The 54,600-nt window shown below is 67.9% G+C and carries 55 protein-coding genes, 1 pseudogene and 1 riboswitch (2 of these 57 only partly in view); of the genes and pseudogenes, 20 read left to right on the forward strand and 36 right to left on the reverse strand.

The window, feature by feature from the left end; genetic code table 11:
• From nhaC to amaB, 3 genes and pseudogenes are all read right to left on the reverse strand, one after another.
• A protein-coding gene (nhaC, locus tag FHR96_RS06465) for a Na+/H+ antiporter NhaC (RefSeq protein ID WP_183386835.1) crosses the window boundary here: on the reverse strand, positions 1-278 show its start. 1,261 nt of this gene lie to the left of the window's left edge; only the first 278 of its 1,539 coding nucleotides appear in the window; its start codon is at positions 276-278; its stop codon lies beyond the left edge, outside the window.
• Positions 279-369: 91 nt separating this feature from the next.
• Positions 370-1,649: pseudogene (gene amaA / locus FHR96_RS06470) on the reverse strand (L-pipecolate oxidase).
• A gap of 124 nt (positions 1,650-1,773) precedes the next feature.
• Complete coding sequence (gene amaB, locus FHR96_RS06475; RefSeq protein WP_183386836.1) at positions 1,774-3,267, reverse strand: L-piperidine-6-carboxylate dehydrogenase; 1,494 nt, start codon at positions 3,265-3,267, stop codon at positions 1,774-1,776.
• 122 nt (positions 3,268-3,389) lie between these two features.
• On the opposite strand from amaB, the gene FHR96_RS06480 reads away from it, so the two are divergent.
• On the forward strand, positions 3,390-4,274 hold the full coding sequence (locus tag FHR96_RS06480) for a LysR family transcriptional regulator (RefSeq protein WP_183386837.1): 885 nt from the start codon (positions 3,390-3,392) through the stop codon (positions 4,272-4,274).
• 432 nt (positions 4,275-4,706) lie between these two features.
• On the opposite strand, the gene FHR96_RS06485 is transcribed toward FHR96_RS06480, so the two are convergent.
• The 5 genes from FHR96_RS06485 to FHR96_RS06505 all read right to left on the reverse strand — a co-directional run bounded on the left by FHR96_RS06485 (position 4,707) and on the right by FHR96_RS06505 (position 10,053).
• Entirely contained in the window at positions 4,707-6,014 is a 1,308-nt protein-coding gene (locus FHR96_RS06485) for a TRAP transporter large permease (RefSeq protein ID WP_183386838.1), read from the reverse strand.
• Positions 6,014-6,553: a TRAP transporter small permease subunit gene (locus FHR96_RS06490; protein ID WP_183386839.1), complete on the reverse strand. Its 540-nt coding sequence runs from the start codon at positions 6,551-6,553 to the stop codon at positions 6,014-6,016. Before FHR96_RS06490 ends, FHR96_RS06485 begins: the two co-directional genes overlap by 1 nt.
• A gap of 71 nt (positions 6,554-6,624) precedes the next feature.
• Positions 6,625-7,674 carry a TRAP transporter substrate-binding protein gene (locus FHR96_RS06495; protein WP_183386840.1) on the reverse strand — a complete coding sequence of 350 codons (1,050 nt, stop codon included), beginning with the start codon at positions 7,672-7,674 and terminating at the stop codon, positions 6,625-6,627.
• A 21-nt stretch (positions 7,675-7,695) separates the two neighbouring features.
• Positions 7,696-9,228, reverse strand: a complete 1,533-nt coding sequence (locus FHR96_RS06500; protein ID WP_183386841.1) for a class I adenylate-forming enzyme family protein — start codon at positions 9,226-9,228, stop codon at positions 7,696-7,698.
• 72 nt (positions 9,229-9,300) lie between these two features.
• A complete protein-coding gene (locus tag FHR96_RS06505; protein ID WP_183386842.1) occupies positions 9,301-10,053 on the reverse strand; it encodes an enoyl-CoA hydratase/isomerase family protein in 753 nt (250 codons plus the stop codon).
• A gap of 157 nt (positions 10,054-10,210) precedes the next feature.
• On the opposite strand from FHR96_RS06505, the gene FHR96_RS06510 reads away from it, so the two are divergent.
• Positions 10,211-10,981: an IclR family transcriptional regulator gene (locus FHR96_RS06510; RefSeq protein ID WP_183386843.1), complete on the forward strand. Its 771-nt coding sequence runs from the start codon at positions 10,211-10,213 to the stop codon at positions 10,979-10,981.
• A gap of 162 nt (positions 10,982-11,143) precedes the next feature.
• On the opposite strand, the gene FHR96_RS06515 is transcribed toward FHR96_RS06510, so the two are convergent.
• A complete protein-coding gene (locus FHR96_RS06515; protein ID WP_183386844.1) occupies positions 11,144-12,061 on the reverse strand; it encodes a LysR substrate-binding domain-containing protein in 918 nt (305 codons plus the stop codon).
• Between the two features lie 246 nt (positions 12,062-12,307).
• Here FHR96_RS06515 and FHR96_RS06520 point away from each other — a divergent pair, with 246 nt between their 5' ends.
• The 9 genes from FHR96_RS06520 to FHR96_RS06560 all read left to right on the forward strand — a co-directional run bounded on the left by FHR96_RS06520 (position 12,308) and on the right by FHR96_RS06560 (position 25,716).
• Positions 12,308-13,555, forward strand: coding sequence for a 2-aminoadipate transaminase (locus tag FHR96_RS06520; RefSeq protein ID WP_183386845.1), 1,248 nt, complete (start codon positions 12,308-12,310; stop codon positions 13,553-13,555).
• Entirely contained in the window at positions 13,552-16,905 is a 3,354-nt protein-coding gene (locus FHR96_RS06525) for an FAD-binding and (Fe-S)-binding domain-containing protein (RefSeq protein WP_183386846.1), read from the forward strand. The genes FHR96_RS06520 and FHR96_RS06525 overlap by 4 nt, the downstream gene beginning before the upstream one ends.
• The gene (hglS, locus tag FHR96_RS06530; RefSeq protein ID WP_183386847.1) at positions 16,902-18,263 is read left to right on the forward strand and encodes a 2-oxoadipate dioxygenase/decarboxylase HglS; all 1,362 of its coding nucleotides are present in this window, start codon (positions 16,902-16,904) and stop codon (positions 18,261-18,263) included. Before FHR96_RS06525 ends, hglS begins: the two co-directional genes overlap by 4 nt.
• A gap of 88 nt (positions 18,264-18,351) precedes the next feature.
• A complete protein-coding gene (locus FHR96_RS06535; RefSeq protein ID WP_183386848.1) occupies positions 18,352-19,125 on the forward strand; it encodes a TSUP family transporter in 774 nt (257 codons plus the stop codon).
• Positions 19,126-19,249: 124 nt separating this feature from the next.
• The gene (locus FHR96_RS22435) at positions 19,250-22,108 is read left to right on the forward strand and encodes an HD domain-containing phosphohydrolase (protein WP_183386849.1); all 2,859 of its coding nucleotides are present in this window, start codon (positions 19,250-19,252) and stop codon (positions 22,106-22,108) included.
• Positions 22,109-22,216: 108 nt separating this feature from the next.
• A complete protein-coding gene (locus tag FHR96_RS06545) occupies positions 22,217-23,740 on the forward strand; it encodes a serine hydrolase (RefSeq protein ID WP_183386850.1) in 1,524 nt (507 codons plus the stop codon).
• 136 nt (positions 23,741-23,876) lie between these two features.
• Complete coding sequence (locus FHR96_RS06550; protein ID WP_183386851.1) at positions 23,877-24,752, forward strand: DMT family transporter; 876 nt, start codon at positions 23,877-23,879, stop codon at positions 24,750-24,752.
• A gap of 100 nt (positions 24,753-24,852) precedes the next feature.
• Positions 24,853-25,137 carry a PepSY domain-containing protein gene (locus FHR96_RS06555; RefSeq protein ID WP_183386852.1) on the forward strand — a complete coding sequence of 95 codons (285 nt, stop codon included), beginning with the start codon at positions 24,853-24,855 and terminating at the stop codon, positions 25,135-25,137.
• A gap of 15 nt (positions 25,138-25,152) precedes the next feature.
• Positions 25,153-25,716, forward strand: a complete 564-nt coding sequence (locus tag FHR96_RS06560) for a cytochrome b/b6 domain-containing protein (RefSeq protein ID WP_183386853.1) — start codon at positions 25,153-25,155, stop codon at positions 25,714-25,716.
• Between the two features lie 90 nt (positions 25,717-25,806).
• Here the strand turns inward: FHR96_RS06560 and thiE are convergent, their stop codons facing one another.
• The 16 genes from thiE to FHR96_RS06640 form a co-directional block, all read right to left on the reverse strand.
• Positions 25,807-26,439 carry a thiamine phosphate synthase gene (gene thiE, locus FHR96_RS06565; RefSeq protein ID WP_183386854.1) on the reverse strand — a complete coding sequence of 211 codons (633 nt, stop codon included), beginning with the start codon at positions 26,437-26,439 and terminating at the stop codon, positions 25,807-25,809.
• Positions 26,429-27,247, reverse strand: coding sequence for a hydroxyethylthiazole kinase (gene thiM / locus FHR96_RS06570; protein ID WP_183386855.1), 819 nt, complete (start codon positions 27,245-27,247; stop codon positions 26,429-26,431). Before thiM ends, thiE begins: the two co-directional genes overlap by 11 nt.
• Before the next feature lie 32 nt (positions 27,248-27,279).
• A riboswitch (TPP riboswitch) is annotated at positions 27,280-27,382 on the reverse strand.
• Between the two features lie 4 nt (positions 27,383-27,386).
• Positions 27,387-28,790: an ATP-binding protein gene (locus tag FHR96_RS06575; RefSeq protein ID WP_183386856.1), complete on the reverse strand. Its 1,404-nt coding sequence runs from the start codon at positions 28,788-28,790 to the stop codon at positions 27,387-27,389.
• Positions 28,787-29,467, reverse strand: coding sequence for a response regulator (locus FHR96_RS06580; RefSeq protein WP_183386857.1), 681 nt, complete (start codon positions 29,465-29,467; stop codon positions 28,787-28,789). Before FHR96_RS06580 ends, FHR96_RS06575 begins: the two co-directional genes overlap by 4 nt.
• Before the next feature lie 12 nt (positions 29,468-29,479).
• A complete protein-coding gene (locus tag FHR96_RS06585) occupies positions 29,480-30,145 on the reverse strand; it encodes a tetratricopeptide repeat protein (RefSeq protein WP_246392822.1) in 666 nt (221 codons plus the stop codon).
• A complete protein-coding gene (locus tag FHR96_RS06590; RefSeq protein WP_183386858.1) occupies positions 30,142-30,972 on the reverse strand; it encodes an SDR family oxidoreductase in 831 nt (276 codons plus the stop codon). The genes FHR96_RS06585 and FHR96_RS06590 overlap by 4 nt, the downstream gene beginning before the upstream one ends.
• Positions 30,959-31,651, reverse strand: coding sequence for an iron-containing redox enzyme family protein (locus FHR96_RS06595; protein ID WP_183386859.1), 693 nt, complete (start codon positions 31,649-31,651; stop codon positions 30,959-30,961). Before FHR96_RS06595 ends, FHR96_RS06590 begins: the two co-directional genes overlap by 14 nt.
• A complete protein-coding gene (locus FHR96_RS06600) occupies positions 31,648-33,099 on the reverse strand; it encodes an AMP-binding protein (RefSeq protein ID WP_183386860.1) in 1,452 nt (483 codons plus the stop codon). Before FHR96_RS06600 ends, FHR96_RS06595 begins: the two co-directional genes overlap by 4 nt.
• Positions 33,083-33,718, reverse strand: a complete 636-nt coding sequence (locus tag FHR96_RS06605) for a thermostable hemolysin (protein ID WP_183386861.1) — start codon at positions 33,716-33,718, stop codon at positions 33,083-33,085. The genes FHR96_RS06600 and FHR96_RS06605 overlap by 17 nt, the downstream gene beginning before the upstream one ends.
• Before the next feature lie 254 nt (positions 33,719-33,972).
• Positions 33,973-34,272, reverse strand: a complete 300-nt coding sequence (locus FHR96_RS06610) for a DsrE family protein (RefSeq protein ID WP_183386862.1) — start codon at positions 34,270-34,272, stop codon at positions 33,973-33,975.
• Between the two features lie 16 nt (positions 34,273-34,288).
• On the reverse strand, positions 34,289-35,053 hold the full coding sequence (locus FHR96_RS06615) for an ABC transporter ATP-binding protein (RefSeq protein WP_183386863.1): 765 nt from the start codon (positions 35,051-35,053) through the stop codon (positions 34,289-34,291).
• On the reverse strand, positions 35,050-35,802 hold the full coding sequence (locus FHR96_RS06620) for an ABC transporter permease (RefSeq protein WP_183386864.1): 753 nt from the start codon (positions 35,800-35,802) through the stop codon (positions 35,050-35,052). Before FHR96_RS06620 ends, FHR96_RS06615 begins: the two co-directional genes overlap by 4 nt.
• The gene (locus tag FHR96_RS06625; RefSeq protein ID WP_183386865.1) at positions 35,799-36,827 is read right to left on the reverse strand and encodes an ABC transporter substrate-binding protein; all 1,029 of its coding nucleotides are present in this window, start codon (positions 36,825-36,827) and stop codon (positions 35,799-35,801) included. The genes FHR96_RS06620 and FHR96_RS06625 overlap by 4 nt, the downstream gene beginning before the upstream one ends.
• A 173-nt stretch (positions 36,828-37,000) precedes the next feature.
• Positions 37,001-37,636 (reverse strand): peroxiredoxin, encoded by a 636-nt coding sequence (locus FHR96_RS06630; protein WP_183386866.1) that lies wholly within the window; start codon positions 37,634-37,636, stop codon positions 37,001-37,003.
• Positions 37,637-37,809: 173 nt separating this feature from the next.
• A complete protein-coding gene (locus FHR96_RS06635) occupies positions 37,810-38,328 on the reverse strand; it encodes a C40 family peptidase (RefSeq protein ID WP_246392823.1) in 519 nt (172 codons plus the stop codon).
• A gap of 72 nt (positions 38,329-38,400) precedes the next feature.
• Positions 38,401-38,745 carry a DUF6482 family protein gene (locus FHR96_RS06640; protein ID WP_183386867.1) on the reverse strand — a complete coding sequence of 115 codons (345 nt, stop codon included), beginning with the start codon at positions 38,743-38,745 and terminating at the stop codon, positions 38,401-38,403.
• Positions 38,746-39,017: 272 nt separating this feature from the next.
• Between FHR96_RS06640 and gloA the strand changes: the two genes are divergently transcribed.
• On the forward strand, positions 39,018-39,551 hold the full coding sequence (gloA, locus tag FHR96_RS06645; protein WP_183386868.1) for a lactoylglutathione lyase: 534 nt from the start codon (positions 39,018-39,020) through the stop codon (positions 39,549-39,551).
• A gap of 111 nt (positions 39,552-39,662) precedes the next feature.
• Complete coding sequence (locus FHR96_RS06650; RefSeq protein WP_183386869.1) at positions 39,663-40,619, forward strand: ABC transporter substrate-binding protein; 957 nt, start codon at positions 39,663-39,665, stop codon at positions 40,617-40,619.
• A 70-nt stretch (positions 40,620-40,689) separates the two neighbouring features.
• On the opposite strand, the gene FHR96_RS06655 is transcribed toward FHR96_RS06650, so the two are convergent.
• A complete protein-coding gene (locus FHR96_RS06655; RefSeq protein WP_183386870.1) occupies positions 40,690-41,493 on the reverse strand; it encodes an HAD-IIB family hydrolase in 804 nt (267 codons plus the stop codon).
• Complete coding sequence (locus tag FHR96_RS06660; RefSeq protein WP_183386871.1) at positions 41,490-42,323, reverse strand: DeoR/GlpR family DNA-binding transcription regulator; 834 nt, start codon at positions 42,321-42,323, stop codon at positions 41,490-41,492. The genes FHR96_RS06655 and FHR96_RS06660 overlap by 4 nt, the downstream gene beginning before the upstream one ends.
• Before the next feature lie 223 nt (positions 42,324-42,546).
• On the opposite strand from FHR96_RS06660, the gene phnD reads away from it, so the two are divergent.
• The 4 genes from phnD to phnE (FHR96_RS06680) all read left to right on the forward strand — a co-directional run bounded on the left by phnD (position 42,547) and on the right by phnE (FHR96_RS06680) (position 46,022).
• Positions 42,547-43,542, forward strand: a complete 996-nt coding sequence (gene phnD / locus FHR96_RS06665) for a phosphate/phosphite/phosphonate ABC transporter substrate-binding protein (RefSeq protein ID WP_183386943.1) — start codon at positions 42,547-42,549, stop codon at positions 43,540-43,542.
• Positions 43,543-43,630: 88 nt separating this feature from the next.
• A complete protein-coding gene (phnC, locus tag FHR96_RS06670) occupies positions 43,631-44,422 on the forward strand; it encodes a phosphonate ABC transporter ATP-binding protein (protein ID WP_183386872.1) in 792 nt (263 codons plus the stop codon).
• Positions 44,419-45,222 (forward strand): phosphonate ABC transporter, permease protein PhnE, encoded by an 804-nt coding sequence (phnE, locus tag FHR96_RS06675; protein WP_183386873.1) that lies wholly within the window; start codon positions 44,419-44,421, stop codon positions 45,220-45,222. Before phnC ends, phnE (FHR96_RS06675) begins: the two co-directional genes overlap by 4 nt.
• Positions 45,216-46,022: a phosphonate ABC transporter, permease protein PhnE gene (gene phnE / locus FHR96_RS06680; RefSeq protein ID WP_281378380.1), complete on the forward strand. Its 807-nt coding sequence runs from the start codon at positions 45,216-45,218 to the stop codon at positions 46,020-46,022. Before phnE (FHR96_RS06675) ends, phnE (FHR96_RS06680) begins: the two co-directional genes overlap by 7 nt.
• A gap of 71 nt (positions 46,023-46,093) precedes the next feature.
• Here the strand turns inward: phnE (FHR96_RS06680) and FHR96_RS06685 are convergent, their stop codons facing one another.
• The 8 genes from FHR96_RS06685 to FHR96_RS06720 form a co-directional block, all read right to left on the reverse strand.
• Positions 46,094-46,846: a DODA-type extradiol aromatic ring-opening family dioxygenase gene (locus FHR96_RS06685; RefSeq protein ID WP_183386875.1), complete on the reverse strand. Its 753-nt coding sequence runs from the start codon at positions 46,844-46,846 to the stop codon at positions 46,094-46,096.
• A gap of 70 nt (positions 46,847-46,916) precedes the next feature.
• Positions 46,917-47,300 (reverse strand): DoxX family protein, encoded by a 384-nt coding sequence (locus FHR96_RS06690; RefSeq protein WP_183386876.1) that lies wholly within the window; start codon positions 47,298-47,300, stop codon positions 46,917-46,919.
• A gap of 88 nt (positions 47,301-47,388) precedes the next feature.
• A complete protein-coding gene (locus FHR96_RS06695) occupies positions 47,389-48,306 on the reverse strand; it encodes a LysR family transcriptional regulator (protein ID WP_183386877.1) in 918 nt (305 codons plus the stop codon).
• A gap of 110 nt (positions 48,307-48,416) precedes the next feature.
• Complete coding sequence (locus tag FHR96_RS06700; RefSeq protein ID WP_183386878.1) at positions 48,417-49,490, reverse strand: metal ABC transporter solute-binding protein, Zn/Mn family; 1,074 nt, start codon at positions 49,488-49,490, stop codon at positions 48,417-48,419.
• A 54-nt stretch (positions 49,491-49,544) separates the two neighbouring features.
• A complete protein-coding gene (locus FHR96_RS06705) occupies positions 49,545-50,438 on the reverse strand; it encodes a metal ABC transporter permease (protein ID WP_183386879.1) in 894 nt (297 codons plus the stop codon).
• Complete coding sequence (locus FHR96_RS06710) at positions 50,422-51,156, reverse strand: metal ABC transporter ATP-binding protein (protein ID WP_183386880.1); 735 nt, start codon at positions 51,154-51,156, stop codon at positions 50,422-50,424. Before FHR96_RS06710 ends, FHR96_RS06705 begins: the two co-directional genes overlap by 17 nt.
• Positions 51,156-51,305 (reverse strand): hypothetical protein, encoded by a 150-nt coding sequence (locus FHR96_RS06715; protein WP_183386881.1) that lies wholly within the window; start codon positions 51,303-51,305, stop codon positions 51,156-51,158. The genes FHR96_RS06710 and FHR96_RS06715 overlap by 1 nt, the downstream gene beginning before the upstream one ends.
• Before the next feature lie 83 nt (positions 51,306-51,388).
• Positions 51,389-52,048 (reverse strand): hypothetical protein, encoded by a 660-nt coding sequence (locus FHR96_RS06720; protein WP_183386882.1) that lies wholly within the window; start codon positions 52,046-52,048, stop codon positions 51,389-51,391.
• A 159-nt stretch (positions 52,049-52,207) separates the two neighbouring features.
• Between FHR96_RS06720 and FHR96_RS06725 the strand changes: the two genes are divergently transcribed.
• The 3 genes from FHR96_RS06725 to FHR96_RS06735 all read left to right on the forward strand — a co-directional run bounded on the left by FHR96_RS06725 (position 52,208) and on the right by FHR96_RS06735 (position 54,130).
• A complete protein-coding gene (locus FHR96_RS06725) occupies positions 52,208-52,759 on the forward strand; it encodes a porin family protein (RefSeq protein ID WP_183386883.1) in 552 nt (183 codons plus the stop codon).
• Between the two features lie 71 nt (positions 52,760-52,830).
• Complete coding sequence (locus FHR96_RS06730) at positions 52,831-53,811, forward strand: DUF4349 domain-containing protein (RefSeq protein ID WP_183386884.1); 981 nt, start codon at positions 52,831-52,833, stop codon at positions 53,809-53,811.
• A 94-nt stretch (positions 53,812-53,905) separates the two neighbouring features.
• The gene (locus FHR96_RS06735; RefSeq protein WP_183386885.1) at positions 53,906-54,130 is read left to right on the forward strand and encodes a type II toxin-antitoxin system Phd/YefM family antitoxin; all 225 of its coding nucleotides are present in this window, start codon (positions 53,906-53,908) and stop codon (positions 54,128-54,130) included.
• A 30-nt stretch (positions 54,131-54,160) separates the two neighbouring features.
• Here the strand turns inward: FHR96_RS06735 and FHR96_RS06740 are convergent, their stop codons facing one another.
• Positions 54,161-54,600, reverse strand: the end of a protein-coding gene (locus tag FHR96_RS06740; RefSeq protein ID WP_183386886.1) for an aldo/keto reductase. 565 nt of this gene lie beyond the right edge of the window; the window shows 440 of its 1,005 coding nt (coding positions 566-1,005); the start codon falls outside the window, past its right edge; it ends in the stop codon at positions 54,161-54,163.

The raw sequence follows: 54,600 nt of genomic DNA on the forward strand, positions 1-54,600 counted from the left end.
ATGATCATGCCCACGCAGATCAGCACCGAGACGGACGGCAGGGAAACGTGAATGACGTGGAAGATGCCTTCCTCGATGCGCTTCCACGAGAAGCCCAGCCTGATGCCCACCAGGGAGGTGATCGCCAGGCCGATGGCCAGCGGGATGTGCGGGGTGAAGTCGCCAAAATAGAAGATCTGTACCCCGATGGCGGCGAGGGTCAGGATCACCGGAGTCAGCGCCAGCAGCAGCCCCGGCGAGCGGTGGGATGAGGTCGATGTTGTTGTTGGATCGGTCATGTTGTTTTCCTTGGTCTCGATGACGTGTCAAAGGCGATCGATCAAGCGTGACATCCTGGTCGTCATTTCTCCTGGCGTGGGCCGGCGGCTCTCAGATCAATACCCTCAGGCATTGGCCGGTGTGGTAGAGCGTGAAGCCGCCCTCGTAGCTGGAACTCCAAAGGGGTTTGGCGCGTATTGGCTTCGGGATGCGGATCGGCAGCGGCAGCAGACCGTCGTCGCCGTTGGCCAGGTAGTGGGCGAAGCCCTTGCCGACGACCGTGCCGGTGGTGACACCGCGTCCGTTGTAGCCAGAGGCGGCCAGGATCCCGGGCGCGGGTTCGAACAGCCGCAGGGTGTGGTCGGGAGTGAAGGCGATTCGCCCGGTCCAGGTACATTCCCAGTCGATGCGCCCCAGCTGGGGGAAGTAGTGGCGCTGGATGCGGTCGGCCCAGCCGCGGACATAGGCCTGAGGTCGGCCGTCCCCTTGCCCAGGCTGCCGAGGATCAGGCGGCCCTCGCTGTCGCGGCGCATGCTGCTGAGCACCATGCGGGTATCCCAGGCGCCCTGTCGCTCGGGCAGGATATCGCCGGCGATCTCGTCCGGCAGCGGATGTGAGGCGACCTGGAAGAAATGGCCGGGGAAGAAGTGCCGGCGCACCTGATTCCAGTGATCTTCGGTATAGGCGTTGGTGGCGATCACCAGGCGAGGGGCGGTGACGCTGCCCTCGGCGGTGGTGATGCGCCAGTCCGAGCCGTGTCGCGCGATCCCCGTCGCTGCGCTGTGGCCATGCAGCCGCGCGCCTGCGGTGGCGGCAGCCCGGGCCAGTCCACGGGTGTAGGCCACGGGGTTGATGGTGCCGGCCCGACGATCGAGCAGGGCGCAGCGAATGCGCTGGGTGCCCGTCTTCTGCCGGCAGGCCTCGTCCTCCAGCAGCTCGACGGGGGCGCCGCGCCGCTGGAACTGGTCTACGCGGCGCGCCAGCTCCTGCTCACCCTTGGCGTTGTGCGCCAGGTGCAGGGTGCCGCTGCGAGTCGCACGGCAATCGATAGCGTGGCGCTCGATCAGCGAGAAGACCTCGGCGGGGGCGCCGCCCAGGATCGCATTGGCGCGCTCGCCGTCCCGCTCGCCCAGTGCCTCGCAGATGTCGTCCGGAGGGATCCACAGTCCCGCGTTGACGAGGCCGACGTTGCGCCCCGAGCCGCCGCTGGGAATCTCCCCCGCCTCGAGCAGGGTCACCCCGACCCCGGCCTCCGCGAGGTGCAGGGCGGTGGACAGCCCGGTGATGCCGCCGCCGATCACCGCCACCTCGGTGGTGTGATCGGCCTGCAGCGGCGCCAGCGGCAATGTCGGCTCGGGGGAGGTGTCGTGCCACAAACACCCTTCCTTCATGACGCCTCCTGTCTTGTGATAGGCGCGCTCCCTGTCGCCGGTCGTGCCGGGGCCCGGCGGTGATAGTCAGCGGCAGGGGCGAGAGGTCGCGGCCGTCCCGTTCTGCCCGGGACGGCGGTCATGCTCAGTCGAACTTGATGCCCTGGGCCAGCGGCAGTTCGCGAGAGTAGTTGACGGTGTTGGTCTGGCGACGCATGTAGCTCTTCCAGACGTCGGAGCCGGACTCGCGGCCGCCGCCGGTCTCCTTCTCGCCGCCGAAGGCGCCGCCGATCTCGGCGCCGCTGGGGCCGATGTTGACGTTGGCGATGCCGCAGTCGCTGCCCTGGTCGGAGACGAAGGCCTCGGCCTCGCGCACGTCGGTGGTGAAGACGCAGGAGGAGAGCCCCTGGGGCACGTCGTTCTGCAGCGCCAGCGCCTCATCGAAGTCGCGATAGCTCATGACGTAAAGGATCGGGGCGAAGGTCTCGTGCTTGACCAGCTCGTCCTGCTGTTCGACCTCGACGATGGCCGGCGCCACGTAATAGCCCTCGGGGTAGTCGTCGGCCAGGCGACGTTCGCCGCCGAACACGCTGGCGCCCTGCTCGCGGGCCTTGCCGAGCACCGACTGCATCTGGTCGAAGGCCTGGGCGTCGATCAGCGGGCCGACCAGGCTGCCGCCCATCGGGTCGCCGATGGTCACGCCGGCATAGGCCTTCTTGACCCGCTCGACGACCTCGTCACGCACGGACTCGTGGACGATCAAGCGGCGCAGGGTGGTGCAGCGTTGGCCGGCGGTGCCCACCGCGGAGAACAGGATGGCGCGCACGGCCATGTCCAGGTCGGCGCTGGGGGCCAGGATCATGGCGTTGTTGCCGCCGAGCTCGAGGATGCTGCGACCGAAGCGAGCGGCCACGCGGGGCGCGACCTCGCGACCCATGCGGGTGCTGCCGGTGGCGCTGATCAGCGGCACGCGGGGATCGTCGGTGAGCACCTCCCCGGCCGCGCGCTCGCCGATGATGACCTGGCTGAGGTCCGCCGGAGCCTCGTCGCCGAACTCGGCCATGGCGCGTTCGAGCAGCGCCTGGCAGGCCAGGGCGCACAGCGGCGTCTTCTCGGAGGGCTTCCACAGCAGGCTGTTGCCGCACACCAGCGCCAGGGCGGCGTTCCAGGCCCAGGGCGCCACCGGGAAGTTGAAGGCGGTGATCAGACCGATCGGGCCCAGCGGGTGCCAGCTTTCGCGCATGTGGTGGCCGGGGCGCTCGGAGGCGATGGTCAGGCCGTACAGCTGGCGGGACTGGCCGACGGCGAGATCGCAGATGTCGATCATTTCCTGCACTTCGCCGAGGCCTTCCTGGTAGATCTTGCCGCATTCCAGGGTCACCAGGGTGCCGAGGTCTTCCTTGTGGCGGCGCAATTGCTCGCCGAACAGGCGCACCAGCTCGCCGCGGCGCGGCGCCGGCACCCGACGCCAGGCCTCGAAGGCCGCCTGGGCGCGGTCGATGCGTGTCTTGACCTCATCACCGCCTTCCAGTGCCACCCGGCCGAGCTCGCCGCCGTCGGTGGGTGAAGTCACGGCATAGTCGCCGCCACGGTACAGGGATTCGCTGACCCCGAGGCGTTGCATGATGGACGCGATCATTCTTCCTCCTACTGCTCATATGCGTGTGATGGAAAACGGGAGCAGTATTGCTGGGGTTGCGAGCGAGGCTCAAACGACGTTTTATACAGAGGTCATTCCATTATTTCTTGATAGAGCCCGCCATGAGTCGTCGTCACCTGCCCACGCTCACCGCCATGCAATGCTTCGAGGCTTCGGCCCGGCACCTGAGTTTCACCCGAGCCGCCGAGGAACTGAGCCTGACCCAGAGCGCCGTCAGCAAGCAGGTCGCACAGCTCGAGTCGGTGCTCGAGCACCCGCTGTTTCGCCGGGTTCGCAAGCGGCTGCAGGTCACTCCGGAGGGATCGCTGTACCTGACCGAGGTACGCAAGGTGCTGGCCCAGGTCGAGATGTCCACCCGTTATATGCAGTCCTACGGTGGCCAGAACGAGGTGCTCAACGTCACCACTCTGCCGACCTTCGGCGCCCGCTGGCTGATTCCCCGGCTCAATGGCTTCCGCTTCCGCCATCCCGGGGTCTATCTGAACATCGCCAACCGGGTGGAGCCCTTCGACCTCGAGGAGGAGCGGGTCGACGTGGCCTTCTTCTTCGGTCACGGGGCCTGGCCGAAGGCGGAGTGCATCAAGCTGCTCGACGAGACCATGGTGCCGGTGTGCGCGCCGGCGGCGGTGCCTGCTGGCGGCATCGACGACCCACTGGCCTTGACCGACCTGGTGCTGTTGCAGAGCGCGACGCGACCCGAGGCGTGGCACGACTGGTTCGAGGCCCAGGGCTGCTATACCGCCCACAGCTATCACGGGCCGCGTTTCGATACCTTCTACATGGCGGTGAGCGCTGCCCGGGCGGGCTGCGGCGTGGCGCTGGTACCCCACTTCCTGGTCGAGGAGGAACTGGCGGCCGGCCAATTGACGATTCCCTGGGCGTTCGCGCTGACCAGCCGGGATGCCTATTACCTGGCCTACCCTGAATACAAGGGCGAGGTGGCCAAGGTGCGTGGCTTCATCGACTGGATCCTTGAAAAATGTTAAGGCTTGAGGAAGCATTGCATCTGCTGCGATTTTCTCCAATCGTTAATATTCACAGGGTCTCCCGAATAGTTTCTGTAGATGTATGGGAGTATGAGCTCTATACATCATCGTGAAACAGCCTCAATGAGAGTGCTCGCGCCAAGTGCTTTAATCAGCGGTTTTTTTGAGTTTTTTCGGTTTTGTGGTGTGGCGCTTTCTCTATGTGGTTTCTGTAACGAGGACGCGCATTGCGCAAAGTTACCCAGGTGCAGCTTATTGGCTAGTTTCAGGAACATGTTTTGTTGTGGATGCTGGTGGTTTTTATACTGTGGAAAAGGTACGGAGTGCGTCATTGATTTTGTGAAGGTGGCTGGAGCGGTTAGTTCTTGAGAGACCTCTTGCTATAACCGATTTTCAGCCACCTTTTTATGCCATTGTGATATTCCGACCCATTCACATGGACGTTTCACTCATATAGCTCGGTAGAAACGTCGCAAGATCCGGAAATGCGATCAGCAGGAACGCCATGAGCGCCATGATCAGGAACATCGGAGCCGCCGCCTTGGCAATGAAACCCAGGCTGTGGTTGGTCAGGCCTTTCATGACGAAAAGATTGAAGCCTACGGGAGGCGTTATCTGGGCCATCTCCACCATCACAAGTACGAAAATACCGAACCAGAGAAGATCAATGCCGGCTTCGTTTAGCATGGGAGTGACGACGGCCATGGTCAGCACCACTGCCGATATTCCATCCAGAAAGCAGCCCAGCACTATGTAGACAAACATTAGTGCTACCAGCAGCATGAAGGGCGAGAGTTCCAGGGTGCCTACCCACTCAGCGAGGCCCCGCGGTAGACCCGTAAAGCCCATGGCCAGTGTCAGGAACGAAGCTCCTGCCAGGATCAGGGCGATCATGCAGGAAGTTTTCGCTGCACCCATCAGGCTTTCTATCAGCGAGGAGAAAGTCAGGCTGCGCTGTATGGCGGCGAGTATCAGGGCTCCGACGACTCCTAGCGCGGCGGCTTCGGTTGCCGTCGCGAGGCCGGAATACATCGAGCCAATCACGGTGAAAATCAGCAGCGCGACAGGAATCAGTAGGCGCGACTCGTAGAGGCGACTTTTCATTGACATCGCAGGATCTTTGACGATATTGGGCTTCTTCAGGGTGCCCCATGCTATGACATAGCCCATGAAAAGAGCGGCCAGTATCAGCCCGGGAAGTATTCCCGCAATAAAGAGCTTGGGGATGGACTGATTTGTGATGACGCCGTAGACGATCATCGTCAGCGAGGGAGGAATCATCAAGCCAAGAGTAGAAGCGCCGGCCAGGGTCCCTACACTCATGAAATCGGAATAGCCACGTTTACTGAGCTCCGGCATGGACATCTTTCCCACTGTGGTCAGGGTGGCGGCGGAAGAGCCTGAGACCGCCGCGAACAGAGTGCAGCCGATGACATTGGTATGCATGAGCCGCCCAGGCAGCCAGCTAAGCCAAGGGCTCAATCCACGGAAGAGGCTTTCGGAGAGTCGCGTACGATAAAGGATCTCCCCCATCCAGATGAACAGAGGAAGGGCCGTGAGTGTCCAGCTCGTCGAAGAAGTCCAGAGTGTGCTGTACATCGAGGCCCCGATCGGGCGGTCGGTGAAGAGCGCGATGCCCACGATGGCCACCCCGACCAGAGACAAGGCAATCCAAACGCCAGAGCCCAGTAACAGGAAAAGAATGAGCAGTAACGCAATGGCCAGTTCAGTGAAATCCATCAGAGACTCCTCACAGGGTGGGTTCCGTGGCTCTTGATGCGTACGGAACGAATCAGAGTGGCCAGCGTGCGAATGAGATGATCAATAATCGAAATCGTAAAGGCTGTGGAGCCGAGCGCGAGCAGCGCCTGGGGGATCCACAGCGGCATCGCATCCTGCCCTGACGAGACATCGCCGAACTGATATGACCAGTAGGCGGCATCGAAGGCATGCCAGGTGATGAAGCCGGCAATGCAGCTGGCGATGAACAGGCACCACAGCTCACCGATGGGACGAAAACGCCCGAGACGCTCGACCAAGAGACCGACGCGGATATGCCCACCCTTATGAAAGGTATAGGCTGCGGCAAGGAATGTACTGGCGCCCATCAGATAGCCGGCGTAGTTGGTAGCGCCAGGAAGAGTCATACCACTCCAGCGTAGAACGACCTGTACGACAATGACGACCAGCATGATGAAGATACAGAGCGCGGCAAGGTAGCCGAAGATCCGATAAAGCGCTTCCAGCCATCTGGCGACGCGAGAGAAGGGAGTGTTCATGGGAGCGACCCCTGGTTACATCCAGTCAAGTGGAGTCCCCACTCCGCGGAGTGGGGACGTGAATCGTGTCGTTACTCTATTGCACGATATTCCTCGAACAGTCGCTGGCCCTCTGCGCCGGCTTTTTCCAGCCATTCCTCTTGCATCATTTCGCCGATGCGCTTGAATTCGGCCTGTAACTCCTCGTTAGGCTGGTTGATCGAAACGCCCTTGTCGCTCAGCTGGCTCTTGAGCGTATCGGCGAGATCCCTTGCCTGCTGCTCACCGCGCTGCTCGGCTTCGGCAGCGATGGACAGGACTTCCTGCCTAGTAGCTTCGTCGAGAGCTTCCCAGCGGTCCTTGTTGACGAAGATATGACTGAGAACAAGCCAAGCCTTGGCGTCGTAGAAGTAGGGGAGATAGTCCCACAGCTGATGGTTGTAAACGGGATCGCCGGAGGAGATCAGGGACTGCACCATGCCGGTGGCGGCCGCCTGTGAAAGCTCTGCTTCCTCTATCAGGGTCGGCGTCATGCCCATGAGTTCGGCGAAGCGCGCCGTAGCCGTATTATAGGCTCGAAATTTGAGCCCCTCCGCATCTGCGGGCATATTGATTTCACGGTCGAAGAAGATACCCTGTGGCGGCCACGGGATGTGATAGAGCAACTGCATATTCTGCTCCGCCATCAGCTCGTCCAGAGCTGGTTTGGTTACTTCCCACAACTTTGCGGACTCTTCAAAGGAGTTCGCCAGGAAAGGCACGGAATCGATGCCGTAAAGGATGTTCTCATTCTGGTGGGCGGAGAGAACATGGACTCCAATCTGTGCCTGGTCGCGCTGTACGGCGCGCTTGATTTGATCGCCGGGAAACAGTGACCCGCTGGGGTGGACGCGAATGTCCAGCTCGCCATCGGTCGCCTCGCGTACCTGGTCGGCGAACCACGTCACGTTTTCGGTGATGTAGTTGTCCGCTGGCTGTGGAGAAGGGAGATCCCAGACCTCGGCGTGGGCAACGCCACTGAGGGCCAAGGCCAGCGTAGCGATAGTGGTTGTCTTTCTGAGTGCATGGACCATTGTATTTTTCTCCTCTTTTTTCGTTGTAAGGAAGCAGGAAGTGGCCTTGTTCTTATCGTTGTTGTCCATGTTGTTTCCTCTCGTTCATCGTCACTGTAACTGTTGGCTATCCCAGTCTTTGTGAGTAACCAGGGGCAGGCTATGCTTGATGATGCGATGGCTAGGGGTTCGCTCGAACTCTTCCACGACGGCGAGGTAGCGCGGACACTGGTAGGATGCAAGACGCTCCTTCAGCCACTGATGCAGTTCCTGAAGCTCAATGGCATGGCCGGCTTTCGGCTTCAGAAAGAGCTTGATGTCCTGCTCACCGATGTCGGCCGCGACACCGATCATGGCGCACTCCTCGACATCGGGATGCTGTTGGGTGACGGATTCCACCTCCCACGCCGAAACATTCTCTCCCCGACATCGCACGCTATCGGTGATACGCCCGAGGAAATGGAGAAAACCCTCTGAGTCGAGCCAGCCGCGGTCCCCGGTATACAGCAGGCCGTTTTTCAGCGCCTTTTCGGTGGCCTCGGCATTTCGGAAGTAGCCTTCGAACAGCACGCCTGGCTGAGTTTCACGGACCACCACCTGACCTGGCTCCCCTGCTGGGACGGAGCGATTCTGCTCGTCGTGAATGGCAACGTTCAGCCAGGGCACGGCACGCCCCACCGAGCCTTTCTTTCCTTCGGCATTGACGGTGGTCAGGCTGGAGGCTTCCGTCATGCCGTAGCATTCGCGAATCTCGAAGCCGAAACGATCCTGTAGTGTCGACCAGATTTCGCTAGGGCAGCCCCCACCCCAGGCGATGCGCACGTTGTGAGCCTTTTCCAGCTCACTAGGTGGCTGCTTCAACAGAATCTGCAGCACGCCACCCAAGTAGTGGATGTGAGTTGCACCGCTGGCATTGACCTGCTCCCAGAAGCGGCTGGCGCTGAAGCGTTCGGTCAGGCTGAGGCGCACCTCGAAGAACAGCGGCAACAGGAGCATTTGAGCGCCACCAATGTGATAGAAGGGCTCCCACTGGAAGAAGACGTCGCCCGATTCGATGGAGCACAGCAGCTCGACGCTCTTGAGGGCGTACGCCATCATCGCGTGCGTGACGCGCACCCCCTTGGGTTTTCCCGTGGTGCCGGACGTATACATTAGGGCGTACAGTTCCGACATGGCTGGCGCCGGAGCATCCAGCCTTTCCCGGCCTTCGAGAGTTTTGGAGAGAGAGTCTTCTTCGCCCCCCAGCAGCAGTGTCCTGCTCGGGCATGTCGCACCGCTATCGGCGATGACCTGCCACAGGTTGGCATCGGCAAACAGGACCGAGGGATCAGAGTGCTCGAGGATGTACTTCAGGCCGTTGCCGCGCTGCCGGGCATTGACCGGCACCCAGACGATACCGGCCTTGGCCAGAGCGAACAGGACGGCGATCGCCTCGGGGCTGTTGTGCATCATGATCGCAGCACGCTCGCCTGGTTGGATGCCCAGATCTCGACGAAGGTGCACGGCGAGAGCCTCGGCCTGACGGTCGAGCTGACCGAATGTTAAGGAGCGTTGATCGAAGCTCCCGAACGAGCGCTCCGGCTCGCGTATTGCAATATCGCGTAGTGCGAGAATGAAACTGGGATCGTTTAGGTTGAATTTCATAGCAATCCGATTGTCCTTGACTCATGACCCGCTATACCAGCGCCACTTGACAGGTCTCGATCATCAACCATTTCAGCGCTTGAGGAAGGCTTCCATCATGCGTGCCGGCTCGCCCGAGGCGTAGGCTTCTCGCTGGATGCGCACGCCGGCCTTGAGGCAGTCGCGAAAGCCGGGCTCGGTGATCTCCTTGAAGCGTTGACGATCCAGGCGCATCGCCACGGGGGGCTTGTTCGCTAGTTCCTCTCCCAACGCCAGCGCTTCAGGCAGCACCTGGTCGGCGGCGACCACCCGGTTGATCAAGCCCAGCGCATGCGACTCGTCGGCATTCATCAGGCGACCGCTCAGAGTCAGATCGATAGTCCGAGCGAGCCCCAGGTGCTCGCGCATGATCCAGGGGCCAGTGGTGCTGGCTATCCCCGAATTGATTTCGGGTTGGCCCATGCGCACATCGGCGTGGGCAATCCGGAAGTCGCATAACAGCGCTACCTGGAAGGCCGAACCGGCCGCTACCCCATTGAGCGCGGCAATGATGGGCTTGGGGCTGCTGCGCATCTTGCCGTAAAGCGCCTCCCATTCTCCCACCCAGCGCTCGGCCCGCTCGGCGTCGAAGGAGCGAGTCTCGTTGAGGTCCTGACCTGCACTGAATGCTCTCTCGCCAGCGCCGGTCAGCACGATGGCGCCGAGAGAATCGTCGTTGCAGAACGTGTCGAGAGCGAGGATGAGCTGTTGGCGCATCTCGCTATGCCAGGCATTGAGAACTTCCGGGCGGTTGAGGGTGATGACGCCGACGCGGGCTTGCTTGTTGGTGAGGATGTGTTCGGACATGATGACCTCTCGAATATTTATGTCTTTGTGATTGCAATGCGATCAATGATGATCTACATTTAATCAATCTAGTCGAATTGCGTGCGTTGTAAAGCTCAAAAACTGCGCAAGATGCGATTTTTCTTGCGCGAAGAACGGGCTAGGGAGGGGTAAGGTTTTGAGCGAAAAAGAAAAAGTGGACCGATTGATGGTCAAGAGTGTGGTGAAGGCATTTCGGATTCTTGAGGTCTTCGATGCCGAGCATCCGGCGATGAGCGTCAAGCAGCTAGCAGAGCGTTGCGACATGGACCGGAGTGCGGCACAACGCTTCATACACACCTTGACGCAGCTGGGTTATCTGCAGCGCAACGAGGATACTCAACTGATCGAACCCAGCGTCCGCACGCTGGATATCGCGGCGCACTATCTGCATGCGCACCCCCTGGTCGACAAGGTTCGTCCCTATCTGCTGAATTTGAGCAAGGAAACAGAAGGTTCGGTCAGCTTGACGATTCTGGACGGGGCGGACGTGGTGTATCTGTCCCGTATGCTGAGTCGCAATATGCTGGATACCGACATCACCATCGGGTCGCGCCTTCCCGCCTTCTGCACGGCTCCTGGTCTGGCGATGCTGTCGCAGCTTGAGGAAAGTGAGGCCAGGGCGATCCTGGAGCGAACGCAGCGAAAGGCCTATACGCCGAATACCGTGCATGAGGTGCCGGCCATCATGGAGCGCTTGGCCCGATTCAAGCGTCAGGGATACGTGCTCTCGGTTGAAGAGTATTTTCTTTCCGATATATCGATCGCGGTACCGGTGCTCGACAGGCACAACCGGCCTCGAGCAGCCGTCAGCATTTCGATGTCTCGAGCTCGAAATTTGCCAGAAGAGTTGGAGCAGAGTCTTTCGGATTTGCTGATAGCCACAGCACGACAGGTTTCCAGATTATAATTTTCAGGTGTTGGACTTTGGGCGATTGATCATACGGGAATCGACCGCTATTGCGTGAATACCTCTGTACCATGCGGGGGTGGCTAAGGTGCGTGGCTTCATCGACTGGATCCTCGAGCATCGCGAGGGGCCGCAAGCGGGCGTCGGAAGGACGGCGAGCGCCTAGCGGGAGGTGCGCTCCGCTGGGGGATCGGCCTCGGCGCAGGCCAGGATGTGGCTCACGAAACGCCGCACCTTGGCGAGCTCGCCGAGGTGCTCCGGGTAGACCAGGTAGTAGGCGTTGGGCCCACGCAGGACGTGGGGCCAGGCCAGGACCAGCGTGCCGGACTCGAGCTCGCTGTCGACCAGCAGGCGTGGTACCAGGGCCACGCCGCCCCCCGCTATCACCGTACGGATCAGCATCTGGAAGGTCTCGAAGCGGGTGCCGTGGTAGCTGCTGTCGGTCGTGAGCTGTTGATCGGCGAACCAGCGGTGCCAGGCGTCGGGGCGGGTCGACAGGTGGAGAAGGCGGCAGCGGGCGAGGTCGGCCGCGGAAGCCGGCCGTTGCTGTTCGAGATACGCCGGGGCACCCACGGCCACTACCTCCTCGTCGAACAGCTTGTGGCATTCCAGGTTCGGCCAGCTGCCATGGCCGTGGAAGAAGGCTACGTCGATGTCCTCCTGCTCCAGGTCGAAGGCCTCCACCCGGTCCGTGACATTCAGGCTGATGCGCGGATGGGCATCGAAGAAGGCCGGCAGGTGGCGGGTCAGCCAGCGGGTGCCGAAGGTCGGCAGGGTGGCCACGCGCAGCACTTCGCTGTGGCCGCTGAAGGTCATGATGGTGTTCGCCGACATCTCGATCTGCGCCAGGATCTTGCGCACCTCGGTCAGGTACAGCGAGCCCTCGGGGGTCAGTACCAGGGTGCGGCGAACGCGCCGGAACAGCTTGTGCTGGAGATAGTCCTCGAGCTGGGCGACCTGCTTGCTGACGGCGCTCTGGGTGAGGCTCAGTTCCTCGGCGGCTCGGGTGAAGCTCATGTGCCTTGCAGCCGTCTCGAAGCATTGCATGGTGGTGGTCGAGGGCAGATGGCGTGCCGTCATGGGTCTCGGCTCCCGCGCAAAAGCGCCATTCTAGTCAATCGCACGATGTGATGGCGATGTGGCGAAGCGAGAAACTATTCCTGCTCGGCATTCATGTCGTCGAAAATGCGCGCGCAATACCGGCTGGTGTCGCCATGTTTATGAATTTAAGGAATGGATAGCACGTTTTTTTTCGTTTGAAGCCCTCGCGGGGCGCTGGTTTCATCATCGTTACGACGACTTCCCGATGACTCACAGGAACCGCACATGGACTTTCCCCACATCAGTGGCTCGCTGGGCATCGTGCACCCCATCTGCATCGAGCGGGGGCGCAATGCCGAGGTCTGGGACGAGCAGGGCCGACACTACATCGACTTCATCGGCGGCATCGGTGTGCTCAACCTGGGCCATGGCCATCCGGCCGTCGTCGAGGCGGTCAAGGCCCAGGTCGAGACGCTGATGCATTCCGCCTTCAATGCCCTGCCGCACCGCGGCTATCTGGAGGTGGTCGAGGCCCTGGATGCCTTCGTGCCGGTCGACTATCCGCTGTCCTGCATGCTCACCAATAGCGGCGCCGAGGCCACCGAGAACGCCCTCAAGGTGGCCCGTGCCGCCACCGGTCGCCAGGCGGTGATCGCCTTCGACGACGGCTTCCACGGCCGCACCCTGGCGGCGCTCAACCTCAATGGCAAGGTCAAGCCCTACAAGAGCCGGCTCGGTGCCCTGCCGGGGCCGGTGTTCCACCTGCCGTTTCCCAGCCGTGACAGCGGCGTGGGGGCCGACGAGGCCCTGGCGGCCCTGGCGCGGCTCTTCGAGGTGGAAGTGCCCAGCGACGAAGTGGCGGCGATCATCGTCGAACCGGTACAGGGCGAGGGGGGCTTTCGCCTGCTGGATGCCGAGTTCGCTGCCCGCCTGCGGTCGCTGTGTGATGAACACGGCATCGTGCTGATCCTCGACGAGATCCAGTCCGGCTTCGGGCGGACGGGCCAACGCTTCGCCTTCTCGCACCTGGGCATCGAGCCCGACCTGCTGCTGATGGGCAAGAGCATGGCCGCAGGCCTGCCGCTGGCCGCGGTGGTGGGCAAGGCATCGCTCATGGACGCCCTGCCCAAGGGCGGGTTGGGCGGCACCTATTCGGGCAATGCCGTGGCCTGCGCCGCCGCCAGGACGGTCATGAACCTGATGAGCAAAGATCGCCTGCACCAGTGGGGCGAGGCCCAGGAGGCAGCGATCGTCGCGGCCCATGACGACTGGCGCGAGCGCTTCTCGATGGTGGGTGCCTTGACCGGGATCGGCGCCATGCGCGGCATCGTCTTCGAGGATACCGAGAACGCCTCGGGCGCCGAGCACCTGGCGGCGCTGCTGGCGGCCGGCCGAGAAGCCGGCGTGCTGCTGATGCCCAGCGGGCGGCGGCGCAACGTTCTGCGTCTGCTGGCGCCGCTGACCGCCGAGCCCGAGATCATGGCCGAGGGCCTGGCGCGCGTGACCCGGGCCCTGGAATCGCTGACCCCATGATCGCTCGGCTCGAGGCGAGGGAGGCGATGGCCGGAGAGTACCGATACTTCCTCGAGGCCCTGCAAGACGCTGGCTTCGAGGGCGAGATCGCCCCGGACTACGCCAACCGCACGGTGCTGGCCACCGACAACTCGATCTACCAGCGCCTGCCCCAGGCGGTGATCTATCCGAAGCACGCCGACGACCTCGAGCGCCTGGCCCGGCTCGCCGCCCGCGAGGAGTTCCGCCGGGTGGCGCTGGCCCCGCGCGGCGGCGGCACCGGCACCAACGGCCAGTCGCTGACCGACGGCCTGGTGGTCGACGTCTCCAAGCACATGAACGCCATCCTCGACATCGACGTCGAGGCCCGACGGGTGCGCGTCCAGGCCGGCGTGGTCAAGGACCAGCTCAACGCCGCGCTCAAGCCCCACGGGCTGTTCTTCGCCCCGGAGCTCTCGACCTCCAACCGCGCCACCATCGGCGGCATGATCGCCACCGACGCCAGCGGCCAGGGCAGCTGCGAGTACGGCAAGACCCGCGACCACGTGCTCGAGCTCGACAGCGTGCTGCTCGGCGGCGAGCGCCTGGTCACCCACCCGGTGGACGAAGACGAGCTCGAGGCGCTGTGCCGGCGCGACGCCGCCGTGGGCCGGGTGCATCGCATGGCCCGCGAGATCATCGACACCGAGCGCCAGCGCATCCGCGAGACCTTCCCGCCGCTCAACCGCTGCCTGACCGGCTACGATCTCGCCCATCTGCGCACCGAGGACGGCAAGTTCGACCTCAACAGCGTGCTGTGCGGCGCCGAGGGCTCGCTGGCGTTCACCAGCGAGGCGGTGCTCAACGTGCTGCCGATTCCCAGGCACTCGACCCTGGTCAACGTGCGCTACGCCGGCTTCATGGACGCCCTGCGCGACGCCAAGGCTCTCATGGCAAGCTCCGCCGCCCCCACCTCTATCGAGACGGTGGACGACAAGGTGCTGGGCCTGGCCCAGCAGGACTTCGTGTGGGACAGCGTCGGCGAGTTCTTTCCAGAAACCGGCGACACGCCGACCCACGGCATCAACCTGATCGAGTTCAACGACGACGACCCCGAGCGGCTGAGCGAGCGGGTCGCGGCCTTCTGCGAACATCTCGCAAAGGACGACAGCGTCACCCGGCTGGGCTACACCCAGGCCGTGGGCCGGGAAGCGATCACCCGGGTCTACGGCATGCGCAAGCGCGCCGTGGGCCTGCTCGGCAACGTCCAGGGCGAGAAGCGCCCGCTGCCCTTCGTCGAGGACACCGCGGTGCCGCCGGAGCAGCTGGCCGACTACATCGCCGAGTTCCGCGCCCTGCTCGACGCCCGCGGCCTGGCCTACGGCATGTTCGGCCACGTCGACGCCGGCGTGCTGCACGTGCGCCCGGCGCTGGACATGAAGGACCCGGCCCAGGAGGCGATGATCCGCGAGATCTCCGACGCGGTCGCCGCGCTGACCCGGAAGTACGGCGGCCTGCTGTGGGGCGAGCACGGCAAGGGCGTGCGCTCGGAGTACGCGCCGGCCTTCTTCGGCCCGCTCTACCCGAGCCTGCAGCGGCTCAAGGGCGCCTTCGATCCGCATAACCAGTTGAATCCGGGCAAGATCGCCACGCCGCTGTCCATCCCGCCCGAAGACGCGGCACCCTCCAGCCCGCCCGAAGATGCGGCACCCTCTAACCCGCCTGAAGACGCGGGTAGAGCCCCCTCGGCCCAGAATGAGACGCCCGAAGCTGCGGAACCCTCCAGCCCGCCCGAAGATGCGGGCAGGGCACCGGATTCCGGCTCCGAGCAGGCAACACCGGCCGAGGAAGAGCAGGCCGTGAAGTGGGTCGACCCGGGGCTGCTGGCCATCGACGGGGTGCCGACCCGCGGCCAGCTGGATCGCCGTATCGACGAGCGGGTCTGGCAGGCCCACGGCGATGCCGTCTATTGCAACGGCAACGGCGCCTGCTACAGCTACGATCCTGAGGACGCCATGTGCCCGTCGTGGAAGGCCACCCGCCAGCGCATCCACTCGCCCAAGGGCCGCGCCAGCCTGATGCGCGAATGGCTGCGCCTGCAGGGCGAGGCCGGTGTCGACGTGCTCGAGGCCTCGCGCGACGCTCGAAGCGGCGGCGCCTGGGGCGCGCTCAAGGCCTTCCCCGGCAAGCTCAGGAACACCCTGGCCAAGCGCCGCGGCGAGGACGACTTCTCCCACCAGGTCTACGACGCCATGGCCGGCTGCCTGGCCTGCAAGTCCTGCGCCGGCCAGTGCCCGGTCAAGGTCAACGTGCCGACCTTCCGCTCGCAGTTCCTCGAGGTCTACCACGGCCGCTACCTGCGTCCGCCGCGCGACTACCTGATCGGCGGGCTGGAGTTCATGGTGCCGACGCTCGCCCGCGTCGCGCCGCTCTACAACGCCGCCCTGGACAATCGCTGGGTCAGCCGCCTGCTGGCCGGCCCGGTGGGCATGGTCGACAGCCCCCGGCTGTCCCGGGCGCGCCTCGACCAGCAGCTCAAGGCCTGGGGCGTGCCCGAAGCCACGCCGACATCGCTGGGCCGGCTCACCGAGGCCCAGCGCGCCAACAGCGTGGTGCTGGTGCAGGACGCCTTCACCAGCCACTTCGAATCCAAGCTGGTGATGGACGTGGTCGAGCTGCTCGAGCGCCTCGACGTGCGGGTGTTCGTCGCACCCTTCGCCCCCAACGGCAAGCCGCTGCACGTGCAGGGCTTCCTCGGCGCCTTCGCGCGCACCGCCGAGAAGCAGGCCGAACGGCTGAGGACGCTGGCCGAGGCCGGCGTGCCGCTGGTCGGCATCGACCCGGCGATGACCCTGACCTATCGCCAGGAGTACGTGAAGGCGCTGGGCCCCGACGCCGTGCCCGAGGTGCAGATGCTGCCCGAATGGCTGAGTGAGCGGTTGGCAGAGCGCGCGCCCGAGCTGGCACCGGAGGGCTCGAGCCTCGACGATCCCGGCTACCGGCTGCTCGCCCACTGCACCGAGAAGACCAACGCCCCGGGCACGCCCAAGGCCTGGCAGCGGCTGTTCGCCGCCTTCGGCCTGGAGCTCGAGGTAGTGGCCAGCGGCTGCTGCGGCATGTCCGGCACCTACGGTCACGAGGCACGCAACCTCGAGACCTCGAAGACCATCTACGCCCAGTCCTGGCAGCCCAAGGTCGAGGACCCGGCCAACGCCGGCCGGCTGCTGGCCAGCGGCTACTCCTGCCGCAGCCAGGCCAGGCGGCTCTCGGAGGCCGCGCTGCGCCACCCGCTGCAGGCGCTGCTGGAAGCGCTCAAGCGGGGCGGCCAGTCGCCGCGGTACGGGCTCGACGACTATCGTTCAGACAATAGACCCAAGAGGCAATCGACATGACGACCACATCCCTCGTCTCCACCGACGCGATCCGCGACCGCTTCTCCCAGGCCATGTCGGCCATGTACCAGGCCGAGGTGCCCCAGTACGAGACCCTGCTGGCGCTGGTCGACGAGGTGAACCGCGAGACCCTGGCGCGTGACGCCGGGCTGGCCGAGCGCCTGGAGGCCCACGACGAGCTGAATCGCCTCGGCGTCGAGCGTCACGGTGCCATCCGCGTGGGCAGCGCCGCGGAGCTGGCCATGCTGCGTCGGCTGTTCGCGGTGATGGGCATGTATCCGGTGGGGTACTACGATCTCGCCGAGGCCGGGGTGCCGGTGCATTCCACCGCCTTTCGCCCGGTCGACGACGCGGCCCTGGCCCGCAATCCCTTCCGCGTCTTCACCTCACTGCTGCGCCTGGAGCTGATCGAGAACGAGGCGCTGCGCGAGCGGGCCGCGGCGATCCTGGCCCAGCGCGACATCTTCACCCCCGGCGCCCGGGAGCTGATCGAGCTCTGTGAGCACCAGGGCGGGCTGACCGAGGAGCAGGCCGAGCGGTTCGTGGCCGAGGCGCTGGAGACCTTCCGCTGGCACCGCGACGCCACCGTGGATCTGGATACCTATGAGGCGCTGCACGCCGAGCACCGGCTGATCGCCGACGTGGTGTGCTTCCGCGGGCCGCACATCAACCACCTGACACCGCGCACCCTGGACATCGACGAGGTCCAGCGGCGCATGCCGGCCGCCGGCATGAATCCCAAGGCGGTGATCGAGGGCCCGCCGCGCCGCGACTGCCCGATCCTGCTGCGCCAGACCAGCTTCAAGGCGCTGGAGGAGTCGATCCGCTTCGCCAGCGATCGCCAGGGCACCCACACCGCGCGCTTCGGCGAGATAGAGCAACGCGGCGTGGCGCTGACCGCCGAGGGTCGGGCGCTCTACGACCGCCTGCTCGCCGCCTCCCGCGAACGCACCGCGGGGCTCGCCAACGAGGACCACCAGCGGGTGCTGGCCGAGGCCTTCGCCGACTTCCCCGACGACGAGGCCGTGCTGCGTCGCCGCAGCCTGGCGTTCTTCGAGTACCGGCTGACCGAGGCCGGGCGGGCCTCCGGTCCGGTCGACACCCCTGATCCCGAGGCGCTGATCGAGCGCGGCCTGGTGGTCGCCCGGCCGATCACCTACGAGGACTTCCTGCCGGTGAGCGCGGCGGGCATCTTCCAGTCGAACCTGGGCGACGGCGGCGGCGAGGCCTATGCCGGCAACGCCAACCGCGAGGCCTTCGAGGCGGCGCTGGGCGCGTCGGTCACCGACGAGCTGTCCCTCTACGCCGAGCGGGAGCGTACCTCGCTGGCCGCGGTGCGCGAGGCCCTGGCCGGCTGAGCGCAGACCCACTGGCCGCGGCGGCGCCTTGGCCGGCCGCGGCGTCGCTCGGCTATGATGGGGCTCCGCCCATGGACGGGGACCCCCGATGTCGCTCCTTTCCGCTTTCGATGCGCTGTCGCCGCTGTCAGGCGGCCTCGACCTGCTGCTGATCCTGCTCTCGATGCTGACGTCCGGCTTCACCGCGGCCTTCGGCGCCGGCGGTGGGGTGTTGATGATCATGGCGCTGGCCCAGGTGATGCCGGCGGCGGCGCTGATCCCGGTGCACGGCATGGTGCAACTGGGCTCCAACGTCGGACGCACGGCCATGACCTGGCGCCATGTCGACCGAGCCACCCTGCTGGCCTTCCTGCCCGGCGTGGTGCTGGGGGCGCTGGCCGCCGCCTGGCTGCTGATCCGGCTCCCCGCCGGCGTGCTGGAGCTGTGCATCGCCGCCTTCGTGCTCTTCACGCTGTGGGGGCCGGGACTGTCCGGTCGTATCCTGGGTGGGTTCGGCATCCTGGTCGTCGGTGCGGTTACCACCCTGCTGTCGAGCCTGGTCGGGGCCAGCGGCCCGATGGTGGCCGCCTTCATCAAGCAGCGCCAGGAAGGGCGCCTGGCCAAGGTGGCGACCTTCGCCGCCTGCATGGTGGCCCAGCACCTCACCAAGGCCTTCGTGTTCGGAGCGGCCGGGTTCGTGTTCCATGAGTGGCTGGGGCTGATCCTGGCCATGGTCGGGGCCGGGTTCCTCGGCACCTGGCTGGGCCTGCGCCTGCTGCGACGGCTCTCCGATCGCCGCTTCGACGACCTCTTCCGCCTGGTGCTGACCCTGCTGTCGCTGCGACTCGCCTGGCTGGGCATTACGCGCCTGTGGGGTGGCTGAGTCTTCGACGTTGAAGCACAGGACCATCGTGCAAGGGGCCATTCGGCGACGGCTTGGCATATGCTGAAAGGCATCGTCGGCCATGGATCGCCGATACGCTTCCCGGTTGCCGCGGAGGTCGCCCATGCGCCGCTCGCTGTCCCTCCAGTCGTTGACTGCCCTGTCCATCGTCGGGCTGATGCTGGTCGTGGCGGGCGTGCTGCTGTGGCACGGCGCCCGCGGGGCGGATCAACTGCTGGTCAGTGCCGTGCAGGACACCGGCCGACAGCTCGCCCTGACCACCGAGGAGCGCGCCCGGCGACTGATCGATCCGGCCCGGGTGGTGGTGCAGCTGCTGGCCCAGGACGAGCTCACATCCCAGCAGCGGCTCGTCGATCGGCTACAGCACCTGCCGCTGCTGGCCGCCTCACTGAAGGCCCATTCCGCCGCCAGCGCCGTCTATGTCGGCTACGACGATGGGGATTTTCTGCTGCTGCGACCGGCGGATCGGGTGTCGTCGGGACTGCTGCCCGATGTGCCCGGCGCCGAGCGGGCGGCGTACCTGGTGCAGGCGGTCGATCGTGATCCCGAGGGCGATGCCCGGGGCGAATGGCGCCTCTACGACCAGGACCTGAACCTGCTCGTCAGGCGAGCCCGGCCGGATTATGACTTCGACCCTCGACGTCGCCCCTGGTATCGCGAGGCGATGGCCGCCGATGGCGCGCAACTGACCAAGCCGTATGCGTTCTTCACCACCCATGAAGTCGGCATCACCCTGTCGCAGCGCAGTCGCAGCGGTCAGGCGGTGGTGGGGCTGGATGCCTCGCTGGCCGACCTGGGCGACGAGATGGCGTCGCTGGGCCTGACGCCGGGCACGCGGCTGGCGGTCGTCGGACAGTCGGATCGGCTGATGGCTTATCCCGACGTCGAGCGGCTGCTCATCGCCGGTCCCGAGGGCCTGCGGCTGGCGACCCTGGAGGAGCTCGACGATCCGGTGCTGAACCGGCTGGGCGTGATCGCCGAAACCGGGGAAGCGGCACGCTTTCGGGTGAATGGCCAGGCCTGGTTCGGCATGCGCCTGCCGTTCCAGATTCCCGGTGAACAGCCGTCCCATCTACTGGTGGCGATGCCGGAAACCGAACTGCTGGCCGGAACTCGGCAACTGCTCTGGCAGCGCACCCTGGTGGCCGGCCTGCTGGTCCTGGCCCTGTTGCCGCTGGGCGTCTGGGTGGGGCATCGCCTGGGGCAGCCGCTGTACGCGCTGGCCGAGCAGGTCCAGGCACTGGCCGCCTTCGACTTCTCGGCCTGCCGGGGGGTGCGCTCCCCAGTGCGAGAGGTGCAGCGGCTGAGTCGGGCCCTGGAGGGCATGGCCGGCAGCATTGCGGATTTCCAGCGCATGACGCGGACGCTGAACAGCGAGGCGCGGCTGGAGACGATGCTCGCCAACATCCTCGAGGACCTGCTGAGCATCACCGATAGCCGGCATGGCGCCATCTATCTCGAGGATGAGGCCGACGCCACGCGCTTCGCCTGCCTGGCCGAGAAGGGACAGGGCGAGCTCGGCGAGCCGCTGCCCCCGCGTCTCACCCTGACGGCGCCCGACGACGACGGCCTGGCGACCCTGAGCCGCAAGCTCGAAGCCCGGGGCTACCTGGTGCAGCCGCTAAGCAATCGCAGCGGCCATCGTATGGGGCTGCTGCTGCTGGCATTGCGCGAAGCGGGGCCGGGCGAGGATCGCCCCTGGCGACGCTTCGTCGAGGAAATCTCCGGCGCAGCCGCGGTGGCGATCGAGACGCGCCGCCTGCTTGAGGGAGAGCAGCGCCTGCTGGATGCCATCGTCGAGCTGATCGCCGGGGCCACGGATGCCAAGTCACCGCACACCGGTGGGCACTGCTCACGGGTACCGCAGCTGGCCGAGATGCTGCTGGAAGGGGCGCATCGCATGACCAGTGGCCCCTTTGCGCTGGAGGTGGTGGATGACAATCGGCGGACCGCCTTCCACCTGGCAGCCTGGCTGCATGATTGCGGCAAGCTGACGACCCCGGACGAGGTCATGGAGAAGGCCACCCGGCTGGAGACGCGCTACAACCGCATCCATGAGATCCGCACTCGCTTCGAGGTGCTGTGGCGCGATGCCGATATCGCCTACTGGCGGGGCCGTGCCGAGGGTGGTGACGAGGCGGTCCTGGCGCAGGCGCGCGAGCGTCGGCGGACCGAACTGCAGGAGGCCTGGCAACTCGTCGCCGAGCTCAACCTGGGAAGCGAGCGCGGCGACGAGACCCGGTCGAGGCGGCTGGAGGAGATCGCCGAGTGGCGCTGGTGGCGCCACTTCGACGATCGGCTTGGCATCTCCGAGGACGAAGCCGAGCGCCTGGCTCGCGAGCCGACGGTCGAGCTTCCCGCCGAGGAACCGCTGCTGGCCGACCGGCCGCGCCATCGCATCGACTGGGTGGCATCGCCGCCGCCGGTGGCCCCCGAGGACCCGGCCAACCGCTGGGGCTTCGCCATGCGACCGCCGGCGGTGGCCGGGAACCAGGGCGAGCTCTACAACCTGAAGGTGGCGCGCGGCACCCTCAACGACGTGGAGCGCTTCCGCATCCAGGAACACATCGTTCAGACCATCATCATGCTCGAGTCGCTGCCCTGGCCGGGGCACCTGCGTCGAGTGCCGGCGATCGCCGGCAACCACCATGAACGCATGGATGGCCGGGGTTATCCGCGCCGGCTGAGGCTCGCCGATGCCAGCCTTGAGGAGCGCATCATGGCGGTGGCCGATGTCTTCGAGGCGCTGACCGCCGCCGACCGCCCCTACAAGCCGGGCATGACGTTATCGCGCTCGCTGACGATCCTGGCGGGCATGGCCCGCGACGGCCACCTGGACCCCGACGTGTTCGCGCTGCTGCTCGACAGCGGCGTGTGGCGCGAGTACGCGACCCGTTTCCTGGCACCCGAACAGATCGATAGCGTGGATATTGCGGCACTCAAGGCCGCGGCCGGTCGTTGAAGCGACGAAAAGTGGAAATGCCACCGTTGACCGCGTTTCCCCCTGTACAGGGCGGGTCCCTGGGTCATAATGCACTCATGTAGAGAGTCATATTTCAGGGGAACACCGATGCTGCCTCTTCCGGTCCCGGGCTGGCGACCTTTTGTCCTCGCCAGCCTCGTCATGGTCGCCTTGCTGCTGACGACCAACGCCCAAGCCAACAATCCCCGCTATGCGGGCATCGTCATCGACGCCGACACCCACGAGATCCTGTACGCCGAGAACGCCGACGCGCCGCGCTATCCGGCCTCGTTGACCAAGATGATGACCCTCTACCTGCTGTTCGAGGCCATCGAAGGGCGCAGCATGAGCCTGGGTCAGCCGCTGCCGGTCTCGGCCGCGGCCGCGGCCATGCCGGCCACCAAGCTGTACCTGAAGCCCGGCGAGAGCATCCCGGTGGAGACGGCCATCGAGTCGTTGATCGTGACGTCGGCCAACGACGTGGCGGTGGTCGTCGCCGAGGCCCTGGGCGGCAGCGAACGCCACTTCGCGCGGATGATGACCCAGCAGGCCCGGGAGTTGGGCATGCGCCACACCACCTTCCGCAACGCCTCCGGCCTGCCCGACGACGCCCAGGTCACCACGGCCCGCGACATGGCGGTACTGGCCCGCCGGCTGATGCTCGATTTTCCCCAGTACTACCACTATTTCTCGCTGCAGCGCTTCACCTGGCGGGGCAAGACCCATCGTGGCCACAACCGTCTGCTGGCCAATTACCCGGGAACCGATGGCCTCAAGACCGGTTTCATTCGTGCCTCTGGCTTCAACGTGGCCACCTCGGCGGTCCACGATGGCCGTCGCATGCTCTCGGTCGTGATGGGAGGCTTCTCCGCGGCGTCCCGTGACGAGCACATGGCCGATCTGCTGAATCGCGGTTTCGCGCGGGCGGCCCTGGCCGACGGCCACAACTGGCTGGCTCGTACAGCGATCTCCAACGAACGCCTGATGCCGTTGCCGGCAAGGCCGATGCCGCCGCCCCGCGGGCAGATGCTGGCGAGCCTCGAGACCAGTGTGCCGGCGCCGACCCCGCGGGTGGCCGCGCCCCGTACCGTTTCTCCGGCGCCCGCGGCAAGCGAGCCGACGCCGCAGGCCGCCCCATCCGTCGCTTCCGTGCCCGGGCCGGTGGTGAGCGAGTCGGCTCCGCGGGTTGCCTCATCCGTCGCCTCGGCGCCGGGGCCGGTGGTGAGCGAGCCGCCGAGCACGCCGGCCGCGGTGGCCCGGGAAGCCGCCGTACCCTCGCCGGACGAGGCGATCGTGGCAGCGGCCGCAACGCCCGCAGCCGCCGGCGACGCGGGCGTGCGGCGCGCCGATCCCCTGCGCCCGATGATCGATCAGAACGAGCCGGCCGTGGGTGGCTGGGGCGTGCAGGTCGGCGCCTTCAGCGATGCCGAACACGCGCGTCGTCTCGCCGATCGCGCCGCCGAACGCCTGGCCACGGAGCTGGCCGATGCCCGGGTCGCGGTACCGCGTGTCGAGGGTGCCGGTGTCTATCGCGCGCGGCTGGTGGACCTGCATGAGGGACAGGCCCGGCAGGCCTGCCAGCGTCTCCAGGCCCAGGGCATGGACTGCATGGTGGTCCAGGCGTCGCTCTGACGGCGGGCCCCGGCCGTCGCCCCATTAGGGGGTTGCCGTTGCCGAGCGAAGCGCTTAGCGTAGGATGAACCACCCCGCCGGCCCAGCCGGTGGGGTGGTTTTTTCTTCATCCTGCCGCTGTGCAAGGAGGCATCGCATGGCACCTTCACTGAAGGGCATCCTTTACATGTGCGGTGGCGTGCTATGCCTGGCCCTGGGCGATGCGGTCACCAAGTGGTTGGGCCAGGTGCATTCGCCGCTGCAGATCATCTTCTTCCGCACCCTGGTGTCGCTGCCGCTGATCGTGCTGATCGCGCGCTTCAACGGCGGCCTGCGCACGCTGGGTACGCGGCGACCGGGCGTGCACCTGCTGCGCGGCCTGATCTTCGCGGCCACCATGGTTACCTTCATGTGGGGACTGGTGCTGCTGCCGCTGGCCACCGCCACGGCGATCGCCTTCGCCGCCCCGCTGTTCGTGACGCTGCTGTCGGTGCCGCTGCTCGGCGAGCGGGTCGATCGCCCCACCTGGCTGGCCACGCTGCTCGGCTTCGTCGGCGTACTGGTGGTGGTGCGGCCCGGAGCCGCCGGCTTCCAGCCCGCCATGCTGGTGGTGGTCGCCGCGGCGCTGTTCTATGCCTTGACCATGATCACCGCGCGCCGCTACGGCGAAGGGGAGCATCTCTGGGCGATGGTCTTCTACACCACCCTGGTGCCGTGCCTGGGCGCGTCCCTGACCCTGCCCTGGGTGTGGCAGACGCCCGCCCCGCTGCACTGGATCGGCTTCCTGGCCGGCGGCGTGCTCGGGGTCGGCGCCATGGTGGGGCTCACCCAGGCCTTCCGCCACGCCCCGGCGGCCATCGCCGCGCCCTTCGACTACACGGCCCTGCTGTGGGCGGTGCTGCTGGGCTGGGGCTTCTGGGACGAAATGCCGGACCCCTGGGTGTTCGCAGGCGGCAGCCTGATCATCGCCAGCGGCCTTGCCATCGCCTACCAGGAACGCCGCGTCGCCCTGAATCGCCGCCCCTCCCTGTGACGCTCCAGTGCCGGCCGGGATAAGTCGCGCTTAAGCCGAGTCGGCCAGACTCGTGGATGGCGACACGCCGTCGCCATCCACTGTCACGGGAGACCCCACCATGAACAAGACGATCATCGTGAAGGGCGCACTGGCCCTGGGCCTGTCGCTGAGCGCCGTCTCGGCACTGGCCAGCCCCACCTGCAGCGAGGCGCCCCAGAGCGAGTGGCTGCCGGCCGACGAGATGCGTGCGCGCATCAACGAGATGGGCTACGAGATCAAGACCTTCCAGACCACCGATGGCGGCTGCTACGAGATCTACGGCTGGGACGACCAGAAGCATCGCGTCGAGATCTATTTCGATCCGGTCAGCGGTGACATCGTCAAGCAGGAAGTCGACGACTAGTCCGGGAGGCCCGTCATGACGACATCTTCACAGCGGGCCCGCGTGCGGGTCTGGGATCCCCTGGTGCGCCTGGTCCACTGGCTGCTGGTGGCCGGGTTCGCGGCCAACTACCTGATCACCGAGGAGGGCAGCGCCTGGCATGACTGGATCGGCTACGGTCTGGTGGCGTTGATCGCCGTGCGCCTGCTGTGGGGCTTCGTTGGCCCCTGGCCGGCGCGCTGGCGGAGCTTCTGGCCGACACCGGCGCGGCTGCGGCGGACCCTCTCCGGCCTTCCCGCCTCGGCGTCGGAGCGGGCACGCATCACCCACACCCCGCTGGGGGCGCTGATGATGCTGACCCTGCTGGCGCTGATGCTGGGGCTTGGCGTGACCGGCTACATGATGGAGGAGACGGTGCGCTTCTGGGGCGTGGGCTGGGTCAAGGAGCTCCACGAGGCCATGGCCAACGCCATCGCCCTGCTGGTGCCGCTGCATGTGCTCGGCGCCGTGCTCGAGAGCCGCAAGCGCCGCGACAATCTCATCGCCGGCATGATCCACGGCTATCGACGGACGCCCGAAGAGCCCCCGACCTCTTCCTGAGTCGGCCGGCAGTTCCAGGTCCGTTACGGTCCCGCACGGTGGCGTGCGGGACCGTTTTCGTGCGCAGGATCGGCGCGTGACGCCCGTGTCTTACGGCAAGGCGGGGGGAAAGACGCGGGGAAAAGCCCGGGCGGCGGCTTCCGGGTCCGGGGTGCCGCAGATCGCCGAGACCACCGCCAGGCCGCCGGCGCCGGCCCGATGTACCGCTTCGGCGTGTTCGGCCTTGAGGCCGCCGATAGCCACCGTGGGCAGCGGGCTGGCGGCGGAAAGCTCGGCGAGTCCGTCGAAGCCCAGCGGCGCGGCGTGATCGCGCTTGGTGGGGGTGGCGAAGACCGGGCCTAATCCCAGGTAGTCGAGCCGCGCCGCATCGAGCCGCGCCAGCTGCTCGTGGGTCTGCACCGACAGGCCGAGGATGGCGTCCGGGCCGAGCGCTGCCCGAGCGTCGGCGACCTCGCCGTCGTCCTGACCGATGTGCAGGCCGTCGGCATTGCTGGCGAGCGCCACCTCGAGGCGATCGTTGATGATCAGCGGTACGCCGCTTCCCGCCAGGGCGGTCTTCAGGCGCCGCGCCAGCGGCACCAGCTCGGCGTCGCTGGCGTGCTTGTCGCGCAGCTGGACGACGCTTACGCCGCCGCGCACCGCGGCCAGCACGGTGTTCTCCAGCCCGTGGGCGGCGCACAGTTCGGGATCGGTGACCAGATAAAGGGAGAGATCAAGGCGCATCGGTGAGCTCCAGGCGGGCGTGTCCGGTGGGGGTGGTGGCGAGAGCGGCAGGGTCGAGGGCGTACAGCGCATCGAGGAAGGCCACGGCAAAGCTGCCCGGGCCGGTGGCGCTGTCGCCGGCGGTCTCGCCGGCGGCGGCGTAGGCGGAAAGCGCTGCCACCGTGGCCTCGAAGGGATCCTCGGCGGCGGCCAGGAAGGCGCCGACCACGCCGGTCAGCGCGCAGCCCAGGGTAGTGACGCGGGGCATCAGCGCATGGCCGCCGGCCACCCGCGCCAGGCGTCGGCCGTCGGTGACCAGGTCGACCTCGCCGGTGACCGCCACCACCGCACCGCTGTCGAGGGCCAGGGTCACCGCGGCCCGCTCGGCGCTGTCGGCGGTATCGGTGCTGTCCACGCCGCGCCCGCCGCCGCCCTGCCGGGCCAGCGCGAGGATTTCCGAGGCGTTGCCGCGAATCGTGGTCGGGCCCAGCGCCAGTAGCCGGGCGCCGGCCTCGCGTCGGAAGCGGGTCGCGCCCACCGCCACCGGGTCGAGTACCCAGGGCGTGCCGGCCGCGTTGGCGGCGCGGGCGGCGTCGTCCATGGCATCCAGCCAGTGGGGCGAGAGGGTGCCGATATTGAGTGTCAGGGCGCTGGCCAGAGCGGCGAACTCGGCGGCTTCCTCGCGGGCGTGGACCATGGCCGGCGAGGCGCCCAGGGCCAGCAGCACGTTGGCCATGGTGTTCATCGCCACGTGGTTGGTGAGGTTGTGGACCAGCGGGGTGGTCGCGCGCACCCGAGCGAGGTGCGAGGCGGGATCGAGGGATTGCATCGGGCCTCCTGGCGGACGGGAGGCGCGGGCCCGCGAAGGCCGGCACGACTCCCTCCGCCGGCATTATCCGGGTCAGGTGATGAGGGTGCCTCTCAGCCGGAACGGTCTGTCGTGCCGGCGCCCCTGTCGTCGGGCCCCACTATCCCCCTTCCTCCCGGGCTTGTAAAGCCGCCGGCCGGGGCAGCCAGACCCGCACGCTCAGGCCGCCGCCGCTGGCCTCTTCCAGCGTCAGGCGGCCGCCATGGCGCTGTACCAGGCGGTCGACGATGGACAATCCGAGTCCGGCGCCGGCTCCCGGGCCGGCACGGTGAAAGCGTGCCAGTACCTGGCGTCGCTGGGGCTCGGGGATGCCGGGCCCCTGGTCGTCCACCCGCAGCGTCAGTGCTCCTGCTTCGCGGCCCAGGAACACGTCGATGCGGCCGCCGGGAGGCGAGTGATGCATGGCGTTGCCGACCAGGTTCTGGACCAGGATGGTGAGCGCGCCGGGTTCGGTGCGCAGCCGCCAGTCGAGGTGCTCGTCGGCCTCGAGGTGTAGTTCCTGGCCTTGGTCGGTGGCCAGCGGCAGCAGTTCGGCCAGGGCTTCGCGCACCTCGTGCAACAGGTCGGTGTCCTGGTCGGGGGTCTCCTCCTGCTCGGGGTCCAGGCGCGCCAGGGTCAGCAGCTGGCCGACCAGGCGCGTGGCACGGGCCATGCCGTCGCGCAGCTGCGTCAGCGCCTCGCGGCGATCGTCGGGGTCCTGGGTGGCCAGGGCATTCTGGGCATGCAGGTCGAGCACCGCCAGCGGGGTCCGCAGCTCGTGGGCGGCATCGGCGATGAAACGCTTCTCGCGGGTACGCAGCTCGCGGAGGCGCCCCAGCAGGCGGTTGAGTGCCCCGGCGATGGTGGCCAGCTCCTGGGGGAGCGGAGCATCCGGCAGGGGCTGGAGATTGTGGGGGTCGCGCTCCTGGATCTGGGCGGCCATGCGCGACAGCGGCCGTAGCCCCCAGCCGATCGCCCACCATAGCAGTGCCGCCAGCGCCGGCAGGCCGAGCAGGTCAGGAAGCAGGGTGCGCAGCGCGATGTCGGTGACCAGCCCGCTGCGCACGTCGCCGCGCTCGCCGACCAGTACCCGCAGGTCGTCGTCCGGGGCGCTCAGGGCGAAGACTCGCCATTCGTGGCCGTTTTGTCGCACGTCCTGATAGCCGTCGCGGCGTTTGGTGAAGGGCGTGGAGGGCGCGCTGGCCGAGCGCAGCAGCAGCCGCTCGCCGCGCCACGCCTGGAAGGCCACCTTGCCCTCGTAGCGATGGCCGGCGATGGCCGAGTCGCCCGATTCGGCGCGCTGGAGAGCGCTGTCGAGGCTGGCCAGCAGGGCGTCGCGCTGCGCCTCCGGGAGCGGCGCGCGTATCAGCCCCTCCAGCAGGCGGGCGTTCTGGGTCAGGCGCGCGTCGAACAGTTCCTCTACCTCGTGGGCGGCGTCGCGATAGCTGGTCAAGCCGATCGCCAGCATGCTCAACGCGAACACCAGCAGCACGATACCCAGGGTGCGGCGGCGGATCGAACTCATGCGCCCTCGTCCGTCGGAGCCTTGTCCATGATGTAGCCGATGCCGCGCAGGGTACGGATCAGCTCGGGAAACAGCTTGCGGCGCAGGTGGTGCACGTGGACCTCGATGGCGTTGCTCTCCACGTCTTCGTCCCAGCCATAGACCAGCCGGGTCAGGGTGTCGCGGGTAAAGGCGTGTCCCGGGTGGCTGAGGAATTCCTGCAGCAGGGTAAATTCCCGGCGCGACAGCGTGACCGGTTCTCCGAGGTAGGTGACGAGGCGATTGCCGGGGTCGAGCACCACGCCGCGGTGGCGCAGTTCGCTGGTGACGTGACCCTGACTGCGTCGCAGCAGGGCGCGCAGACGCGCCTTGAGTTCGGCGACCTCGAAGGGCTTGGTCAGATAGTCATCGGCGCCGGCGTCCAGGCCCTGGATGCGATCCTCGATGCCGTCGCGGGCGGTCAGCACCAGCACCGGAACGCGGCTGCCTGACCGGCGCAGGCGCTCGAGCAGGCCGACGCCGTCGAGCCGCGGCAGCCCCAGGTCGAGGATGACGGCGTCGAACGGCTCCTCGTCCTGCAGGGCATGGAGAGCGCTGATGCCATCGTCGAGGATGTCGACGGTGTAGTGTTCCGGTTTCAGCGCCAGGCGAATGCCTGACGCCAGGCTGGGGTCGTCCTCCACCAGCAGTATGCGCATGGCCTGTCCTTGTCAGTGATCGAGCTGCTCGAGCAGGGCCTGCACCTCCTGGCGACGTCCGGCATCGGCGCGCTCACGGCCGGGGCGAGGCGCCGCCTCGAGGGCATGGCGCAAGGCCTGGCGAGCCTCCTGGTCGCGGCCCTGCTCATGCAGATAGTCGCCCCAGAAGTAGAGACTGTCGAGCCCATCGGGCGAGACGCCGAGCCCGCGCTTCAGGTAGCGCTCGGCTTTCTCGTCGTCGCCGAAGGACACCGGCCAGCCGGGCACCTGGTAGTAGAGCGCGCCGAGGCTGGTGTAGGCGGCGCCGTCGAGCGCCAGCGGATCCAGCGACAGCGAGGCTTCCAGCTCCTCGCGCGCCTGCTTGACCAGGCTCAAGGCGGACAGGCCGCCGCTGGCGCCGGCCTGGGTAGAGCGCACGATACCCGCCCAGGCGTGCAGCTCAGCGGCATCGGGGTGGGCCGCGACGGCCTGCTCGGCGCGTTCGGCCAGCGCCGCGTAGGCGTCTTCCTGCTGGTTCTCGGGCAGGTCGTAGCGAATTTCCGCCCAGCGCGACTGCAGGCCTGACAGGGCGTCGGCGACCTCGGGCTCCATGGCCAGGGCGGACGCCGCCGGCCAGGCGGTCAGGGCGGCCAGCGCAGAGAGAGCGGCAAGCCGGGAGGTGGCGAGACGATGCGTCATGGCGTGTCTCCCTTGGCGGGGGCGATGAAGCGGCGGATGGTGGGTAGCTGGCGGCGCAATGCGCGATCGATCAGCCCCGGGAACAGCGCGTTGAGGCGAGCGAAGATCGGCTCGGCGCCGCCCAGGCGAGTCTCCTTGCGGCCGCGCTCGATGGCTCGTCGCACCTGCACGGCTACCGTCTCCGGGGCGTCCATGGCGTTGCCCAGCGCCTGGTTCAGCTGCTCCATGGCCGGCGCGTTCATGGCGGTACGGGTCGCCCGCGGCGCGACGTAGAGCACCTGGACCGGGGAGTCGGCCAGCTCGCGGCGCAGTGCCTGGGTAAAGCCGTAGAGCGCGAACTTGGTGGCACAGTAGGCGGCCTGGCCGGGATAGCCGATATGGCCGAACGCCGAGCCCAGGTTGATCACCAGGCCCTGCTCGGCACGACGCAGTTGGGGCAGCAGGGCACGGGTCAACTGCAGGGTGGCGGTCAGGTTGGTGGTCACCAGCGACTCCAGGGTGGCGTCGTCGGTGTCCTCGAACAGCGCCGCGCGGTTGGCGCCAGCGGCGTTGATCAGCATGGTGCAGTCCAACCGTTCGGCGGCCCTCACCAGCTGGGCGCGATCCTCGGCGCGGGTGAGGTCGGCGGGCTGGGCCGTGACCTGACCGGGGTGGCGTCGGCACAGGCGTTCCAGGGTCGCGGCGTCTCGCCCGGTGACCAGCAACTGGGCCCCGGCCGCGGCGAGTTCGTCCACCAGCGCCCGGCCGATGCCGCCGCTGGCGCCGGTGATCAAGACTCGCTGGCCGGGCCAGCCCTCGATGAGATAGTGCGGATCAGACCAGCGCATCGGTGAGCTCCCGGGCGGCTTCGCCCCCCGTGCAACGGGCCGTGACGCCCCGGAACATGGCGCCATAGAGGCGATAGACCATGCGCGCGGTCTCGATCACCGCGTTCAGGTCGTCCTCGTCGAGGCGGTCGATCAGTGTCTCGAAGAAGGCCAGGTGGCCGATATCCAGGTCGCCGTGCGAACTCAGGTAGCGCACGGCATCGTCGGGCAGCCCGAGGCTCGCCTGCAGCTGTTCGGCGGCGCGGGTGGCCAGCGCCGTGCTGGTGCCTTCCAGCACCTGGACCATGCCGAAGAAGGCCACCGGATTGCCGTGCTCGATGCGGTCGCGCACGTAGGCCACCATCAGCGCGGTGGCCGGGTCGGGTGACGCGGCGGCGGCTGCCTCAGGGTCGCCGCCGGCGGCGCGGATATCGTCGAGGATCCACTGTTCGTGGCCGTGCTCCTCCTCGATGTACTCCACCAGCGGGGCGCGCAGCCAGCCCAGCCGATCGGGCAGGCGGGCCCCGCAGGCCATCATCAGCGGCACCGTGAAGCGCACGTGGTGATAGGCCTGGCCGAGAAAGGCGAGGTACTCGTCCCGGCCGACCTCGCCGTTCACGGCGCGGGTCAGCATGGGGGTGGCCAGCAGCCAGTCGCGGTCGGCGCGGGTGGCGTCCTGCAAGCGTTGATAGGCACTCATGGGGTCACTCCTTGGCGGCTTGGGGGATGCAGCCAGTCGCGGTAGGCGGCCAGGATGGCCGTGCGGCGCAGGCGGCCGTTGGCCGTCAGCTGGTCGTTGTGGGGGGTGAAGGGCGCGCAGCGGCGCCACTCGCCCACCCGGGCATAGTCGGGCAGGGTGGCGTTGGCCGCGGTGATCTCGGCGGCGATGGCCTCGTCGGTAAGGTCCTGGGCGGCGGGCACGATCAGCGCCCGGTTATGGGTCATGGCCTCGCCGTGGACCATGGCCTGGGCGATGCCCGGGCGTGTGACAAGTACGCCCTCCACCCACTGGGGATCGACGTTGCGCCCATAGGCGGTGATGAAGACTTCGCGGCGACGGCCCTCCAGCATCAGTGCATCGCCCGCCCAGTGGCCGAGGTCACCGGTGGCATGCCAGCCCGTCACCGGCGGCTCGCCCAGGTAGCCGAGCATGGTGGCACCGCTCACCTCGACCTCTCCGTCGTCGCTCAGGCGCACCCGGGCATGAGGTAGCGGGCGGCCCACGCCGCGGGGGGTTTCCCCGGGGCGGTTGAGGCACACCACCGAGGCGCATTCGGACAGGCCGTAGCCCTCCGCCACCGGCCAGCCGTCGGCCAGGGCTCGCTCGAGCAGCGGCGCGGCGACTCGCGCGCCGCCCACCGCCACCAGCTGCAGACTCTCTGGCGCGGCAGGCGCGGCGTCCACCAATGCCTGGAGCTGCTGGGGCACCAGGATCAGGCTGTGGGGGCGATAGCGCTCGATGGCGGCCAGGGCAGTGTCGGCGTCGAAGCCGCTGGCCCCTTGCCAGCCGAGCTCGGCGGCGCTGGGAAGGGCCACGCTGGCGCCGAGCCACAGCGGCAGATAGAGCCCGCCGAGGTTCTCCAGCAGGGTGGCCAGGGGCAGCATGGCCAGGTGGCGCTCTATGGTCACCTGGGCGACCGCCTCGGCCAGGCTCATCGCCACCGCCAGCACGGCCTCGGTGTCGAGGCACACGCCCTTGGGCGCGGCGCTGGTGCCGGAGGTGAAGGTGATGCGGGTGGTGCCGGGATGCAGCGCCGGCGGCGTCGGCACCGCGCGGGTGGCGATGTCGGCCGTCTCGGTGGCGATGAACCCCAGAGGCTCGCCGCCGGAGCCGATCCAGGCGTCGAGGCCGGCCCGTTCGACCAGGTGGCGGCGCTGGGCGTCGCCGAAGAAGGCCGGGACCGGCACCGCCACCCGGGCGTCGGCGAGCATTGCCAGGTCCCACAGTGCCCACTCCACGCCGTTGTCCAGCGCCAGGCCCACGCGCCGGGCGCCGACTGCCGCCAGCCGCGCCCGGCGCGCGTCGATCTCGTTGGCCAGGTCGCCATAGCTCAGGCGGCGTTGGCCATCCTCGAGTGCCGTGGCAGCAGGGTCGCGTTCGGCGTGGGTGGCCAGGCGGTCAAGGAAGCGTTCAAGCCGGTCGGACATGATCACCCTCCGACGGTGCGCTCAGAAGACCGGCCGTACGCAGTCGCTCGCGGGCCAGTTGCAGGTCGCCGGCCATCACCCAGGGGTGCTGGTCGTAGTAGCGTCCCCAGGCTTCCCGCTCCGTGCCCAGCCAGGCGGGGTCGGCGAGGCGCAGCGGCAGCAGGTCGATGCCCAGCCGCCGAATGCCGTTGATCACCGCCGGGATGGCGGTGAACAGCACCCAGTGCAGCCCCTCGCCGGCCAACTGGTCGATGAGGCAGGGGAACAGGCGTGCCTGCAGGCCGCGGCGAATGCTCACCAGGTTGCCGATCTCGGCGATGTGCTCGCGGGCGACCGGTGCGCCCAGGGCCTGGCTCAGGCAAGCCTCGGCGGGGGCGTCCAGATAGCCTTCCTGGAACAGTCGTTCCCGGTGGGCGTGTCGCACGCCCACCGCGGCCAACGGCTGCTCGCTTTGCCAGAGGCCGAACAGGCGTGGCAGGAACTGGGAGATGTGGGCATCGTGTTCGTCGGCGAAGCAGTGGGCCACCAACTGTTCGAGGCGACGGCGCTCCGACCAGTGATTGGCTTCGCGCCACTGGATCGGCGGCTCGGGAGTGACGCGAGAGGCGGGTAGGGGCATCGGGGCGTCTCCTTGACGTTTCCCCGACAGTGTGGCGGTCATAACTTAACCGCCCCTTAATTGCGGCTTTTATGTGGGTGGGGGGAGGAGTGAGGGGTAAGAGGTGAGGGGGAAGAGGGAAGAGGGAAGTGGTGAGTGATGAGTGGGGAGGGCGGTGTGCGTGAGCGGTGCCCGCGGGCACTGTGGCCGGCGGGCATGACGGTTCCAGGGGCCGTCAGAATTCCTCCATCGGCCCCTGATACGGGAGACCAGGCTTAGGCGCGGATATAGGCCCAGCCGTCCGTCTGCAGCTCGGCCAGCGTGACCACTGCGGCTTCTACCTCGGTGAGCCCCTTGGGGTTGTCGAGCCCTTGGGCGACCAGCGAGTTGCGGCATAGCCGCAGCCGGTCGTCGGTGTCGTCGGGCTCGGCCAGGGCGGCGGCTACGGCGCCGCCGTTGGCGACGATCAGCACCTCCGCCTCGGGGCGGGCGCGCTGCAGGTTGCGGGCGTTGCGCCGGGCCCGCGACAGGGACTCGGCGGTGGGGGCGTGGAGCAGGACGCGCAGGTCGCTCATCGGGGCGTTTCCTCGTTCAGTGTTCGCCGATGGCCGCCTCGACGGCCTGCACCTGGTCGGCGAAGTCGGGATGGTCGCGGCGCTCGACGGTCGGCAGCGTCACCTCATGGCGTGCCACCACGCCGGCCGGCTGCCCCGCCGCCTGGCGGCCCAGCACTACCACCTGGTCGGCCAGCAGCACCGCTTCTTCGATGTCGTGAGTGACGAAGACGATCGCCGCCTCGGTGCGCTGGCGCAGGTCGATCAACTCCTGCTGCAGGCGCCGGCGGGTGATGGCGTCGAGCGCCGAGAAGGGCTCGTCCATGAACAGCACCCGCGGGCGAACCGCCAGGGCGCGGGCGATGCCGACCCGCTGCTGCTGGCCGCCGGACAGGGTGTGCGGCCAGCGCTCGGCATATTCCTCCAGCCCCACCAGCGCCAGCGGCTCCAGGGCGCGTTGGCGACGCTCGTCGCGGGACAGCTCGAGCCCCTCCAGGCCCAACTCCACGTTGGCGCGCACCCGCCGCCAGGGGAACAGCCGCGGGGCCTGGAAGACCATCGACCAGGCGCGGCTGTCCCGGTCCTGGCCGTGGGGAATGTTCACCGTGCCGGCGCGGGGCGACAGCAGGCCCGAGAGGGCGCGCAGCAGGGTCGACTTGCCGACCCCGGAGGCGCCGACGATGGCCACGAACTCCCGGGGATGGACGGCCAGGTCGACGTCGTCGAGCACCGTGGCGTCGCCGAAGCCGAGGCGGATGCCGCGAGCGTTCAGCACCGGGATTGCGGTGTCGGCGGCGCTCATGGCTGCCACCTCAGCAGCCGACGCTGCAGGCTCACGAAAACGAAGTCGAACAGCGCGTACAGGCCGGCAATCGTCAGCATGTAGACCACCACGATGTCGGTGGCCAGCAGGCTTGAGGCTTCCATCATGCGCTGGCCGATGCCGGGGATGCCGAACAGCTCGGCGGCTACCACCGTCATCCAGCCCTGGCCGAGGCCGGCGCGCAGGCCGCCGAGGATGCCGGGGGCAGCCGCCGGCAGGCTGACCCGGGTGAGCCGCGACATGAAGCCGGTATGGCCAAAGGCCCGGGCCACCTCGTCGTAGCCCGGATCCACCGAGCGCACCGCGCTGTGGCTGGCGAAGTAGTTGATCCAGAACACCCCGATGCTGATGATGAAGGCCGCCGCCGAAGGGTTGATGCCGAACCAGATGATGGCGAAGGGAATCCAGGCCAGCGGCGGGATCGGGCGCAGCAGCCGCGCCAGCCAGGCGTGCACGGCGTTGAAGCGCGGCAGCAGCGCCGCCGCCACGCCCACCGCGATGCCCAGCAGCGAGCCGATCAGCACGCCCACGGCGTAGTGGGAAAGGCTGGCGGTGACCACCTCGAGCCAGATGCCGTCGGCGATCTCGGCCCACAGCACGCCGGGGATCATCGAGGGCAGCGGCACCAGGCTGCCGGGCAGCAGGCCGCTGCGCAGGGCCAGTTCCCACAGCCCCAGGAAGCCGGCCAGGCCGCACAGGCTCAGCAGGGTGCGCTTGGAACGGCTCATGAGCCGTCGCGCTCGCCGATCACGGCGTCATAGAGCGAGGTGTCGAACAGCGCGTCCAGGTCCACCGCCTGGCGCAGCGAGCCCTGCTCGAGCTGGAAGTCGTGCATGCGCCGGGTGCCCTCGCGGATGGCGTGCGGGTCGGCGACATAGTTCGACGACGGCGAGGCCAGGGCCGTTTCGACGGTCTCCAGCGGGATCAGGCGCTTGCCGACGAACTCGCGTACCGCCGGGGCAGCGGCCTCGGGATCCTCGGTGAGCATCTCGGTGGCGCGCAGGTGCAGTGCCATCAGCGTCTTCATCGCCTCGGGATGTTCGGCCAGCGTCGCCTCGCGTGCCGCCAGCACGGCGCCGGGCTGGCCGGGCAGCATCTCGTCGGCGCGGGCCACCACTCGGGCGCCGTCGTCGCGCTGCTGCACCGTGGTGAGGATCGGCTCGAGGATCGAGGCGGCGTCCACGGCGCCGGCCAGCAGCGCCTGCTGCACTCGGTCGGCGCCCATGGCGACGATGTTCACGGCGTCGGTGCCGATGCCCAGCTGCTCGGTCAGCCAGTAGCGCAGCACGGTGTCCGGTACCGAGCCCTGGGGAAAGGTGGCGATCTTGGGTGGGCGCCCCTGGGCCTCGGTAAAGCGGGCGATCGCCTCGGCGGCGTCGTCGGTGGCGGCGAAGTCCTCGGCCAGCGGCCCGCGGGCCACCAGGCCGATCTGCTCGCGGATGCTCGAGGCCAGCACCTTGATCGGCACGCCGTTGGCGCGGGCGACCATGGCCGGGCCGATGCCGAAGTACATGACGTCCAGCTCACCGGACGCCAGTGCCTGCACCATGGCCGGGCCGCTGGAGAAGCGGGTCAGTTCCAGGTCGAGGCCGGCCTCGTCGGTCCACCCCTCGCCTTCCATCACGAACAGCTGGGCGACGGGCAGGATCGGCATGTAGCCGACGTCGAGGGTGGTGTCTTCGGCCTGGGCCTGACCGACTGCGCCCAGGGAGAGGGCGGCCAGCAGTGCCAGGCGACGGATATGGCGCAACATGGGGATCTCCACCGGAATGCGAATGGATCCATACTAGCCGGCATGAGCTTATTCCATAAGCCTCGGCTAGGAAGATTTGTTCATACTCATATGTTCTTTACGCGTCATACGGCAGGCCGAAAACGACGACGCCGGCCCGAAGGCCGGCGTCGGTCGAGTGGTCAAGGGGCGGCTTACTTGCCGGGCTGCTTGACCAGCCGCAGGTAGGGTTTCTTCTCGTCCCAGCCTTCGGGGAACAGCTTGGCGGCTTCCTCGTTGCTGACCGCAGGCACGATGATGCAGTCGCCGCCCGGCTGCCAGTTCACCGGGGTGGCCAGCTTGTGGGAGTCGGTGAGCTGCAGGCTGTCGAGCACGCGCAGGATCTCGTCGAAGTGGCGCCCGGTGCTGGCCGGATAGGTCAGGGTCAGGCGGATCTTCTTGTTGGGGTCGACGATGAACACGCTACGCACCGTCAGGGTGTCGTTGGCGTTGGGATGGATCATGTCGTAGAGGTCGCTGACCTTGCGGTCGGCGTCGGCCAGCAGAGGGAAGTTCAGGGCGCTGCCCTGGGTTTCCTGGATATCGCCGGCCCAGGCCTTGTGATCCTCGAGCGGGTCCACCGACAGCCCGATGACCTTGGTGTTGCGCTTTTCGAACTCCGGCTTGAGCCGCGAGACCTCACCGAGTTCGGTGGTGCACACCGGGGTGAAGTCCTTGGGATGGGAGAACAGGATCACCCAGCTGTCGCCGGCCCACTCGTGGAAGTGGATGGGACCCTCGGTGCTTTCCTGGGTAAAGTCGGGTGCGATATCGCCGAGTCGCAGTGACATGGTGTCCTCCTTGGGTCGAAAGGTCGGCATCGCCAGACGATGCCGAGCGGTCAATGAAGCAGGATTGCACGCTCCGGCGGAGCGGGAAAAGAATTCCTGGTCATATTGTTGGGCAATGTCCGAAGCCATGTTCGACGCCCTGCTCGCCAAGTGCGCGTAATGCGTGTCGGGCGTCACGGTGCCGGGGCGGCGGCACCCAGGAAGCGCTCCTGCCAGTAATCCAGCGACAGCGAGGTCACGCTGACCCGGCGGCCGCGCCCTGGCGCGTGGATCATCTCGCCGTCGCCCAGGTAGATGCCCACGTGGCTGGCATCGCCACCGCCGGCGGTGTCGAAGAACAGCAGGTCGCCGGGGCGTGCCTCGTCGATCGGCGGCAGGCGCGCGAACTGTCGGCGCGAGGTGCGCGGTACCGAGATGCCCGCCCGAGAGTAGACCCGCTGCACCAGGCCCGAGCAGTCCAGCCCGCTGGCATCCGTGCCGCCGAAGCGGTAGGGCGTACCCAACGACTGGCGCGCCTCGGCGAGGACCAGCGCCCGGTCCACCGACAGGCCGCCGCCATCGCGCATGGCCAGATCAGGGCCGGCACAGCCGGCAAGCGCCAGCAGCATCGCCAGCACGACCAGCGGCATCATCCGTTCGAGGCGTATCGCGACGCAAAGCGCCGGGGCGGGTGAAGCTGGAGTCGCTGGCATGGGCATCTCGCGGGGCGTCCGTTTTCCCTCTTGTCGTTCCCAGCCTAGCCGCCCCGTACGGCTCTGTGAACATCAGCGGAAGGCGATTCTCGTGCCGTGGGTCAGCATCTCGTCGGGGGTCATGGCATGGCCGGGGACGCCGATCATCTCGTCGCCGCACTGGTCCGACCAGGTCAGCACTCCGTGGGTCAGCCCCAGGCCGCCCAGCAGGTCGCGGATTTCACCGGTGCCGAGGAAGGTACAGGTCTTGCCCTGCTTGTCGGAGAGGGTGGACACGCCGTTGGCGTGATGGAAGCGGACCGTGTAGATGCCGTCCATGGACTCCACCTCGACGATCGGCGAGAAGCCGTGGGAGAGGGCGTGGGAGAGTTCTTTGAGGGTGATGTGGTCCCCCAGGGACATGTCGATGGCGGTCATCTCGGGCTCCCGGCTGGTTGATGGCGTATAGAAAATGTAGAACTTCAGTCGAAACCCCGCCAGTGGCGATGAGGGAAGGGAATCCATGCAGGCCAGGAGCCGGAGAGGGCGTAAGGGAGTTGTCGTGATTCCTTGTCATGTATAGTTCTTGTATCGAAAAATGGTCCTGCGGGCTGCGGGCTGCGGGCTGCGGGCTGCGGGCTGCGGGGTGGAAAAATGGCCCGCTTGCCTCCATACCTGAAATATCTTTCGAGCGTGGACAAGGAGATCCCATGAGTTTCACTGGCGAGCAACATCCCGGCGTCAAGACGCCTACCGGCGACACCGACGGTTTCCGCCTCAACCACACCATGCTGCGGGTCAAGGACCCGGAGGCGTCCCTGGCGTTCTACTCGCGGGTCTTCGGCATGCGCGTGCTGCGCCGCCTCGACTTCGAGGAGATGCAGTTCTCGCTGTACTTCCTCGCCAAGCTCGAGGACGGGGACCGGGTGCCGGAGGACGTCGACGAGCGTACCGTCTGGACCTTCGGCCAGAAGGGGCTGCTGGAGCTGACCCACAACTGGGGCACCGAGGACCAGGCGGACTTCGCCTATCACGACGGCAACGCCGAGCCCCAGGGCTTCGGCCACATCTGCTTCTCGGTGCCGGACCTGGAGGCCGCGGTGGCCTGGTTCGATGCCAATGAGGTCGAGTTCATCAAGCGCCCGGACCAGGGCAAGATGAAGGATGTGGTCTTCGTCAAGGACGTGGACGGCTACTGGATCGAGGTGGTCGAGGCCGCCAAGATGGTCGGCAAGGGCGATTGACGCCGGCGCCGGGCCGTCGACGAGCGTTGACGGCCCGGCTTGTCGATATAGCCCGATGGCATTAGGGTCTGCGGCGTGTTTCATCACGGCGTATCCCGCCAAGGAGTCCCGATGCCCCTGTCCCATCGTCCCCTCTCGCTCGTGCTGGCCGGTTCCCTGCTGGCCTTCGGCGGCCTGGCCCAGGCCGAAGAGTCGGCCCAGGTCCGCTTCTCCGTGCCCTCCTGGCCCGGCGTGACCGTCAAGACCGCCCTGGCCTCCACCCTGCTCGAGACCCTCGGCTATGCGCCCCAGTCGGCCGAGCTCGGTGCCACCATCACCTACGAGGCGCTGACCCAGCACGAAGTCGATGTCTTCCTCGCCGGCTGGCTGCCCGCTCAGAAGGGCATGTACGACACCGCCATGGAAGAGGGCGTGCTGAAGGATCTGGGCAACAACGTCGACGGTGCCCGCCTCGGCTTCGCCGTGCCCACCTACGTCTACGACGCCGGCCTGACCTCCGCCGAGCAGTTGGACGACCCCGAGTTCGCCGACCAGCTGGAGAGCACCGTCTACTCCATCGAGGCGGGCACCGGGATGAGCGAGATCCTCAACGGGGCGGTGGAAGACGACGCCTACGGCCTGGGCGACTGGCGCCTCTCCGAAACCTCCACCCCGGGCATGCTCAGCGCGGTGAAGAGCGCCATCTCGCGCGACGAGTGGATCGTCTTCGCCGGTTGGACGCCGCACTGGATGAACATCGAATACGACGTGAAGTACCTCGACGATCCCGAGGACCTGTGGGGGCCGAACCAGGGCTCGAGCGACGTGAAGACCCTGGTGACCACCGACTTCGCCGACGCGCATCCCAATGCGACGCGTCTGCTCGACCAGCTGAGCTTCACTGCCGACGACCAGAGCAAGATGATCCTCGGCTTCAGCTACGAGGAGCGCGAGCCGGACGCGGTGGCCCTGGAGTGGCTGCGGGCGCATCCGGCGAAGGTCCAGGCCTTCCTCGACGGCGTGACCACCCGCGACGGCCAGCCGGCCTGGCCGGTGGTGCAGCAGGCGCTGGAGATTCCCGAGGCCTGATCTCGGCCAACGCCGCCCTGCACGACGAGGCCGCCCTTCGGGGCGGCCTCGTTCGTTGGGGGATGGCGGCTCACCGGCGCGACGCCAGCAGGGCCTCGGCCATTTCCACGAACCCTTCGCCGTGGCTGGCATCGCACAGCCAGCGTGGCGGGCACGGCAGGTGATCGAGGTGCGGGGCCAGGTTGGCCACGCCCACGCCGAGGGGGTGGCGTTGAAACAGCGAGGCGTCGTTGGGGGCATCGCCGATGAACAGCACGCGCTCGCGACACGCCTCGGCATCGAGGCCGAGATCGTGCTCCAGCACCCAGGAGGCCATGGTCGCCTTGTCATGATCGCCGAACCAGGCGTTGACGTGGATCGAGCTCGCCCGGGCACTGGCGCCGGCTTCCCGAAAGGCCACGATCAGCTGGTCGATCGCGGCGGCGTCGAGCGGCTCGACGTCCTGGGCATGATCGACGGCGACATCGGCCAGGCGATAGGGCTGGTCGGCGGCGAGCCGGGCCCCGGGGACGTCGCGCATGGTGCGTTCGGCGATCGCCAGCAGGCGTTGCTGCTCCTCGCGCAGCGCCGGCAATGGGCGCACGCTGTGCACGTCCAGTCCCCCGCTCGCCGTGCGCCGGAAGCGAAAGGCGCCGCTTTCCCCGATCACCGCCGCCACCGGCCAGGCGCGGACGATATGGTCGCACCAGCCGGCGCAGCCGCCGGTGACGGGAATCACCGTGACGCCAGCGGCGGCCAGCCGCTCGATGGCGGCCAGCGTGGTGCTGGCCAGCTGGCCGTGGCGGGTCAGGGTGTCGTCGACATCGGTGAGGACCACCGAGACGCGGGCCAGCTCTTGCGGCGATGCCGACTTGAGGGAAGTGGGTGCCGTCATGCGATGTCCTCGGAAGAGCGTTGCGGATCGGCCGGCAGCAATCGATGCTCGGCCGGCGCCGGGTCGGCGACGTGCACCGCCACGCCGGCGCGTTGCAGGTGCCGGGCCAGGGCCTCGGGGGGCTGGCGATCGGTAACGATGCCGTCGAGCACGCTCAGCGGCGCCACGAGCTCGAGCACGGTCTGTGCGAACTTGGTGTGATCGACGAGCAGGTAGGTGCGCTCGCTGCGTTCGATCAGTCGCCGTTTCACCCAGGCGGCGTCGCGATTGACGTCGAGGATGCCCTCTCCGGTGAGGCCGCTGGCGCCGATGAACGCGATGTTGGCGTGAAAGCGTGACAGGTAGTCGGTGGTGTCCTGGCCGAACACGCCGCCCTCGCGGGCATTGAAGTCACCGGGGCAGAGAATCAGCCGCGCCGCCGACGAGGCCATGGCGCTCGCCACCGGATAGCTGTTGGTAATCACGGTCAGCGCCTCGCCGCTGGCGCCGAGCTGCCAGGCGAGCTGGGTGGTGGTGGAACCGGCGTCGATCATCACCACCTGCCCCGGCTCCACCAGCCGGGCGGCGGCATGGGAGATGGCCCGACGCTCGTCGACGGTGGCCCGTTCGCGCTCGTCGATGGGCGGCTGGATGCCCATGGGGCGGGCCACGGCGCCGCCGTGCGCGCGATCGAGGAGGCCCTGGTCGCTGAGCGAGTCCAGGTCGCGACGAATCGTCTCGGTCGTGACGCCGAAGCGGGACGCCAGCGCGGCGATGCGCACGTGAGGGGTGTAGCGCAGGGCCTCGAGGATCTCGGCGTGACGTTCGTCCTTGCGCGGTTTGCGGCTCATGACGAGGGGCTCCGGCTGGGCGTTGTCCACACTCTAATCTGTGGTTTACCACATTGAATTGCGACTATAGGCGAATTTGGCCGTCATTGTGTTGTGAAAGCCAAATTTCATGACTAGCCTCCTGTGAAACCCCACACCAATAATCACAGTTCAGGGGACACAAGGAGCCCTCGCCATGATGCTCGACTCTTCCTTCCGCTCTCTCGTGGCAACGCTGTCCGGCATGGCGCCCGTGACGCCCGGCCGCCGGCGCTCCGGAAGCCTGCTCACCGCGGCCCTGCTGGCGACCCTGCCGTTCACGGCACAGGCCGCCGACGATTGTCCGCAGCGTGGCGACCTGGCACCGATCTACTGCGACGCCAACGGCGACATGGTCGCCGACGCGCCCAGCGATCCCGGCGAATACCTCGATCCGGACACGCTGATCTTTGCCTACACCCCGGTCGAGGATCCGGCCATCTACGCCGATATCTGGGAACCGTTCATCGAGCACATGCGCGAGGTGACCGGCAAGGACGTGCGCTTCTATGCGGTGCAGTCCAATGCCGCCGAGATCGAGGCCATGCGCAGCAACCGCATTCACGTCGCCGGCTTCTCCACCGGGCCGACGCCCTTCGCGGTCAACCTCGCCGGAGCGGTGCCGTTTGCCATCATGGGCTCCGAGGACGGCGAGTTCGGTTACACGCTGCAGCTCTATACCCGCAAGGACAGCGGTATCGACAGCATGGAAGACCTGGCGGGCAAGCGTGTCGCTCACACCTCGCCGACCTCCAACTCCGGCAACCTCGCGCCGCGCGCGCTGTTCCCGAAGATGGGCATCGTGCCGGACGAAGACTACGAGGTGGTGTACTCGGGCTCCCACGACCAGTCGATGCTCGGCGTGGTCGCCGGCGACTACGATGCCGCCCCGGTGGCGTCCGAGGTGGTCGATCGCATGGCCGAGCGCGGCCTCTACGACCCCGAGGAGGTCAAGATCGTCTATGAATCCAAGCCGTTTCCCACCACCTCGTACACCTACGCCCACAACCTCAAGCCCGAGCTGATCGACAAGATCAAGGAAGCGTTCTTCACCTTCGACATGCAGGGCACCGAACTCGGCGATGAGTTCGAAGGCGTCACCAAGTTCGTGCCGGTGACCTACAAGAACGACTGGGAGGTCATTCGCGACATCCAGGAAGCCAATGGTGTGACCTACACCACCGACAACCTGGAAGGCTGAGTCCGCCGAGACGGACGGCGGCGCCGGTCCGGCGCCGCGGCCACTGACGCCCGGCCCCTCGCGAGAGGGGCCGGGCGAGGAGAATGAGATGTTGCGAATCCGACAGTTAGTCAAACGCTACGGGCACGGCGAGCCGGTGCTTCGCGACCTGGACCTCGAGGTGCCCGGCGAATCGGTGGTGTCGATCATCGGCGCCTCGGGGGCCGGGAAGAGCACCCTGCTGCGCTGCATCAACCGGCTGGTCGAGCCGACCTCGGGCAGTATCGAGCTCAACGGCGCCGAGCTGACCCGGCTCAAGGGCGACGAACTGCGCAAGGCGCGCCGACGCATCGGCATGATCTTCCAGGGCTTCAACCTGGTCGATCGCCTGACCGTGATGGAGAACGTGCAGTGCGGGCGGCTGGGATACATTCCCTACTGGCGTGCCGCGCTGCGCAAGTATCCCGCCGAGGACATCGAGCGGGCCTACGAGCTCATGGAACGCGTCGGCATCGCCCACTACGCCAGCAAGCGGGCCGACGAGCTGTCCGGCGGCGAGCGCCAGCGCGTGGGCGTGGTGCGGGCGCTGATGCAGAATCCCGAGATCCTGCTCGCCGACGAACCAACCGCCTCGCTCGATCCGGTCAGCTCGCGCCAGATCATGGAGCTGCTGCAGACCCTTTCCCAGGAGCTGCAGCTACCGGTACTGATCAATATCCACAACGTCGGCGAGGCGCGCGAATACACTCAGCGCATCGTCGGCATGCGTTTCGGGCGGCTGATCTTCGACGGCAAGCCCGACGAACTCGACCAGGACGCGATGGATGCCGTCTACAGCGGCACGCCCGCGGAGGATCGGCAGCAGGCAGAGCAGGATACCGCTCGGGCGGTGATCTCATGAGCGACGCCACGACTGCCCCGCGAACCTGGCGCAAGCCGCCGTTCATCGCCAACCCCTGGCTGCGCTGGGGGCTCATGCTCGGCGCGCTGGTCTACCTGGGCTGGGCGGCCTCGACGCTGCCGTTCGACTGGGCGCGCATCAGCCAGGGCATCGAACGCGCCGCGCGCATCTTCTCGGGCGCCTTCCCGCCGAGCTTCGTGCGCCACGAGCTGCTCATCAAGGGTTTCCTGGAGAGCCTGCAGATCGCCATTCTCGCGACGCTGCTGGGGCTGGGACTCAGCGTGCCCATCGCCTTCATGGCGGCGCGCAACATCGCCGCCAAGCCGGTCTACCTGATCGGCCGGGCGCTGATCATCATCGCCCGCAGCTTTCACCCGGTGATCGTGGCGATCCTGTTCGTCAAGGCGGTGGGGTTCGGGCCGGTGGCCGGGATCCTGACCTTGACCATCTATTCCATCGGCTTCGTGGCCAAGATGCTGGCCGAGCGCATCGAGGAGATCGACTGGGGGCAGGTCGAGGCGCTGCGCGCCAGCGGTACCCGCTATCTCACCGTGCTGCAGTTCGCCGTGCTGCCGCAGATCATGCCGCGCCAGATCGGCCTGTCGATCTATCAGCTCGACAGCAACCTGCGCGCCTCCGCGGTGGTGGGCATCGTCGGTGCGGGCGGCATTGGCTCGACGCTGATGAACGCCTTCGGCCGCTACGACTACGACTTCGCGCTGGCCATCACCCTGGTAATCATCGCCGTGATCCTGGTCAGCGAGGCCATCAGCGGGCGCATTCGGAGGGCGATCTGGTGACACAGCAAACCGTGGCCGAGCGCGCCTGGTCGCGCTACACGCCCCAGCAGCGATGGAAACGCTTTGCCGGCTTCGCCGTGATGGCGCTGGCGGTGGGCTGGTCGCTGGTGTCGATCGACATCATCTGGCCCTGGGTCTGGGACGCCCCGGCACAGATCGGCGACCTGTTCCGGCGCATGGTGCCGCCGGACTTCAGCGACCTGACGCCGATCTTCTGGGCGCTGGTCGAGACGCTCAACATCGCCACGCTGGCGACCTTCGTGGCGGTGTTCGCGTCGCTGCCGATCGCCTACATCGCGGCCCAGAACACTACCCCCAATCGCTTCACGCTGTGGCTGGGACGCTTCATCCTGGTCTCCAGCCGCTCGGTGAACACGCTGATCTGGGCGCTGTTGTTTGTTGCCATCTTCGGGCCGGGCGTGCTGGCGGGGATCATCGCGATCATGTTCCGCTCGCTGGGGTTTCTCGGCAAGCTGATGGGCGAGGCGATCGAGGAGATCGACCGCCGACCGGTGGAAGCCCTGGAAGCGACCGGCGCCTCGCGCGCCAAGGTGATCCTCTACGCCATCGTGCCGCAGGTGATGCCGACCTTCTTCGCCGTCAGCATCCTGCGCTGGGACATCAACCTGCGTGAATCCACCGTGCTCGGCCTGGTGGGGGCCGGCGGGATCGGGGTGATCCTGCAGGGGGCCATCGATACCCTGGCCTGGCCGACCGTCGCCACCGTACTGCTGGCGATCGTCGTGCTGGTGGTAGCGGGGGAGGCCGTGGCCGCCTGGCTACGCAAGCGGGTGCTGTAGTGCCGGGTATCGGCGTCGACGAGGCCGCCCTTCGGGGCGGCCTCGTTCGTTGGTGGCGCCCGAAAAGCGCGTCAAGCGAAGGCGTAGAGATCCATGCTCAGCACCCCGTGCTCCACGCTGTGGTGGCGCCGCTCGGCCTGTCCGCCGGCGCCCATGGCCACCAGCAGCGGCTGGAAGTGTTCGGGCGTGGGATGGTTGGCGAGCGCCTGGGGCGCGCGCTGCCAGTCGAGCAGGGCCTCGCGGTCGTCGGCGCTCAGGCGGTCATGGACCCAATCGGCGAACTCGTCGACCCAGGCGGGCGTCGGCGCGTCCAGGGCCTGCAGCGAGCGCAGGTCGTGGGTCAGGCTGCCGGAGCCGATCACCAGCACGTTCTCCTCGCCCTCCCGTTTGCGCAAGAGCGCGGCGAGCCGCTCGCCGAGCGCCGCCAGCTCGGCGTTGGACCAGCCGGTGGGCAGCGACAGCGAGACCACCGGCACGTCGGCCTCGGGGTACATCAGCGACAGCGGCACCCAGGCGCCGTGATCCAGGCCGCGTTCCACCGGCACGGCGTTGAGCTCGCGGGCCAGGCGCTTGGCAAGCTCGGGTTCGCCCGGCGCCGGGTACTGGCACTCGAAGAGCTCGCGGGGAAAGCCGCCGAAGTCGTGGATGGTTTCCGGGCGCTCGCTGACGCTGACCATCAGGCGGCGGCTGGCCCAGTGGGCCGAGACCACCACCACCGCGGTCGGCCGCAGGGTCCGGCCCAGTTCGCGCAGGAAATCGTGGGCCGGAGTGCGAGTCAGCGCCAGCATCGGCGAACCGTGGGAGATGAACAGGCTGGGTAACATGATCGCGGTCTCCTGGTCGGGGAAGGGCGGAAGGGGGACGACGCCGCCCGGGCGGGCGGCGTCGCGGCGCTCAGGCGAAGCGGGGATGCAGAATCAGGCGTCCGCCTCCCAGCCCGGCCTGCACCAGCAGGGCGATGGCCCAGAAGACCGGGTACTCCCAGCCGCCGCCCTCGTTGGTGAACACCCAGCCGTTGCCGGAGTGCACCCAGACGGCGCCGAGCAGCGTCGGGATCAGGGCCAGGCTGATCCAGCGGGTGTAGACGCCGAGCAGCAGGGCCAGGCCGCCGCCGACCTCGGCGAGGATCGTCAGATAGGCGAACACGGCGGGCAGGCCCAGGGACTCGAAATAGCCGACGGTGCCGGGCACGGTGAAGACGAACACCTTGAGCAGGCCGTGGGCCAGGGCGGCGATGCCCAGGGTCAGGCGGAGCAGGGTAATGGCGTTGTTCTGCATGGGACACCTCCAGGGGGTTGTCGTGTCGTCAGGGTGTGGGCGTACTCTAGCCCTGGAGTGGTTCGGGATAATCCCCTTGCATCGCACATCACTGTTGCGAAAAAGGCGACAATGGCAGGCCTCGCTCCCAGGCCGGCGGGTCGCCCCATTCCTCGGCCAGGAAGTCGAGGCAACGTGTCACCTTGGCGGGCAGGAAGCGTCGCGCGGGATAGACGCCGTAGATCCCCAGCACCTCCGGCGTCGCCTCGGGCAGCACGGGCACCAGCCGGCCCTCGCGCAGGCTGTCGGCGACCAGGAAGCTGGGCTGCTGGACGATCCCCAGGCCGGCCTCGGCGGCCGGCGTCAGGACGTCGCCGTTGTTGCTGTCCAGCGGCCCTGACACCGTCAGGCGTTTCCCGTCCAGCCACCAGTCGCCGCCCCGCGAGGTGAGGTAGCGCAGGCAGCGGTGATCGGCGAGCTCCGCCACCGAGCGCGGCTCGCCGTGGGCAGCCAGGTAGTCGGGGGAGGCGCAGAGCACCATCCGGCAGCGCGTCAGGCGTCGGGCCACCAGGCTGGAGTCCGGCAGGGCGCCGATGCGGATCGCCAGGTCGTAGCCCTCCTCCAGCAGGTCGACGCGCCGGTCGTTGAGGTCCAGGCGGACCTCCAGGTCGGTGTGCTCGGCCATGAAGCGGGCCACCAGGGGCGAGAGGTAGCGGATGCCGAAGCTCATCGGGCCGTTGAGGCGCAGCCGGCCGCGAACCTCGCAGAGCCCGGCGCCGGCTTCGGCCTCGGCGTCCTGCAGGGCCTGGAGGATGCCCTGGGCACGCGCCAGGTAGCGTTCCCCGGCCTCTGTCAGGTGAAGGCGTCGGGTGGTGCGCTGGAGCAGGCGCATCTGGAGGTGTTCCTCGAGCTCCATGACCAGCCGCGAGATCCGCGTCCGCGACAGGTCCAGGGCCTCGGCGGCCCGGGTGTAGCTGCCCAGTTCGGCGACCCGCACGAAGGCGGTCATGGCGTCCAGCAGGTTCATGGGCGGGGGCTCCAGGGCGTGGCCGATGTATGGCCATACTCTCACGCCAGTGCGTCCATCACGACAACGCCGCCCGGAGGCGGCGTCGTGCGAGGGGAGCGCGGGGTGGCTCAGTGATCGTGGTCGCCGTGCTCGTGGGCCGCGTCCGGCGCCGCCAGGGCATCGTGGAGCAGTTCGGCGTTGTGGCGCATCATGCCGAGCCAGTTGCTGGCTTCCCCATCGGAGGCCAGGGCGCCGGAATAGAGGGTGCCGGCGATCGGCAGGCCGGTCTCTTCGGAAAGCTGCTCGATGATGGCGGGGCTGGTCATGTTCTCCTGGAACAGCGCCTGGACTCCGTGCTTGCGGATCACCTCGATCAGCTCGGCCATGCGCGCCGCACTGGGCTCGGCCTCGGTGGACAGCCCGACCGGCGACAGGAAGTCGACGCCGTAGGCACGGGAGAAGTGGCTGAAGGACTGGTGGCCGGTGATCACCGCGGTGTGCTCGGGCAGCTCGTCCATCAGCGTGCGCACCTCGGCGTCCAGGGCGTCGATCCGCGCCTGGTAATCTGCCGCGCGCTCGCGGTAGTCCGCCTCGTGGGCCGGGTCGGCGGCGATCAGGCCGTCGCGGATGTTGTCGACGTAGAGCTCGCCCAGGCCCAGGTCCAGCCAGGCGTGGGGGTTCAAGCCGCCATGCGCGTGGTCATGCCCGTGATCGTCGTGCCCATGACCATGGTCGTGGTCGTGATCGTCGTGCCCGTGGTCATCGTGGTCATGATCGTGAGAGTCGTCGTGAGAGCCGCCGTGGGCATCGTCATGGGCAGGTGCCTCGTGCCCATGATCCTCGCTGGCCGCCTCGCCGAGCGCGGCCTCGATGCCGTCGGTGGCCACCACCGTCGGCCCCGCGTAGTCGCTGGCCTCGACCAGCCGCGACATCCAGCCCTCGAACTGCAGGCCGTTGAGCACCACCAGGTCGGCCTCGGCCAAGGCCCGGGCGTCGGTGGGCCGCGGCGTGAAGACGTGGGCGTCGCTGTCGGGGCCGACCAGGGCGGTGACCTCGACGTGGTCGCCGCCGATCTGCTCGACCATGTCGGCGAGCACGCTGAAGCTGGCGAGCACCTGGACGCGGTCGTCGGCCTGGGCGGCGGGCAGGGTCAGCAGCGCGACGGCGCCGGCGGCGAGGGCGGAAGGCTTGGCGAAGGGCATCGGGTCGGGCTCCGTCGGTGGAAACGAGGGTGTAGGAAGCAAGGGAACGCGGCGTCAGGACGCAGGGCCTGACGGGTTCAAGGGCGCGGCGCGGCGCCGGAAGCGGGCGCTCAGGCTGTGCTGGCGGCCGAACAACGCCGAGGCCACGTAGGCCATGCCGGCCAGCAGGATGATCGCCGGGCCCGATGGCAGGCTCAGGTGGTAGGAGAGCAGCAGGCCGCCGGCGCTGGCGACCAGCGCCACGCCGATGGCGATGACCATCAGCCCTTCCAGGCGGTTGCTCCAGAAGCGCGCGGTAGTGGCCGGCAGCATCATCAGGCCCACCGCCATCAGGGTGCCCAGCGTCTGGAAGCCGGCGGTGAGGTTGAGCACCACCAGCCCCAGGAAGACGCCGTGCACCAGGCCGCCGCGCACGCCCTGGCCGCGCAGGAACAGCGGGTCCAGGCACTCCACCACCAGGGCGCGGAAGATCACCGCCAGGGCGAGCACGATCAGGGTGGCGATGCCGGCGATCAGCAGCAGCGCGGTGGAGTCCACCGCCAGGATCGAGCCGAACAGCACGTGGGTGAGGTCGACGCTGCTGCCGCCCAGCGACACCATCATCACCCCGGCGGCCAGCGAGATCAGGAAGAAGCTGGCCATCGCCGAGTCCTCGCGGTGGCCGGTCATCTGCGAGACGCTACCGGCCAGCACCGCCACCAGCAGCCCCGAGAGGATGCCGCCGAGGCTCATCATCGGCAGCGAGAAGCCGGCGAACAGGAAGCCCAGCGCCACGCCGGGCAGGATGGCGTGGGACATGGCGTCGCCGATCAGGCTCATGCCGCGCAGCATCAGGAACACGCCCAACGGCGGGGCGGCCAGCGACAGCGCCAGGCCGGCCACCAGGGCGCGCTGCATGAAGCCGTAGTCGAAGGGGGCGACGAACCAGGCGTCAAGCAGTGCCAGCATGGGAGTCCTCGGGAAAGTCGAAAGGCAGGCGCGGAGCGCGGGTCGCTTGGCCGGTGTGATGCTCGAGCAGCGCCTCGGGGCTGACCCAGCGGCCGTGGCCGCCGGCCAGCAGCAGCACGTCGTCGGCCAGTCGGGCCAGCTGTTCCATGTCGTGCAGTACCACGATCAGGGTGGCGCCCTCGCGGGCCATGTCGCGCAGCACCTCCATCAGCACTTCGACGGTCTCGATGTCGACGTTGGCGAAGGGCTCGTCGAGCAGCAGCAGTTCGGCCTCCTGCATCAGGGTGCGGCCGAGCAGGGCGCGCTGGCGCTGGCCGCCGGAGAGCTCGCCGAGCTGGCGATGGGCCAGGTGCGAGATGCCCAGGCGCGCCATGATCTCGCGCCCACGCCGGTAGTGCGGGCCGCAGTAGCCCTTGAAGGCGCCGTGGCTGGGCCAGGTGCCGCTCATGATCAGCTCTTCCACGCTCATCGGGAAGGTGAGGTCGAGGGCCAGCTGCTGGGGCAGCCAGGCGCAGCGCTCGCGGGGCACCGCGCACTCCACACGGCCGGCCACCGGCGTCAGCATGCCCATGATGGCCGAGATCAGGGTGCTCTTGCCGGCGCCGTTGGCGCCGATCAGCGCGGTCACCGCGCCGTCCTGGAAGCGGCCGTCGAGGTGTTCCAGCACCGTCTGGCCGCCGCGGGCGAGCTGCAGGTCGTGGAGCTTGAGGCGGGCCATCAGGAGAAGCCTCCCGTCGCCCAGGCCACAGCCAGCCACAGCGCCACCAGCGGGGCAGCGACCAGCAGCAGCCGGCGCGGTGCCGACAGCGACATCAGCGAAAAATGACAGGGCCCCTCGGGGCGATGGCGGTGGGGGCGATGCGCCATGGTGAAACGTCTCCGCGAAAGTGGCGTGGTTATAACATAACAATATCGGCGCTCGCCAGCGCCGTGTGGCACCGGCCGCCGGATCAGTAGCGCAGCACCACGCCCAGCCGCTGCGGGGTGACCAGCCAGGCGACTTCGCCCTCAAGGGTCAGTTCGCCGATCGTCAGCCGCGCGGGCTGGAAACGGTTCACCGCCGCCATGGCCTGGCCCGGCTGGGTGCGCAGCTGCAGCTCGCTCACCAGCATGCCGGTGGCGAAGTTGAGCGCGCCGTCGTCGGGGCGATCGTCGCCGACGCCGATCGCCAGCCCCGCCGCGGCGTTGACCGCCAGCGACCCCAGGCGGGCCTGCCAGCTACGCCGCTGCCGCTCCTCCTCGGCCACCGCCTGGATCAGCCGGCGCGCCGCTTCCACGTCGCCGTCGCTGTCCCGGAGCCGTTGATAGGCCGCGGGATGCGGCTGGCGGTCGACCAGCAGCCCGCCCAGGGCGATGGCCGACTTCAGGGTGCCGACCCGGGCATCGAAGCGGTCGTCCTCGTCGTCGGCCTCGCTGGCCTGCCAGGCGTTCCACGCCAGGCTGCCGGCGTAGACCCCTGACCAGCCCCACTGCCACAGCTCGGCCTGGCGGGCGCCGCGGGACAAGGCGTCCTCGTAGGCCTGCCACTCGGCCGAGGTCGATTGGGCGAGCGCCGGCAGGGGCAGGCAGAACAGCAGCGGGGCGAGGCAGTGCAGCAGGCGGCGGGGCATCGAGGATCTCCAAAGTCTTCAAGCTCAGGCATCCTAGCATTGTGGCGACGCTCGTGGCCGATTCGAGGCGGCGGGCGCGCTGTCGTCAGCGACCTTACCGCGACCCCCTCGGCGCGCTACACTGCCGGCCTTCATCCCAAGCGTTCGGAAGGAATCGACATGTCCCGCATGACCCCGCTGCGTTCCCTGCTCGCCGTCTCCCTGGCGACCGGCCTGACCCTGACCGCCGCACCGGCCCTGGCCACCGGTTCCACCGGGTTCTACCTCGGCGGTGGCGTCGGCCAGATGCACGGCGACAACGACTTCGACGACGAGGCAGAGCTGTGGAAGCTGAGCGCCGGCTATAACGTCGGCTGGCTGCCCTTCCTCGATCTCGGCGCCGAGCTCGGCTACGTCAACGGCGGCACCCTCGACGGCGAGGTGGACGGCCGCTCGGCGACCCTGGACGTGGAAGCGTTCGAGGCCATGGGCGTGGCCGGCCTCAGCTTCGGCCCGCTGGGCGTCTATGCCAAGGCCGGCATGGCCGACTGGGATGTCGAGCGGCGCGGCGCCGGCCTGAACCGCGATGATTCCGGCACCGACCCGATCTACGGCCTGGGCGCGCGCTTCGAGCTGCTCGACATTACCGGCCGCGTGGAGGTCGAGCGCATCGACACCGACGAGATCGGCGACATCGACATGGTCAGCGCCGGCGTCGTCTACACCTTCTAGTCGGCTCGACCTCCCTGCCATGGCGCGGGTGCTACGCTGGAAGCGACTCTCGTGCCATGGACGACCCGCCGATGCCCGCCTTTCTCCGCCGTCGCCGCCTGCCGCTGCTCGCCCTGGGCCTGACCTGGGCATTGGCCGGCTGTGACGGCCCCGCCCCGCAGGATGCCACCCGCAGCGCCTCTTTCGAAGCGAGCCGTTTCCCCAGCGAAGCCCTGGTGAGCCAGGCACCCAAGATGGAGGCCGGCCGCGCCGCGGTGCCCGACGCTGCGGATGGCACCTCCGACGCCCGCATCGAGGAGCGGCGCGCCTACCGGCTGCAGTTCGAGGCGGCCGAGCCGTTGATCGACGCCTATCGGCAGATCCAGGCGGCTTGCATCGACGCCGAGGGTTGCCGGGTGGAGCACGACCGGCTCGACACCCCGCGCCACGGCCTGGCCAGCGGCGACCTGGGCCTGCGCATCGACCGGGCGACCCTGGAGGACGCCGAACCGCTGCGGCTGATCAGCGAGTCGCCGGCGCTCAGCGGCGCCGAGATCACCCGCGAGGACCGCACCCAGCAGATCATCGACCTCGAGGCTCGCCTCTCCCAGCAGGTCGTGCTGCGCGAGCGGCTCACCGAGCTCGCCCAGGAGGGGCGCGAGTTCAGCGAACGGCGCATCCAGGACCTGCTGCAGGTAGAGCGGGAGCTGGCCCGGGTGCAGGGTGAGATCGAGTCGATGCAGGGCCGGCAGCGCCACCTGGCCCTGGTGACCGACAGCGTGGCGATCGCCGCCAGCTTCCAGGAGCAGCGCTGGGTGGAACCCCACCAGCACGGCGTGCTGGCGCCGCTGTGGCGGGCGCTCGACCGCAGCGCTTCGCTGTTCTTCGAGTCGCTCGGCCAGGTCATCCTGGTGGTAGTGTTCCTGACGCCCTGGCTGGTGCTCGGCCTGCCCGTGCTGTGGCTGCTCAGCCGGCTATGGCGTCCGCTGCGGCGTGGCCTGGGGCGGATGAAAGCGCGGCGACGGACGCGCCGCCGGGCGTCGGAAGAAGACGGCACATCGGGCCGCGGATGATGCCGGGGCCCGGTCCGCTGGCCCCGGGCGAGTGGGGTAGCGGAGTCGGCTAGACTGAATGCCCACAGCCACGGGGAGAACGGGGAGAGACGTCATGGACCTGGAGGTCATCACCCTCGCCAAGGCACGCGACAGGCTCAAGCGCCTCTGCGAAGCGGTCTGCGAGCGGCATCGGCCGATCGTCATCACGCGCCGGAACGGGCGCCATGCGGTGTTGATGTCGCTGGAGAATTACCACCGGCTGACGGGCGAGACGACGCCCAGCGCCGACCACCTGGACAACCTCTACATCGACCTGGAGCGTGAGCAGGACGCCTGAGGCCGGTGGCATCTGCTGGGCGAAGCGGGGTCAGTCGGCGAATTCCTCGGTGTCGATCTCCGCCTGCTGGGCCGCGCCGTAGCGGCCGCCCATCACCTGGTCGGGCGTCAGCATGGCATCCAGCCGGGCGACGGTGGCGGCATCCAGGCGCAGCGCTTCCGCCGCCAGGTTCTGGCGCATGTGCTCGACGGAGCGCGACCCGGGAATCGGGATGATGTCGTCGCCCTTGGCCAGCAGCCAGGCCAGTGCCAACTGGCCGGGTGTGGTGTCCTGCTCCCGCGCCACGGCCTTGACGTCGTCCAGCAGGCGCAGGTTGTGCGGGTAATGTTCGGCGCTGAAGCGCGGCATGCTGCGGCGCATATCGCTCTCCTCGAGGCGGGCGGGATCCTCCACCGCCCCCGTCAGGAAGCCCCGGCCCAGCGGGCTGAACGCCACCAGCGCCGTGTCCGACTCGCGGCACGCCGCGATCA

Source organism: Halomonas organivorans, assembly GCF_014192055.1.
In the GTDB taxonomy this organism is placed as follows: Bacteria; Pseudomonadota; Gammaproteobacteria; order Pseudomonadales; family Halomonadaceae; genus Halomonas; species Halomonas organivorans.

What these genes read in the sequence shown, in the direction of transcription:
- FHR96_RS06730 (WP_183386884.1), top strand. Translation starts at nt 52,831, where the DNA reads ATGCCCGCCTTTCTCCGCCGTCGCCGCCTGCCGCTGCTCGCCCTGGGC.
- FHR96_RS06630 (WP_183386866.1), bottom strand. Translation starts at nt 37,636, where the DNA reads ATGTCACTGCGACTCGGCGATATCGCACCCGACTTTACCCAGGAAAGC.
- FHR96_RS06705 (WP_183386879.1), bottom strand. Translation starts at nt 50,438, where the DNA reads ATGCTGGCACTGCTTGACGCCTGGTTCGTCGCCCCCTTCGACTACGGC.
- FHR96_RS06545 (WP_183386850.1), top strand. Translation starts at nt 22,217, where the DNA reads ATGCTGCCTCTTCCGGTCCCGGGCTGGCGACCTTTTGTCCTCGCCAGC.
- FHR96_RS06535 (WP_183386848.1), top strand. Translation starts at nt 18,352, where the DNA reads ATGTCGCTCCTTTCCGCTTTCGATGCGCTGTCGCCGCTGTCAGGCGGC.
- thiE (WP_183386854.1), bottom strand. Translation starts at nt 26,439, where the DNA reads ATGCGCCTTGATCTCTCCCTTTATCTGGTCACCGATCCCGAACTGTGC.
- thiM (WP_183386855.1), bottom strand. Translation starts at nt 27,247, where the DNA reads ATGCAATCCCTCGATCCCGCCTCGCACCTCGCTCGGGTGCGCGCGACC.
- FHR96_RS06715 (WP_183386881.1), bottom strand. Translation starts at nt 51,305, where the DNA reads ATGGCGCATCGCCCCCACCGCCATCGCCCCGAGGGGCCCTGTCATTTT.
- FHR96_RS06660 (WP_183386871.1), bottom strand. Translation starts at nt 42,323, where the DNA reads ATGAGCCGCAAACCGCGCAAGGACGAACGTCACGCCGAGATCCTCGAG.
- amaB (WP_183386836.1), bottom strand. Translation starts at nt 3,267, where the DNA reads ATGATCGCGTCCATCATGCAACGCCTCGGGGTCAGCGAATCCCTGTAC.
- FHR96_RS06720 (WP_183386882.1), bottom strand. Translation starts at nt 52,048, where the DNA reads ATGCCCCGCCGCCTGCTGCACTGCCTCGCCCCGCTGCTGTTCTGCCTG.
- FHR96_RS06600 (WP_183386860.1), bottom strand. Translation starts at nt 33,099, where the DNA reads ATGTCCGACCGGCTTGAACGCTTCCTTGACCGCCTGGCCACCCACGCC.
- FHR96_RS06490 (WP_183386839.1), bottom strand. Translation starts at nt 6,553, where the DNA reads ATGAACACTCCCTTCTCTCGCGTCGCCAGATGGCTGGAAGCGCTTTAT.
- FHR96_RS06735 (WP_183386885.1), top strand. Translation starts at nt 53,906, where the DNA reads ATGGACCTGGAGGTCATCACCCTCGCCAAGGCACGCGACAGGCTCAAG.
- FHR96_RS06505 (WP_183386842.1), bottom strand. Translation starts at nt 10,053, where the DNA reads ATGTCCGAACACATCCTCACCAACAAGCAAGCCCGCGTCGGCGTCATC.
- FHR96_RS22435 (WP_183386849.1), top strand. Translation starts at nt 19,250, where the DNA reads ATGCGCCGCTCGCTGTCCCTCCAGTCGTTGACTGCCCTGTCCATCGTC.
- hglS (WP_183386847.1), top strand. Translation starts at nt 16,902, where the DNA reads ATGACGACCACATCCCTCGTCTCCACCGACGCGATCCGCGACCGCTTC.
- phnE (WP_183386873.1), top strand. Translation starts at nt 44,419, where the DNA reads ATGAGCGACGCCACGACTGCCCCGCGAACCTGGCGCAAGCCGCCGTTC.
- FHR96_RS06635 (WP_246392823.1), bottom strand. Translation starts at nt 38,328, where the DNA reads ATGCCAGCGACTCCAGCTTCACCCGCCCCGGCGCTTTGCGTCGCGATA.
- FHR96_RS06515 (WP_183386844.1), bottom strand. Translation starts at nt 12,061, where the DNA reads ATGACGGCACGCCATCTGCCCTCGACCACCACCATGCAATGCTTCGAG.
- FHR96_RS06595 (WP_183386859.1), bottom strand. Translation starts at nt 31,651, where the DNA reads ATGAGTGCCTATCAACGCTTGCAGGACGCCACCCGCGCCGACCGCGAC.
- FHR96_RS06690 (WP_183386876.1), bottom strand. Translation starts at nt 47,300, where the DNA reads ATGCAGAACAACGCCATTACCCTGCTCCGCCTGACCCTGGGCATCGCC.
- FHR96_RS06610 (WP_183386862.1), bottom strand. Translation starts at nt 34,272, where the DNA reads ATGAGCGACCTGCGCGTCCTGCTCCACGCCCCCACCGCCGAGTCCCTG.
- FHR96_RS06655 (WP_183386870.1), bottom strand. Translation starts at nt 41,493, where the DNA reads ATGACGGCACCCACTTCCCTCAAGTCGGCATCGCCGCAAGAGCTGGCC.
- FHR96_RS06695 (WP_183386877.1), bottom strand. Translation starts at nt 48,306, where the DNA reads ATGAACCTGCTGGACGCCATGACCGCCTTCGTGCGGGTCGCCGAACTG.
- FHR96_RS06710 (WP_183386880.1), bottom strand. Translation starts at nt 51,156, where the DNA reads ATGGCCCGCCTCAAGCTCCACGACCTGCAGCTCGCCCGCGGCGGCCAG.
- FHR96_RS06620 (WP_183386864.1), bottom strand. Translation starts at nt 35,802, where the DNA reads ATGAGCCGTTCCAAGCGCACCCTGCTGAGCCTGTGCGGCCTGGCCGGC.
- FHR96_RS06585 (WP_246392822.1), bottom strand. Translation starts at nt 30,145, where the DNA reads ATGACGCATCGTCTCGCCACCTCCCGGCTTGCCGCTCTCTCTGCGCTG.
- FHR96_RS06650 (WP_183386869.1), top strand. Translation starts at nt 39,663, where the DNA reads ATGCCCCTGTCCCATCGTCCCCTCTCGCTCGTGCTGGCCGGTTCCCTG.
- FHR96_RS06555 (WP_183386852.1), top strand. Translation starts at nt 24,853, where the DNA reads ATGAACAAGACGATCATCGTGAAGGGCGCACTGGCCCTGGGCCTGTCG.
- FHR96_RS06500 (WP_183386841.1), bottom strand. Translation starts at nt 9,228, where the DNA reads ATGAAATTCAACCTAAACGATCCCAGTTTCATTCTCGCACTACGCGAT.
- FHR96_RS06520 (WP_183386845.1), top strand. Translation starts at nt 12,308, where the DNA reads ATGGACTTTCCCCACATCAGTGGCTCGCTGGGCATCGTGCACCCCATC.
- FHR96_RS06725 (WP_183386883.1), top strand. Translation starts at nt 52,208, where the DNA reads ATGTCCCGCATGACCCCGCTGCGTTCCCTGCTCGCCGTCTCCCTGGCG.
- phnC (WP_183386872.1), top strand. Translation starts at nt 43,631, where the DNA reads ATGTTGCGAATCCGACAGTTAGTCAAACGCTACGGGCACGGCGAGCCG.
- FHR96_RS06625 (WP_183386865.1), bottom strand. Translation starts at nt 36,827, where the DNA reads ATGTTGCGCCATATCCGTCGCCTGGCACTGCTGGCCGCCCTCTCCCTG.
- FHR96_RS06485 (WP_183386838.1), bottom strand. Translation starts at nt 6,014, where the DNA reads ATGGATTTCACTGAACTGGCCATTGCGTTACTGCTCATTCTTTTCCTG.
- FHR96_RS06700 (WP_183386878.1), bottom strand. Translation starts at nt 49,490, where the DNA reads ATGCCCTTCGCCAAGCCTTCCGCCCTCGCCGCCGGCGCCGTCGCGCTG.
- FHR96_RS06575 (WP_183386856.1), bottom strand. Translation starts at nt 28,790, where the DNA reads ATGAGTTCGATCCGCCGCCGCACCCTGGGTATCGTGCTGCTGGTGTTC.
- phnD (WP_183386943.1), top strand. Translation starts at nt 42,547, where the DNA reads ATGGCGCCCGTGACGCCCGGCCGCCGGCGCTCCGGAAGCCTGCTCACC.
- FHR96_RS06560 (WP_183386853.1), top strand. Translation starts at nt 25,153, where the DNA reads ATGACGACATCTTCACAGCGGGCCCGCGTGCGGGTCTGGGATCCCCTG.
- gloA (WP_183386868.1), top strand. Translation starts at nt 39,018, where the DNA reads ATGAGTTTCACTGGCGAGCAACATCCCGGCGTCAAGACGCCTACCGGC.
- FHR96_RS06640 (WP_183386867.1), bottom strand. Translation starts at nt 38,745, where the DNA reads ATGACCGCCATCGACATGTCCCTGGGGGACCACATCACCCTCAAAGAA.
- FHR96_RS06590 (WP_183386858.1), bottom strand. Translation starts at nt 30,972, where the DNA reads ATGCGCTGGTCTGATCCGCACTATCTCATCGAGGGCTGGCCCGGCCAG.
- FHR96_RS06480 (WP_183386837.1), top strand. Translation starts at nt 3,390, where the DNA reads ATGAGTCGTCGTCACCTGCCCACGCTCACCGCCATGCAATGCTTCGAG.
- FHR96_RS06495 (WP_183386840.1), bottom strand. Translation starts at nt 7,674, where the DNA reads ATGGACAACAACGATAAGAACAAGGCCACTTCCTGCTTCCTTACAACG.
- FHR96_RS06605 (WP_183386861.1), bottom strand. Translation starts at nt 33,718, where the DNA reads ATGCCCCTACCCGCCTCTCGCGTCACTCCCGAGCCGCCGATCCAGTGG.
- FHR96_RS06525 (WP_183386846.1), top strand. Translation starts at nt 13,552, where the DNA reads ATGATCGCTCGGCTCGAGGCGAGGGAGGCGATGGCCGGAGAGTACCGA.
- FHR96_RS06615 (WP_183386863.1), bottom strand. Translation starts at nt 35,053, where the DNA reads ATGAGCGCCGCCGACACCGCAATCCCGGTGCTGAACGCTCGCGGCATC.
- FHR96_RS06685 (WP_183386875.1), bottom strand. Translation starts at nt 46,846, where the DNA reads ATGTTACCCAGCCTGTTCATCTCCCACGGTTCGCCGATGCTGGCGCTG.
- FHR96_RS06580 (WP_183386857.1), bottom strand. Translation starts at nt 29,467, where the DNA reads ATGCGCATACTGCTGGTGGAGGACGACCCCAGCCTGGCGTCAGGCATT.
- FHR96_RS06550 (WP_183386851.1), top strand. Translation starts at nt 23,877, where the DNA reads ATGGCACCTTCACTGAAGGGCATCCTTTACATGTGCGGTGGCGTGCTA.